This window comes from Rhodococcus sp. MS16, from assembly GCF_013277795.1.
In the GTDB taxonomy this organism is placed as follows: Bacteria; Actinomycetota; Actinomycetes; order Mycobacteriales; family Mycobacteriaceae; genus Rhodococcus_F; species Rhodococcus_F globerula.
Window position 1 is genome coordinate 640308 of sequence record NZ_VBTM01000004.1, and the last position, 57671, is coordinate 697978.

The following is a 57671-nucleotide window of genomic DNA, read 5'->3' on the forward strand; positions in this document are numbered from 1 at the left end:
GACCTCGCTGCCGCAGGCGGACTCGGACTGATCACCCCCAACCTCATTCCCGACGAGGCCGCCGACTGGATGGAAGCGTCCGAGAAGCACCACCTCGATCGGATCTTCCTCGTGGCACCCTCGTCCACCGAAGAGCGACTGGCTATGACACTCGAAGCAAGTAGCGGGTTCGTATACGCGGCCTCCACGATGGGTGTCACCGGAGCGCGCGACGCAGTGTCGTCGATGGCACCTGAACTCACCGCACGGATCCGCGCGCATTCCGATATCCCGGTCGGTGTCGGGCTTGGCGTTCGCTCTGGCGCCCAGGCCGCAGAAATTGCCGGCTACGCCGACGCAGTGATCGTCGGGTCTGCGCTGGTCTCGGCTGTGGAAAACGGACTCGGAGCTGTCCGTGCCCTCACCGAAGAACTCGCTGAAGGTGTCCGCTCGGCTAACGTGGCGTCGTGATGTCAACTGTTGAACTACTGGCCTACATTCCCAGTCCTCCACAAGGTGTCTGGTACATCGGGCCCGTGGCACTGCGCGCCTACGCGCTCTGCATCATCGCCGGAATCATCGTCGCCATCGTCTGGGGCGACCGGCGGTGGGTCGCGCGAGGCGGCGAGAAGGGCACCGTTCTCGATATCGCAGTCTGGGCCGTGCCGTTCGGATTGATCGGTGGCCGGCTGTACCACGTGCTCACCGACTGGCCGCAGTATTTCGGTGAAGGCGGAACACCGATCGATGCACTCAAAGTGTGGAACGGTGGCCTCGGAATCTGGGGCGCAGTCTTCCTCGGCGGTGTCGGCGCATGGATCGGGTGCCGCAGGCGCGGGATCCCGGTTGCGGCGCTGGGCGACGCCATCGCGCCTGGTGTGCTGCTTGCGCAGGCGATAGGCCGGTTCGGCAACTACTTCAACCAGGAGTTGTACGGGCGCGAAACGACAGTGCCATGGGGATTGGAAATCTTCCAGCGTGTGAACTCGTCAGGCCAGACCGATGCGTTGTCCGGTGTATCGACCGGCGTCGTAGAGAAGGTCGTGCACCCCACCTTCCTGTACGAGGCCGTGTGGAACGTCCTCATCGTCGTCCTGCTTGTCGTGGTCGATCGCCGATTCAAGATCGGCCATGGACGGCTGTTCGCCCTCTACGTGGCGGGTTACTGCGCCGGTCGGTTCTTCGTCGAACTCATGCGCGACGATCCGGCATACGAACTTGCAGGCATTCGCGTCAACTCCTTCACCTCGGTGATCGTGTTCGTGGCGGCAGTTGCGTACTTCCTGCTGGCCAAGAAGGGTCGCGAAGATCCTTCCGAACTGAAGTCGAAGGACTACGTCGAGAACACGCCTGTCGAGAACACGCCTGTCGAGAACACAGCTTCGGAGGCCACCGACAGTGATACCGACTCGGATGACGGTATCGCGACGGCAAAGGTTGCCGATTCAACCAGCGTGGACGCAAAGCAGGATGTTGATCTGAAGAAGCCGGACAAGCCATGACTGGTCCGCATCGCACCCAGTTCGAGGTATAAAGATCACTTGCCTCAACGATTTGCCGGACCGTCGTCGACCCGAAGGAATACACGTTGCCTGACTTGAACAAGTATCCGGATCCCGCAGAGTCCGGGGACGCTTCGAGCTCTCAATCCGCGGTTCCCCCGCAGTTCGGTTCGCCCTTCGATTACGAGGCGACCGCTGATGCTTCCTTGAGCGAAACCTCGGCGCCCACGGAGAAGACTCCGTCAACCGAAACGACGGGCACCGGCCCCGGCTGGGACACATATGCGGGAATGGGCAACGGCCCAGGGTGGGGGAGCCATCCGATTTACCCGCCGCCGGCGGGGTCGGAGCCCACTACAGCTTTCTCTGCTGCTTCGGATCCCACGGCTGCGTATCCGATTTCGGAGCCCGCGCCGCCGAACTACACGCCGCCGAGCTACGAGCAGCAGCCTTATCAGCAACAGAGCTATCCGCCTCCGGCGGACGGTCCGGTGTACGGCGTCCCAGCCGACCAGAGCGCAAATCCGTATGCAGCGCCACCGGTTCAGGGTTACACCGCTCCGCCGCAGAACCCCGGTTACGGGCAGCAGCAGCCTTATGCGCAGCCCTATGGTTTTGTCGATCCGTCGGCGCCGTTCGGTCGTGATCCGATCACCGGGCAGCCGTTCTCCGACAAGTCGAAGGTGACCGCCGGCCTGCTCGGCATTCTGCTCGGCGGATTCGGCGCAGGCCGGTTCTATCTCAATCAGCCCGGTACTGCGATCGCACAGATTGCGGTGACTTGGTTGACGTGTGGAATCGGTGGTATCTGGCCGTTGATCGACGGCATCATGATGCTGACCGGCAGTGTGAAGGACAAGTACGGGCGACCACTCCGCAGTTGATCCCCTCGCTCGTTTCACCGTGGCACCTCGATACAGGGGTGCCACGGTTTTTTCTATCGCAACCTGCACATACCGGTTGTAAACTGACCCTTGCCGGTTGCGGGTTCGTGTGGCGGCCCCGCATGGTGGAGGGCACGCATGCTGTTTTCTCAGATGCCTGGTCCACAGGGGCTGTACAACCCCGATCAGGAAGCAGATTCGTGTGGTGTCGCCGTTGTCGCTGACGTCTACGGCAGACGCTCTCATTCGATCGTGCAAGACGGCTTGTCCGCACTGCGCAAGCTGTCCCATCGCGGTGCCATCGGAGCTGATTCCACCACCGGTGACGGAGCGGGAATTCTCCTTCAGCTACCCGTCGAACTTCTGAGGGCTGTCACCGACTTCGTGTTACCGGATGTAAACGAGCGTGGTGAGAGTAGGTTTGCGGCCGGTATCTGCTTCCTTCCCCGGGCCGCCCGGCCCCGGCGACGTGCGTTCGTGCGCATCGAGCGGTGCGCGCGTTCAGTGGGATTGTCGGTACTCGGCTGGCGAGATGTTCCCGTCGATTCGGCAGTCCTGGGTATATCGGCAACGGAATGTGCGCCGTTCATCAGTCAGTGCTTTGTCGCGGACACACGTGGGGGCTCGGCCGGTATCGCTTTGGACCGCCGTGTCCTCGAGCTGCGTAAGCAGGCCGAACGGATCACCCCACATGTTGTGGACGAGGGTTCCGGCGTCTACTTTCCATCGTTGTCCGCGCGAACGATGGTGTACAAGGCGATGGTGACGCCGTGTCAGTTGCCGCTGTTCTACCCGGACCTGCAGGACGAGCGGATGCGTAGCGCACTGGCCGTCGTGCACAGCAGGTTCTCGACCAACACCTTTCCGTCGTGGACGTTGGCGCAACCGTTCAGATTTGTTGCACACAATGGCGAGTTCAATACCATTGTCGGAAACAGAAATTGGATGCGCGCGCGCGAGCCGCAGCTTCGGAGCGAGCTCTTCGGCGGCAATCTCGACGGGCTGATGCCGATCTGCACGTCCGGGGTGTCGGATTCTGCGTCGTTCGACGAGGTGCTCGAGCTGTTGTCCCTCGGCGGGCGCAGTGTGCCCCACGTTGTGGCGATGATGATTCCCGCTGCCTGGGAACAGGATTCGGCCATGTCGGCCGAGCTACGTGCGTTCTATCAATTTCATGCGTGCCTGATGGAGGCATGGGACGGACCTGCCTCGGTTACGTTCAGTGACGGAACCGTGGTGGGAGCCGTCCTCGACCGCAACGGGCTTCGGCCCGGGCGCTGGTGGCGCACCCGGGCGGGTCGAGTCGTATTGTCCAGCGAGAGTGGTGTGTTCGATGTGCCGTCGGCCGACGTGATAGCAAAGGGTCGACTCGAACCCGGTCGAATGTTCCTGTTGGACACGTCGCAACAGCGTATTGTTCCGGACGACGAGGTCAAGGCCGAGTTGGCAGGTGCTGCGCCCTATCGGCGTTGGCTCGACGCGAACCTCACTCGGGTTGGCAACACACCTGATCCGCCCAAAGCACGTGGGGACCCATCGGTGCTGATGCAGCATCAGCAGGTCTTCGGGTACACCGAGGAAGAGTTGAGTGTAGTTCTGACGCCGATGGCCGCCACCGGTCACGAGCCGGTGGGATCGATGGGAACCGATACGCCGCTGGCAGTGCTCTCCGCGCGTCCCAGGCTGCTGTACGACTACTTCGTTCAACTGTTCGCACAGGTCACCAATCCACCGTCGGATGCGATTCGAGAGGAAGTTGTCACCACGTTGTCGGTGGTTCTGGGCTCTGAACAGAATCTCCTCGACCCGAACGAATCATCGTGTAGGCGAACCCTGGTGCACAGGCCCGTGGTGTCCGGAGCGGAACTGGCGGAGATCGTCCGCATATCCGGCGCTGGTGTGACGACACTGCACGGTGTGTTCGACATTGCCGCCGGCACAGAAGGTCTGGAAGCGGCGCTCGGCGAGCTACGTGACGAAGCCAGTGCGGCAGTAGACGCCGGGCGCCACATCCTGGTCATCTCCGATCGAACGTGGGACCGTGACCACGCGCCGATTCCGTCGTTGCTCGCAGTTGGCGCGGTCCATCACCATCTCGTTCGGAAGCGTCGGCGCAGTAAGGTCTCGTTGATCGTCGAGACCGGCGACGCTCGGGAGATTCACCATTGCGCATTGCTGCTCGGATACGGCGCTGCTGCTGTCCAACCGTATCTGGCCCTCGAGTCGGTTGCGGAATGTGGCCTGGACGGGGTGGATTCAGGTACTGCGGCGACGCGCTATCTGGATGCGGCCAATCAGGGTGTGCTCAAGGTGATGTCGAAGATGGGAATCTCGACTGTCCAATCCTATACCGGTGCACAGGTATTCGAGGCCTTCGGCCTGAGTGCGCGGCTTGTCGACGAGTACTTCTGCGGCACCACGAGCAAGCTCGGCGGCATAGGTATCGCGGAGCTTGCCGAGGATGTGGTGGTGCGCCACGCGGCCGCGCATGCACATCGACGTCAGCTCGACTTCGGCGGCGAATACCATTATCGCCGAGACGGTGAAATACACGTGTTCACACCGGAATCGGTGTTCTTCCTCCAGCACGCCACACGGTCGGGCCGCGCCGACGTGTTCCGCCGGTACAGCGACGAGGTCGATCGCAACGGCGCGCAGGGCGGAACATTGCGAGGGCTTCTTGGCTTCAGAACCGGAGATCGGCCTGCACTCAGCATCGACGACGTGGAACCTGCCGAGGCGATTCTGCGCCGATTCAACACCGGCGCCATGAGTTACGGCTCGTTGTCCGCGGAAGCCCACGAGACGATGGCGATAGCGATGAATTCGATGGGTGGACGATCCAATTCGGGGGAGGGCGGTGAGGATCCGGATCGCCTGTACGACTGTGCGCGTCGTAGCGCCGTGAAACAAGTTGCCAGCGGTAGGTTCGGCGTGACCAGCGATTATCTGGTCAGTGCAAGCGATATTCAGATCAAGATGGCGCAAGGAGCCAAGCCGGGCGAAGGTGGACAACTACCTGGCAGCAAGGTGTATCCGTGGATCGCCCGGACGCGGTATTCGACGCCGGGTGTCGGTCTCATCTCGCCGCCGCAGCATCACGACATCTACTCGATCGAGGATCTCGCACAACTGATCTACGATCTGCGCCAAGCCAACGACAAGGCCCGAATTCACGTCAAACTTGTCAGCGCTGTCGGCGTCGGAACCGTTGCAGCAGGCGTGGTCAAAGCGCATGCCGACGTGGTGCTGATCTCCGGCCACGACGGTGGTACCGGTGCGGCCGCGTTGACCTCGATCGAGCACGCCGGGACGCCGTGGGAGCTCGGGCTCGCGGAAACTCAGCAGACGTTGGTGCTCAATGGGTTACGGGAGAGAGTTGTCCTGCAATGCGACGGTGGTATGCGCACGGCCCGTGATGTTGTCGTGGCTGCGTTACTCGGCGCGCAGGAATACGGATTCTCGACAGCGCCGTTGATCGCCGCCGGTTGCGTCATGATGCGAGTGTGCCATCTCGACACCTGCCCGGTCGGGGTGGCGACGCAGAATCCGGAGCTACGGGCACGGTTCACCGGACGCCCCGAGTACGTCACAAGTTTCTTCCGGTTCATCGCCGACGGTGTGCGGGAGATTCTGGCCGACATCGGTTTTCACAGCCTCGACGAGGCAGTGGGGCGTGCTGACATGTTGGTTCCCTGCACCGAAAGTGGTAATCGGAAGAGTCGCCGCCTGGACTTGGCGCCGCTCCTGTCGGTTCCGGTCGTGACACGGCGCGGCGTGGCAGCTGTGACGCGGCCCGGCGCCGGTGATCTCAACAGGATGCTTGTCGAGCGCGCTGCCGACACACTCCACCATGCGACACTCGTTCGGATCGACTGCCACGTCCACACCGGGGACCGGGCAGTGGGTACAGCCCTCGGCGCCGAGGTGACCCGGAGATACGGGGCACCAGGGTTGCCGGACAACACCATTGTCGTGCGGCTGCACGGAACGGCCGGTCAGTCACTCGGTGCGTTCCTACCGAAGGGGATCACTCTCGACTTGACCGGCGACGCCAATGATTATGTGGGTAAGGGGCTTTCGGGAGGGCGGATAGCTCTCCGTCCCGACGCTGATGTCGGCTTTCGCCCCGAAGAGCAGGTGATCGCCGGCAACACGCTCCTGTACGGGGCCACTGCAGGGGAACTGTTTGCGCGCGGCCGAGTGGGGGAGCGCTGTGCTGTGCGCAATTCCGGCGCCGACGCAATTGTCGAAGGGGCCGGTGATCACGCGTGTGAGTACATGACCGGCGGACGGGTAGTGATCCTCGGTGCAACCGGTCGAAATCTCGCAGCGGGGATGTCCGGCGGTATCGCATTTGTTCTCGACGTGGATCCGAACAACGTGAACCTGACATCGGTGACGTTGCAGGAACCGACGCCCGATGATCTCCAGTGGTTGAAGATGATGATTGCCGCCCATGTCGAATGGACGCGGTCCTGCGTCGGGGCTCGTCTGCTTGCGCACTGGTCGTGCGAGTCGGGGCGATTCACCAAGGTGATGCCGGTGGATTACGAGCGAGTAATCGAGGAACAAAAACTGGCAGGTGCAGCGGAGGCCGGCGACATTCTGACGGAGACGGCCAGTGCCTGATCCGCGAGGTTTTCTCGGCATCACGCGCGCTTCGACGCCGATGCGCCCGGTGCCGGAGCGAACAGCTGACTGGAGTGAGGTCTATGCCGAGCTTCCCACCGATCAGCGCAAGCACGAGGTGTCCGAGCAAGCATCGCGCTGCATGGATTGCGGAATCCCGTACTGCCATTCGGGTCTGTCGGGGTGCCCACTGGGGAATCTGATCCCGGACTGGAACGACCTCGTGCGGCGCGACGACTGGTCCCTTGCTGCGGACCGATTGCACGAGACCAACAACTTTCCGGAGTTCACCGGACGGCTGTGTCCTGCGCCGTGTGAAACTGCCTGCGTACTTGCTCTTTCCAGTCACTTGACCAGTGGAAGCGTGGCAATCAAACGCATCGAAGCGGCGATTGCCGACACCGCGTGGGAAGAGGGTTTGGTGCACCCGCAGATCCCGTCCGTACGTTCCGATGCGCGGGTGGCGATCGTCGGATCAGGGCCAGCGGGTCTCGCTGCAGCGCAACAACTGACGCGTGTGGGTCACCGAGTCACGGTGTTCGAGCGGCATGACCGCGTCGGCGGGCTGCTGCGTTACGGCATCCCTGATTTCAAGATCTCGAAGCATCACATCGACCGCAGGCTTGAACAGATGCGCGCCGAGGGGACCGAGTTCGTGACGGATTGTGATGTGGGGACCGACCTCGCGGCGGGCGAGCTCCTCTCCAACTACGACGCCGTTGTTCTGGCAATCGGGGCCGGGAGAGCGCGCGACGTCGACGTTCCAGGTCGTGATCTGACAGGAATACATCCGGCAATGGAGTACCTCGTGCCGGCCAACCGTGAATGTGCTGGTGACGGGCCGAGCAGGATCAGTGCAGCGGGCAAGAATGTCGTCATCATCGGCGGCGGTGATACCGGTGCCGACTGCCTCGGAACCGTTCACCGTCAGGGAGCCGCGTCGATTGTCGAATTGGATTACCACGAGCAGCCCCCACTCGAACGCGACGACGGCGCAGACCCGTGGCCACTCTGGCCGTTGTTACTGCGGAGCGCTCCCGCTGACGCCGAGGGGGGAGTGCGTGAGTTCGAGGTAGCCGCTCAGGAATTCACCGGTGAAAGTCACGTCCGGGCAGTGCGCGTCGCGCCCGTTCGTGTGTCTCGGGACGAGAGTGGCCGACGGATTGCCGAACCGGTGGGGGCTGTATTCGACGTGCCGTGTGACCTTGTGTTCTTGGCCGTCGGGTTTGCAGGCGTCGAGCGCACCGGCTTGCTGTGCGGCTTCGGCCTCGAGCCGAATTCACGAGGGGTGATCGCCTGCGGGCGCGACTGGCAGACTTCGTGCCCCGGCGTCTTCGTGTGCGGTGACGCACACCGGGGTGCGTCGTTGGTGGTGTGGGCCATTGCTGAAGGACGCTCGGTTGCGCGGGCGGTCGATCGGTATCTGACTGGGGCATCGCAGCTTCCGGCTCCCGTACATCCCGGTGCGTTGCCACTCGTTATTAGGAATCGAAACTGAATCGAGTAAGAACAAAAGATGCACGTCGGACGCGCCGGATAGAAGTGCGCACTGCGAGCGACTAGGCTCGAGCCGTGAACCGACGGACAAAAATTGTATGCACCCTGGGACCGGCAACAGCTACCGGTGACCGAATCCGTGAGCTCGTGGAGAGCGGCATGGACGTGGCCCGGCTCAACTTCAGCCATGGCGACCACGCCGATCACGAAGAGAACTACATCCGCGTCCGCGCAGCGTCAGACGCGACAGGCAAGGCCGTCGGCGTCCTCGCCGACCTGCAAGGCCCAAAAATCCGGCTCGGTCGATTCAAGGACGAGCGGACCGTCTGGGAAAGCGGTGAAGAGGTTCGTATCACCGTCGACGACGTCGAGGGCACTCACGACCGCGTCGGAACCACGTACAAGGAACTCGCACGCGACGCCAAGCCGGGCGATCGCCTGCTCGTCGACGACGGCAAGGTCGGTCTTGTCGTCACGGCGGTCGAAGGGAACGACGTAGTCTGCACGGTCACCGAGGGTGGACCGGTCAGCAACAACAAGGGCCTTTCGCTTCCCGGTATGAATGTCTCCGTTCCGGCACTGTCGGGCAAAGATATTGCCGATCTGGAATTTGCCCTGAAGTTGGGTGTCGACTTCATCGCTCTGTCGTTCGTTCGTTCGCCTGCGGACGTCGAACTGGTTCACGCCATCATGGACCGAGTCGGTCGCCGCGTTCCCGTTATCGCGAAGCTCGAAAAGCCGGAAGCTATCGACAATCTCGAAGCCATCGTGTTGGCCTTCGACGCCGTCATGGTTGCCCGTGGCGACCTCGGCGTGGAGTTGCCTCTCGAGCAGGTTCCGCTCGTGCAGAAGCGTGCCATCCAGATCGCCCGCGAAAACGCCAAGCCCGTCATCGTGGCAACGCAGATGCTCGAGTCGATGATCGAGAACTCGCGCCCCACCCGCGCTGAGGCTTCCGACGTTGCCAACGCTGTCCTCGACGGCGCGGACGCGGTCATGCTTTCCGGCGAGACATCGGTTGGCAAGTACGTCATGGAAACCGTCCGCACGATGGCACGCATCGTCGAGGCAGTCGAAACCGAATCGACACGCGTTCCTCCGCTGACTCACGTGCCGCGCACCAAGCGAGGCGTGATCTCCTACGCTGCGCGCGATATCGGAGAGCGCCTCGACGCCAAGGCCCTGGTTGCCTTCACCCAGTCCGGCGACACCGTGCGTAGGTTGGCGCGTCTGCACACGCCGTTGCCGCTTCTGGCCTTCACCCCGTTGCCTGAGGTGCGGAGTCAGCTGTCACTCACCTGGGGAACCGAAACGTTCCTCGTCGACTCGGTGTCCACCACTGACGAAATGGTGCGTCAGGTGGACAGTGCACTGCTGTCGCTCGGGCGCTACGCGAAGGGCGATCTTGTTGTCATCGTCGCCGGTTCGCCTCCGGGAACCGTGGGCTCCACCAACCTGATTCACGTTCATCGCATCGGCGAAGAACTCCACTAGCGTGAGCGACGCGGACGCGTCGACAGACCTCGGCACACTTCTCGGTCTGCTCGATCTCGAAACCATCGGAGACGACGCGTTCCGCGGGCATCACCCGGCGCAGGTAAGTTCGCGGACGTTCGGCGGTCAATTGGTGTCTCAGGCGCTGATGGCCGCCGGCCGTACCGTCGACGGTGATCGACCGATCCACGCGATCAACGGCCACTTCATTCGCGGCGGAGATGTCAAGGCGCCCATCGAATATCGCGTCGAGCGGCATCGCGACGGGCGCGCGTTCGCAAACCGTCAGGTCACCGCGTATCAAGGCGACAACGAGCTGTTCGTGATGCTGGCAGCGTTCCAGGATTCCGGCACAGGGCTAGAGCATGCCGTCGAAATCCCGGACGTTCCGCTACCGGAGTCGTTGCCGCCCTTGGGTGATCGACTGTCCGGCTACGAGGCGACGCTTCCGCACTTTGTGGGCGCACTCAAACCGATCGACATGCGGTACGCCAACGATCCGGCGTGGATTTTGAAAGGCACGGGGGAGAAACTCACTCACAACCGCGTGTGGATGCGACCGGACGGCGCGCTGCCGGACGACTCACTGATCCACGCCGCCGTGTTGGCGTACTCGTCGGACACCACCGTGCTGGATTCCATCCTGACCACCCATGGATTGTCGTGGGGGCACGATCGGATTGTTGCGGCGACCGTGAATCATTCGATCTGGTTTCACCGGCCGTTCCGGTTCGACGACTGGGTTCTGTACGCGACGGAGTCACCGGTTGCCGCGGGTTCACGAGGATTGGCGACCGGGCGATACTTCTCGATCGAGGGCATGCTGATGGCAACGGTGGTGCAGGAAGGCGTCATCAGGCACTTCCCGCGTAAGGGGGAATAGGACCCAGCCCCCGGAAGGGGGAACAGTCAGGCTGATTTGCGGTACTGCGATGCGAGTTCGTCGGCGCGATCCCAGGGCGACCAGTCGACTTCACGGCCGTCGAGTTGTGCCGCAACCACTTCCAGGCCGGCATGCCAGCCCGCTGCATGCGCGTACGCGGAGTCCTCGTCCTCCATTGTGTGTGTGAGGGTCAACCAGCACCCTCCGGTGCCGTCGGGGTGCAATTCCCAGTGCAATGTGTCTGCGTCCCACAGGTACTCGAAGATGTGGTGCGGATGGACGCTGATGACAGTTCCGTGTGAGCTGTGATCAGCGGGCAAGCCGTATCGCTTGACCTGTTGCGGCGTCACTTTGAACAGTAGGTCTGCGCCGGGAGTCAGTGTGAAATCGACGTCGGCGGGAAACCACGTGTCGAGAAATTCGCGTTGAGTGATGACCTTCCATACTTTGTCCGGCGATTGTGGAACGGCGAGCCGGAAGTTCAGAGACACCCGACCGTCGTACGTCAGGTTGATTGTGCCGTTGTCCATCGGTGCCTCCAACGTTGGTGCCCGTGCGGTTGCCACTATCGTGCCATTTTTGAGGCGCGGACGGAATAACTGCAGGTCAGATCGTTGTAATGTGTTCATGTCGATGTTCACGTGGCGTGCGGTTCTTCTCGGTCGGTGAGGACGTCACAGGGGTAGAGGCAATTCTTTGGTTATCGTTCATTCTTTGTTTCCGGTGGTTCGTCATGCCTCCTGTACTGGTGATTCTCTGCTTAACCGTCCGGCATCAGCCGAAAGTACTAGGCATGGTGAACACTTGGTAATGTAATGGTAAGTTCGCGTCATGGTCGTAACGAAGGTGTCCCGGGCGGAGTGTGTGGACGACGCGGATCGCGCTGGTGTCGAAACTGTGCGCTTCTACGACAACCCCGAGGCGATTCGCGGGGACTGGGAGCGTTTGGCTGCCCGTGTCGGGACTCGAATGTCGTCGCGGTTCCTGTACGCAGTCGGCGCTCACGACACCGACGGCAAAGGCTCATTCCTCCTGGTCGCGGTGTACCGGGGAGCAGAGATGGTAGCGCTGGCACCCTTTGCGGTTCGTCGCATGCTCACTGTCGAGGTGGTTCGCCTTCTCGGGCATGGGCGCGGTGTGGTCGGCGAGATCCTTGCCGTAGACGCCGATGCCGCTCGGGTCCTCTGGCGAGCGGTCGCTGCCCGGGGACTGGTGCTGCACGCCGATCTTGTTGTCGGTTCGGACATTGCGGTCAGTGCACTGTTGGACGATCCGCGATGGAACTGTGCTGTGCGAGTACGGGATACCAATCTCTCTGTGGATTTGCCGGAAGGTACTGTCCCCGTGGATATTCGGAGCGCGCGTTCGTTGAAGCGGCTACGTTCCTATCGGGCGGCACTCACTCGATCCGGGTCTTCACTGGAATTCGAGCAGTTGACGACTCCGGCCGATGTGGACCGGCGATGGTCCGACATGTGCACGGTTGCTGCAATCGGAACGTCAGGGCGCGACCGCGTGAACTTCCTGGCACCCCCGAACGAGGCGTTTGTGTACCGATTCCTCCGGAGAGAAGCAGAACTCGGACGCCTCGTCATCGTCGGGTTGGTCATCGACGGGGTGTGGTGTGCCCACGATGTTTCCGTTCGGACCGGTAGTCGGCTCGAAGGATGGGTCACGCATTACCGACCTGAATGTGCCCGGATTCAACCCGGACATCAAATGATGGAATGGCTTGTCGCGCACAGCAACGAACTTGCCGTCGACGAACTCGACATGGGAATCGGTCCCACTGACCTGAAATTGGTGTGGGCGAACAACCGCACACCGGTCGTGACCATCACCGGTGTGCGGTCGGGCAGAATCGGTTCGCGGGCAATCGTTCGCGCAATCGAGACCTGGGAATCGGGATCGTGGGTCAGCCGCTCGAGAAATCTGCGGGACAAGGCTCGGTCTGCTTGGCGCCGCGTGCGCTAATCCGGACGCCGTCGGCGTTAGCCGTTCGATCAGGCAGGCGGTAACCACGTCCTCGTTGCCGTGACCAACGCGGAAACTCCGATGGTCAGTGTCGGTTCGATCACGGGCGCGTAGTGCGGAGAGTGGTTCGACGGCACGGTCCGGAGGGCAGGGTCGCTCATGTCGCCCGTCGTGAACAGCGACGGGTCGGTACCGCCGAGCAGCCAGTACGACAGTTGTGCGCCCGAACTTGTCGCGAGGATGCCGACATCCTCGCTGCCGGCCCCTGCTCCCGGGTCGAGAATGTTGTCCTCGCCCAACCATGCGGCAAACGCGTCGAGGGTTTTGCCCAGAGCAGCCGGATCATTCACGACGATGGGGAAGCGTTCGATCTCGGTGATAGTGGGTTCTTCCGGGGCGCCGGCCGTTGCGGCTTCGCCTCGGACGATGCGGTCAACGCTGCTCAGAATGCGCTCCCGGACGGCAGAGTCGTAGCTGCGGATGTTTAACTGCAGTTCGGCTTCGCCGGGTATGACATTGGCTGCGTCGCCGGCGTGGATCGACCCGACCGTGAGCACTGCGATCGCCGTGCTCGGTACCTCGCGGGAGACGATTGTCTGCAGGCGCAGAACGGTTTCCGCTGCCATCACCACGGGGTCGACGGAGTTCTCCGGCATGGATCCGTGAGCGCCTTTGCCGACGAGTCGCACGCGCAGCGAGTCGGAACCTGCATACGACGGGCCTGCGTGGCCGGCGATCTTTCCGGCAGGCAACGGAGCTACGTGTTGCCCGAGAACAACGTCGGGCTTGGGGACCTTGTCGAACAATCCGTCGTCGACCATGGCTTGGGAGCCGGCGCCGAGTTCTTCGGCGGGTTGGAAGACGAGTAGTAGGGTGCCAGACCAACTGGCCGTGTCCGTTGAGAGGATCTGGGCGGCCCCCAACAGGCATGTCGTGTGGAGGTCGTGGCCGCATGCATGAGCCACCGGAACGGTTTTCCCGTTCTGATCGGTCGCGGTGACGGTGCTGGCGTAATCCAGTCCGGTGTCTTCCTTGACCGGAAGTGCGTCCATGTCGGCACGCAGGAGTGCTGTTGGTCCTGGGCCGTTCTTCAGGACACCGACTACTCCTGTTTTTCCGATGCCCGTGGTGACGTCGAAACCGAGTGAGGTCAGGCGCGTGGCAACTATTTCGGCGGTGCGATGCTCTTGGAAGCCGAGTTCCGGGTGACTGTGGAGGTCCTTGTACAGGTCGGCCAGCGTCGGATCTACGGTGATGTTCTCGTGCGCAGCGTGTGGCATGAGAGTCCTCTCGATCGAGAAAAGCAGACTAATCGGACGATTTTCACGCTAACAGTGTTCAGGCACTCGGGCGCCGAACGTTACCCGAATGAGTTGATGGACTTCAGCACCGCAAAGTGGGGAGTGCCGGCTACTCAGGCCGGCGCGTAGAAGACATCGACAACAATTTGACCGGGCGATTCCATTCCGGTTGCCCGGAACTCGGGGCGCCCTGCGGCAGTGCCGACAAAAGACTGAACGATCTCACCGCTCACCAGTGCCGTCTCGACGCTCGAAATGGTGCCGCCAGACGTTTCAATCGGTGGAAATTGTTGTAGCGCAGTAGCTCCCATGATATCGATCTGAAGGATCGATGAACCGTTCACGTCGACCACGTGATTGTCGCCGCCGCGAATCGCTTCGCTGACATACTCGACTTTCCATGTCACAGTGCCGGTTCCACTGAGGTGATACGTCACCCGCGAACGGTCGTCAAGGTGCTCGATGGCAACGGCGGTGACCTCGGCGATGGGCAGCGGTGCGTTTGTTTCAGTTCCAGGAACGACGAGACTGGGTGGCGCCTTTGGTGGAGGGCTGCCGATCCTCATTGTTCCAGTCTGCGCAACTGAACCTTCGACGGTTGAATATGTCGGCCGCGAATGGGAGTCGGAACCTGGTTGCGGAGATTCGGATTGGCTTTGGCAACCAGTAAGTGTCGCGGCGGACAAGAGTGCTCCGCAGCACGCAACGAGATATCGGTGCCGCATGAGGGAAACTTATCGGCTCCGTGGATGACGCGTACGCGGATTGCGAATTTCGGTGGCGTTGGTGCCCGAGACGTTGGTGCCGGATGTTGGTAATGGATGTCCGTCAGGTGAGACCGACCCGGGGTACGAATCTGCCGACAGTGCGGCTGTAGGTGCGGTAGGTGTCGCCGTGGCGGTCGCGGAGGTAGGGCTCTTCGACGACACGCACTTGCAGTTCTATGGTGGCGAGCAGCAGCGCGAAGCCGATAAGCGCGAGTGGGTTCGGTGTGAGGAGCGTGATGCCGGCAGCGAAGACGAGCATGGCGGTGAAGATGGGATTGCGGACGAGGCCGAAGACCCCGGTGCGGACGAGATCGGTTGTCTCGGTGGGATCGACGCCGATGCGCCAGGATTCACCCATCTCGTTCTGTGCGTAGAGCGTGCCGACGATTCCGGCCAGCGCGAGCACGATCCCCATGGTCTGGACAGCGGGAGTGGTGAGTACGCCGATCGGGTGCAGCACTGCGGCTAGTTGCAGTGCGGGTGCAACGACGCCAAGGGCTATCGCGACGACGAATCCGGTGCCGGCGATCCATTCCAGCGAGCCGGGTCGTCCGTTGACGCCGCGGAATCCGGTGGAGCCGGTCCGTTGGTACTGCAGCGCGCTGCGCCAACCGAAACCGAGGACCCCGAACAGGGCGTAGAACACGAGCGCGGTCACAGCCATTGCAGACCTTTCCCCATTTGCGGTGTGTGGTCAGTCGCAGCAGTCGCAGTCGCGGCCTGCTGCTGCCTTCATGGTTGTTGTCGGCGTGGGGCAGCAGGTGTCGCCCTTCCAGGCGTTGAGGCCTTCTTTGACTGCGAGAACGGCGATCACGAGGGCGGCGACAGGGTCGGCCCACGACCAGCCGAACAGGCTGTTGAGAAGAAGCCCAGCAAGTAGGACCGCAGACAGGTAGGTGCAGAGCAGGGTCTGCTTGGAGTCGGCGACCGCCGAGAGTGACCCGAGCTCACGGCCGGCGCGGCGCTGCGCGTAGGACAGCACCGGCATGATCGCGAGACTGGCTGCCGCCAAACCGATCCCGATCGGGGAGTGCTGCGCTTCGCCGAATCCTGTCAGGGCCCGGACGGCGTCGGCGGTGACGTAGGTGGCGAGAGCGAAGAAGGAGAACGCGATGATCCGTAGCGCGACCCTCTCCCGCGCTTCGGGGTTGCGGCCGGCGAACTGCCAGGCAACCGCTGCGGCGGAGGACACCTCGATCACCGAGTCCAGTCCGAACCCGATGAGCGCGGTCGACGACACGCGCGTTCCCTCGGTGAGAGCTATTGCAGCCTCGATCACGTTGTAGGTGATCGTCGCCGCGACAAACCACCGAATCCGCCGCGACAGCAAAGCCTTTCGGTGGGGTGTCAGTAAGTCTGATGTCCGGGACGGCATGCCTGGCGGGGTCTCCATCAGCAGCAGTCTTCGGTCTCGGAGGCTGGACAACAGTCCGGGTCGACGGCGAGGACCAAGCCCACGAGATCGTCGAGCGCTCTGCCGATGCGTGGGTCGGCGAGCTCGTAGCGGCTGCGTCTGCCCTCCGGGATGGCGACGACCAGGCCGCATCCGCGCAAACAAGCCAAGTGGTTGGACAGAATCTGGCGTGACACCCCGATCTTTTCCGCCATCTCGGACGGGTAACCCGGAGTAGTGCGCAGGCTCAACAAGATCTGGGTGCGCGTCGAATCCGATAGGGCGTAACCGAACCTCGACAGGGCATCGGCGTGGATTGCGGTCTTCACCCTTCCAATAGTACAGATGTTTCTGTATTCAGAAAAGGCTGTATCTGTATGGTTTCAGTAATCGAGGGTAGAGGTGTGCTTGCGGATTTCGTCTTGCCATGGCGAGTGGGCGGCCGAGGTTGGCTGACACCTGGCGAGTTCCGTATGAGCTACGTCATAGCGCGGCAACGTTGGCGATCAAGTCAGGTGCGAAAGTCACAGTTATTCAAGGGATTGCTGGGCATAAGAGCGCAATGCTGAGATTTGACCGATGCGGACGACTGTTTCCCGATGAACTTGATGCATCGGCTACTCGACATGATGAAGATCGGATCAAGGCTTTAGCGGACTGAATCGAATTTCTCGATGTACTGCGAACTGAGGTCCTAGCCCGCTGGGAGATAAGACTGGGATAGAAGACTGAAATTCGCGCTAGCCCGCACCTTTCGGTGCCCTCGGTGAGACTCGAACTCACACTGGACGGGTTTTGAATCCGTTTCCTCTGCCAATTGGGATACGAGGGCTTGTTGCGATGACTACATTAGAAGATGCGATTCGAATGTCAAACACCGGTACCCTCTAAATGTTCGCGCCTCGTGTCGGGGCGGTTCGATCGAGGAGGGTGGTGGCCATGAATTCGCTAGAGCTGCAAGGCAATCAGAGCAAATCACGTCGAGTTGTTGTTGCCGAGGACGAAGCGTTGATCCGGATGGATCTGGTCGAGATGCTCCGCGAAGAGGGCTACGACGTTGTCGGCGAGGCCGGCGACGGTCAGGTTGCGGTCGAACTTGCGGAGGAACTCAAGCCCGATCTTGTGATCATGGACGTGAAAATGCCCAGGCGCGACGGTATTGATGCCGCTTCGGAGATTGCGGCGAAGCGAATTGCTCCTGTGGTCATTCTCACAGCATTCAGTCAGCGTGAATTGGTGGAGCGAGCGCGGGACGCGGGCGCCATGGCATATCTGGTCAAACCTTTCTCGATTTCCGATCTTGTGCCGGCCGTTGAATTGGCCGTCAGCAGGTTTCGTGAGGTTACTGCGCTGGAACGGGAAGTCGCGGATCTGTCCGACCGCTTGGAGGCGCGCAAGCTGATCGAGCGGGCGAAGAGTGTGTTGATGGTGCGCCAGGCACTCACCGAACCAGAGGCGTTCAAATGGATCCAGCGCGCTGCCATGGACCGCCGCTCCACGATGAAGGCCGTCGCCCTGGTCGTGATCGAGACCTTGGGCGGTGAACCTGACGCCTGAGCCCGGTGCGCTCGGTGGTGCCGATTAAACCGCGCATTCGGCACGGTTGTGTAAATTGTCGAGGCCATCAGGTAACAGTCAGGTCACAGGGCTTTCTTGTCGGATCGCGATACGGTTTCGAGGTCTAGCGTCTTTTCCCACAGCGAGCGTCGTTTCGGTTGACGCGAGCACCGGCTGATCTAAGGAGCGTGGGATGGCTAGACGAACACTTGTGCGCACTGCCGCAGTTCTCGGCGTTGCAGCATTGGCATTGGCAGGCTGTAGCTCGGACGACTCCGACAGTTCGTCATCGGGCACCACCACGTCCGGCTCAGCAGCGGCAACAACCGTCTCGACGGATTGCACGCCGCAACAGGCCACGGCAGGCACTACACCGTCCACCGACCCTCTGCGCATCGGAACCTTGTTGCCGGACACGGGAAGTCTGTCCTTCCTGGGCCCGCCGATGGTTGCCGGTACGCAACTCGGCGTCAACGACGTCAACGCAGCGGGAGGTGTACTCGGACAGCCAGTCCAGTTGATCCCCGGCGATTCCGGCGATACGACCACGGACACGGCCAACACCACGGTTGACCGCGAATTGGCGGCAGGCACCCAGGTGATTGTCGGTGCGGCGTCGTCGTCCGTGTCATTGAAGGTGATCGACAAGATCGCAAGTGCGGGCGTCGTCATGTTCTCCCCGGCCAATACCTCCGACCAGTTTGTCTGCTACCCCGACAAGGGGATGTACTTCCGCACCGCTCCCACGGACGTACTGCAGGCTCAAGCAGTCGCACAGCTCATTTCAGACGACGGTGGACAGCGCGTAGCCATCCTGGCTATGAACGACCCCTACGGCACGGGTCTCGCCGACAACATCCAGAAGAATCTGATCGACTCCGGCGTTCCGTCGGATCAGGTCGAGAAGATCATCTACGACCCCAACGCGCAGTCGTTCAACTCCGAGGTCGATCAGATCAAGAACTTCAATCCGGACGCAGTGGCGTTGGTGGGCTTCGAGGAATCAGCGAAGATCATCACCCGCATGCACGAGGTGGGCATCGGACCGTCCGACGGAATGGCGCTGTACGGCGTCGACGGCAACATGGGTAACGCACTCGGTGAAGCCGTTGCGACGCCGCTGCTCGACACCATGCAGGGCACTACGCCGCTGACGGATGTGGGAGCCGCGTTCCAGGATAGGCTGAAGGCTGTCAACAGCGCTTTGATCGACTTCAACTACGCGGGTGAGTCTTACGACGCCGTGGTGATCTCGGCCCTCGCGGCGGAGCAGGCAAAGTCGACGGCAGGCGTCGATATCGCCGCCAACATCAACAGCGTCACCGAGGGCGGCACCAAGTGCACGTCGTACGCGGAGTGCCTACCGCTCGTGAAGGCGGGAACCGACATCGACTACGACGGCATCACCGGTGAACTCGACTTCAACGACTCGGGCGAGCCGTCCATCGGTTCGTACGGCAAGTTGGTGTTCGGGCCTACGAACACACTGACCACCGAAGGGTTTGTGGTCGTCGGTAAATAGCAGATCAACACACGAGGGTGGGCCAGGGTCTCGAAGACTCCTGGCCCACCTTTTCTGTCGTGGTTACTTCTCTTTGCTGCCGGCCAGCGTTCCGAGGTACAACTCGATCACCTTGGGGTCGTTCATGAGGTTGGCTCCCGTATCGGTGTACGCGTTCTTGCCCTGATCCAGCACGTACCCCCGATCGCAGATCTGCAGGCACCGGCGCGCATTCTGCTCGACCATGATCACCGAAACACCGGCTGCATTGATCTTCTTGCAGCGGATGAACACTTCGTCCTGGAACATCGGTGACAAGCCGGCAGACGGTTCGTCGAGGAGCAACACCGACGGATCCATCATCAGGGCCCGGCCCATCGCGACCATCTGACGTTCTCCGCCGGAGAGCGCGCCTGCCTTGACCTTTCGGCGTTCGCTCAGAAGTGGGAACAGGTCACTGACAAAAGCGAACCGCTCCGCGAAGGACTTGGGACGCAGATAGATTCCCATTTCGAGGTTCTCTTCGATAGTCAAGGACTGGAAGACGTTCTGAGTCTGGGGAACGTATCCGACTCCCTTCTGGACGAGTACGTGTGCGGGAGCGGACGTGATGTTGTCCTCCCGGAGAGTTACCGAGCCTTCGCGGACGGGGATGAGCCCGAACAGCGATTTGAGCAGCGTCGACTTGCCGGCGCCGTTCGGCCCGATGATGCCGACGATTTCGCCTTCCTTCAGGAAGAAGTTGCATTCACGCAGGATGTTGACGCCGGGAATGTAACCGGCCACCACGCTGTCCGCGCGAAGCAGCGCACCCGCCGACAGGCGTGCGTGTTCCTCGGGAGTTGCGGCAAATTCAGCGGGGGTGAGTGACCGTGCTTCGTTCTCGCTCATGGCTTCTCGTGCCTTCCGCGCGATGCCTCCGGACTGGATTCGAGCACCTCGACAACCTCGACCGGTAGGTTCCCCAGATCCGGCTCCGACAGATCACCGCCGGCTTCGAGCGTCTCGACTTCGGCCTCGGCCAGAGCGGCCGCGAGAACGGCGGTGTCGCCCACAGGGTTGCCCTCGTCGTCGAATTCGAGGGCCTGATCGTGATGACTTCCCAGATAGGCGTCGACGACTGCTGTGTTGGACGACAATTCGTCCGGCGTCGACTCGGCGATGACGCTGCCCTGAGCCATGACGACCACCCAATCGCTGATGTCACGAATCACGTCCATGTCGTGTTCGACGAAGACGACCGTCATACCGTCGTCGCGTAGCGATTTGATGTGCCCGAGCAGGCTCTGTGTCAGTGCGGGATTGACGCCTGCCATGGGCTCGTCGAGCATCACGACGGATGGTTCCGTCATCAGTGCCCGTGCCATTTCGAGGAGTTTGCGTTGCCCGCCCGACAGTGAACCGGCAAGGTCGTCGGCTTTGGTGTCGAGCTTGAATCGTCCGAGAAGTTCGCGGGCGCGCTCGGTGATCTCGCGTTCCTGTGCCTTCCAGGTCCAGGGCAGCAGCGACGTGAAGATTCGTTCGCCGCGTTGCCCGGTGGCTCCGAGCCGAACATTGTCGAGCACCGTCAGTTTCGACAGCGCCTTGGTCAGCTGGAACGTGCGGACCACGCCTTTACGCGCCACCTGATGGGGATACATGCGTCCCAAGGACTGACCGTCCATCGACCATGTTCCGGTGTCCGGTCGATCGAAGCCGGTGAGAAGGTTGAACAGCGTGGTTTTCCCGGCGCCGTTAGGACCGATCAGCCCGGTGATACATCCGCGTTGGATTTCGAGATGGTCGACGTCGACGGCCTTGAGGCCACCGAACGTCCGCGACACCTTGTCGGCCACCAACACCGGGTCGGGTTTGGCCGATCCCGGAACGTGGGGGACGTCGGCAAAGATCTGTGCTCGTGTCTCGGCGTCAAGCATTGAGTTGCACCTCCCGCTTGTTACCCAGTATTCCCTGCGGCCGGAACACCATCAGGAGAGCGATCATCAAACCCAGTAGTACGTAGCGCGTCGCGCCGACCTGCTGTTCCGTCAAAGACAGGAGCGGGTTCTCGCCCGAGATCGCCTGACGGAGCAATGCGTCGGGGATTGCGAGGAGGAACCAGAACAGCATCGCTCCCACGACCGGGCCGAATACCGTTGCGGCACCGCCCAGAATCAACGCTCCGAACGCGAAGAAGGTCTGAGCCGTCGAGTAGAAATCGGGGTTGATGGATTTGGTCTGTAGAGCGTTGAAGACTCCGGCCATACCGCCGATCACGCCACCGATGACCAACGCCTGCATCTTGTACACGAAGACGTTCTTTCCCAGCGACCGTGCCGCGTCCTCGTCCTCGCGGACTGCTTTGAGGACACGACCCCATGGACTGTGGCTGAGCAGGTAGACGATCCCGCAGAGGATCAGCACGAGGGTCCATCCCACGACCATCGACCACAGGTCGTCGCCGTAGAACTTCACGCCGAGGAACGAGTACTGCTTTGCGGAATCGAACGGGCTCAGTGAGGTGAAGGGTTCGGCAAAGCTGAAGAGTCCGTTGGTTGATCCGGTGACGGAGTCCGATGCCGTTGACCGGAAGATCAGTCGCAGGATTTCCGCAGCGGCAATGGTGACGATGGCGAGATAGTCCGCGCGAAGGCGAAGAGTCGGTATGCCGAGGACCAACGCGAGAAGGCCGGCGGCGGTCAGTCCGACGATGATTCCCAGCCATAGCGGTTGGTCGTACGTCACCGTCATGATGCCGACGCCGTAACCGCCGAGCAGGGCAAAGCCGATCTGGCCGAAGTTCAGCAGTCCGGCATACCCGAAGTGCAGGTTGAGGCCGATGGCCAACAACGCGTAGAAGATCGCCGACGGCCCGATGAACTGGGCGAAGGAGACCTGGAGTGCTCCCATGATGTCCATATCCACTCACCCGATCCGTTGTCTGGATCCGAGGATGCCCTGGGGGCGAACCACGAGGATCACGATCAAGACGAGAAGCCCGCCGATGTATTTGAGGTCGGGGTTGATGATCAGCGTCGAAAGCTGAACCAGCAGACCGACTATGACGCACCCGAGAAGCGCGCCGTAGGCGGTGCCGAGTCCGCCGAGAGTGATACCGGCGAACATCAGGAGCAGGAGTTTGAAGCCCATTTCCCACTGGACACGGCCGCCGAGTTCGGAGATGCCGAACAAGACGCCGCCGAGGGCAGCCAATCCGCCGCCCAGTCCCCAGACGAACATGATCACGCGTTCGACGTTGATGCCGGACGACGCGGCGAGATCGCGGTTGTCGGAGACGGCGCGCATCGCCTTGCCGATGCGCGTCTTCTGCAGAAGTAGTGCCACGCCGACCAACACGATCAGGCTGACCACCATGACAGCGGCATTGGCGTCGGTCAGTGCGATCGGTCCCCAGTTCTTCTCGACCTGACCTTGGTAGTCGTCGAAGGGTTCGGCGCGATCGGAGAAGAAGATCAGAATCAGGTAGCGCAAGGCGATGGCAAGACCGATCGAGACCACCAACTGCGCGATCAATCCGGTCTTACGTTTGCGCAAGGGTTTCCAGACGATCCCGTTGGTGAGCAATCCGATGCCGATGCCGACGATGATCGCGAGCAGCGTCGCCGGTATCAGGGGGATGCCGACCGAGGTGTTGAATGCCCACGCCGCGACGGCGCCCAGCGTCACCATCTCACCGTGCGCGAAGTTGGTCAGCCCGGTGGTTCCGTAGATCAGGCTCAATCCGACACCGGCGATGGCAATCACGAGTCCGAAGCGGAGACCGTCGACGGTAGTTCTGATGAGTTTTTCGCCGAAGCTCACATTGGAGGCGGTGCGCACTTCGCCGAACGAGAAGATCACGGTGTTCGCGCGGCCGGCGACCACTTCGCGTTCGACGGTGGCCTGCACGCTCACCCCGTCCGGAAGGGTGTCGGCAACAATTTCGAATGTGTAGACACCCGGCGCGACCGCCAATTCCCAGCGGCCGTTCTGGGCGGATTCGCCGGCGGCGACTTCGGTGCCGGACGAGTCGAGGGCGCGAACGGTCACGCCTTCGAGTCGTGTTCCACCGTTGTTGAGATTGCCACTGACGGGAACGGCATTGGCCGGCACTGCCGGTGCGGTGGACACGGTCGGAGATTCGGGGGTATCGGTCGGTTCCTGCGCCGACGCGGTTGCGGCGAATGTGAGTACAGCAACTATCACGAGCAGGGCAAAGGCCAGGATTCGGCTCAATGTGGCGAGGGTATGCCGTTTCACTACGGGTGGGGCCACGTACGTCCTCCGAGCGGGTCGGGACAAGGTTGCCGCGCAGTCAGCGAGGTGTCAGCCCGTTGCTGCGATTTCCGGACTCTAACGGCTCTGTTCGCTTCAGACGGGGTTCTGCGATTTCCGGCATGTTTCGGTTCCGTATCGAAGCCGCGTGCAGGGGCGATTGACCTGATTTCGGGCTGGTTCCTGCGTAAAGGACCGTGGGCGGCATGTGTGTCGGTCCGAATCCCTAGACTGATGAACCGTGAGCCCCGCAACCACGACTCGGTCCAGCACGTCCACCGCCGCTACCGGTACATCCGGCAAGGCAGACGATCGTCCACTTTTGATGCTTCTCGACGGGCATTCTCTGGCATTTCGTGCCTTCTACGCGTTGCCCGCGGAAAACTTCAAGACACAGAGTGGTCAAACCACCAATGCGGTGTACGGCTTCACGTCGATGCTGATCAATCTGCTCCGTGACGAACAGCCCACCCACTTGGCAGCTGCCTTCGACGTCTCCCGTCAGACGTTCCGCGCCGAGTTGTTTCCGGAATACAAGGCGCAACGAGCCAAGGCTCCGGACGAGTTCAAGGGGCAAATCGACATCACCAAGGACGTCCTCGGCGCCATGGGGATTCCGGTCATGGCCGAGGACGGCTTCGAAGCCGACGACGTCATCGCCACGTTGACGACGCAAGCCGAAGCGCTCGGGTACCGCGTACTCGTTGTCACGGGCGACCGCGATTCGCTTCAATTGGTCACGGAGAACGTGACGGTGCTGTATCCGAAGAAGGGCGTGTCGGAGCTCACCAGGTTCACGCCGGACGCGGTCGAGGAGAAGTACAACCTGTCACCGGCTCAGTACCCCGATTTCGCGGCGCTGCGCGGCGACCCGAGTGACAATCTTCCCGGCATTCCTGGAGTAGGGGAGAAGACCGCTACCAAGTGGATTCGCGAATACGGAGACCTTCAGGGTTTGGTCGACAACGTCGACAAGGTCCGGGGCAAGGTGGGCGATTCGTTGCGGGAGAACCTCGCCAACGTGTTGCTGAACCGTCAGCTCACCGAGATGATCCGCGACGTGCCGCTGCCGTACACACCGGAGCAGTTGGTTCTGGCTCCGTGGGATCGCGAGAAGATCCATGCGTTGTTCGACGACCTCGAGTTCAAGGTTCTCCGAGATCGCCTGTTTGCGACCCTGTCATCTTCCGAGCCCGAAGCAGAAGAGGGTTTCGAGGTCAGCGGCGACGCACTTGCGCCGGGTGCGGTGGCGGAGTGGCTGGACGCACACGCGCGTACCGGATCCCGCCACGGAGTCGCCGTCCTCGGAACGCGCAGCACGTTCGCTGGAGACGTCACAGCGCTTGCCATCGCTGCATCTGACGGCGAGTGTGCCTACATCTCCACCACCTCGGCTACTGCGGAAGACGAAGCAGCGCTGGGTGATTGGCTCGCCGATGTGTCTGCGCCCAAGGCTGTGCACGAGGCCAAGTGGGCAATTCACGCCTTGCGTGGACGCGGGTGGACCTTGGGTGGATTGACCAGCGACACCGCGCTCGCGGCCTATTTGGTGCGTCCGGGTCAGCGTTCCTTCAATCTCGACGACCTCTCGCTCCGTTACCTCAAGCGTGAACTGCGTGCCGAATCGTCGGGGCAGGAACAGCTTTCGCTGCTCGATGACACTGATCAGCTCGACGCCGAAGCGGCGGAAACGGCGATGCTCAGCGCCCAGGCCGTGCTCGACCTTGCACAGGCGCTCGACAATGAACTCGAGTCGATCGAGTCGACGTCACTGCTCTCGGACATGGAGTTGCCGTTGACAATCGAACTCGCTCAGATCGAGGCAACCGGTATCGCGGTCGACACCGCGCATCTGCACGATCTCCAGAGCCGGTTCGCCTCCGAAGTCTCCGACGCCGCCAACTCGGCGTATGCAGTGATCGACAAGCAGATCAATCTCGGCTCCCCGAAGCAGCTGCAAGTTGTGCTGTTCGAGGATCTCGACATGCCCAAGACCAAGAAGACCAAGACCGGGTACACCACAGACGCCGAGGCGTTGCAGGGCCTGTTCGACAAGACGGGGCACCCGTTCCTCGAGCACCTTCTCGCGCACCGCGACGCAACACGCATGAAGGTCACCGTGGACGGGCTGCTCAAGTCGGTCGCCGAGGACGGGCGGATCCACACCACGTTCAACCAGACCGTCGCCGCAACCGGACGCCTTTCTTCCACCGATCCCAACCTGCAGAACATTCCCGTGCGCAACCAAGCGGGACGCGAGATCCGCGACGGTTTTGTGGTCGGCAACGGCTTCGACGTTCTGCTGACCGCCGACTACAGCCAGATCGAAATGCGGATCATGGCCCACGTGTCGGGCGACGAAGGACTCATCGAGGCATTCAACACCGGTGAGGACCTGCACAGCTTTGTCGGTTCGCGCGCATTCGGTGTGCCGATCGAGGAGGTCACCCCGGAATTGCGTCGTCGGGTCAAGGCGATGTCGTACGGACTTGCCTACGGACTCAGTGCATACGGTTTGGCGTCACAACTCAAGATTTCGACCGAAGAGGCAAAGCAGCAGATGGATGCCTACTTCGCGCGATTCGGCGGAGTACGTGACTACCTCCACGCAGTGGTCGAGCAGGCTCGAAAGGACGGCTACACCTCGACGCTCTACGGCCGTCGTCGCTACCTGCCCGATCTCAACAGCGACAACCGTCAGCGTCGCGAGGTCGCCGAGCGCGCCGCGCTCAATGCGCCCATTCAGGGCACGGCAGCCGACATCATCAAGGTCGCGATGATCAACGTCCAGAAGGCACTTGCCGATGCGGGACTCGAGTCGCGGATGCTGTTGCAGGTTCACGACGAGTTGGTACTCGAGGTCGTGGCTTCCGAGCTCGAGCAGGTCACAGCATTGGTCAAGGACAAGATGTCCACCGCTATCGAGCTGTCCGTTCCGCTTGATGTGTCGGTCGGCACCGGCCGCAGTTGGGACAGTGCCGCTCACTGAGGTCTGCAATGAAAAGTGGCGCAGGGCAATCGAATTCGATTTCCCTGCGCCACTTTTTGTTGTGCGAGTTACTCGGCGGAAGCCGACTGCTCTGCGATCTGCTTGCGAACCTCGTCCATGTCGAGCGCCTTGACCTGAGTGATCAGATCCTCGAGCGCGGGGGCGGGCAGAGCGCCGGCCTGGTTGAACACGAGGACACCTTCACGGAAAGCCATGATCGTCGGGATGGAGCGGATGTTCGCCGCTGCGGCGATACCCTGCTCGGCCTCGGTGTCGACCTTCGCATGGACAACGTCGGAGTGCTTGTCCGCGGAAGCCTCGAAAGTGGGAGCGAACTGGCGGCACGGGCCGCACCACGAAGCCCAGAAGTCCACGAGCACGACATCGCTGCCGTTGATGGTTTCGTCGAAGTTTGCCTGGGTGAGGGTCTGGGTGGCCACGAGGGTCCTTTCCATAGTTCGGTGCGCTGTGAAGCAGCAGCTGTTGGTGTGTGCAACGCCGAGGAATCGCCAATTCTTCCCTGCAGCGCCGACCGGATTGCGTACGAGGCCGCGTGGACGGGGCCGAAGTACCCGGTCAGGTACCTACGTGCGCCTATCTGAAGAGCCTTGTTAGTGCATCTACCAGCATAAATGCATATTTTCCTGGGGTTGAACGAACTCGTAGGTCTGAAGATCTGCGCCAAATTTGTGGCACCGGGTGACGCGCGGCACATAAATTACGTGGTTCCGGGCGGAAAACCGAAACAGGTATGCCATGGGCAGTTCAGCGGAAGGCAGGAGCGCGAACCGCCGACAGAGTTGTGGGCATCGCCGCAACCCGATCGGGCTGCGGGACATCCTGAAGGGAAATCCACAAGCTCATGGCTGTACGCACAACCTCTCGAACCAACGCCGCTCTGACCCGCATTCTTCGAAGCGCCATCATTATCGGTGCACTCACCGCAGGAGCCTTTGCCTCGACTACCGCCGGTGCGAGTGCTCAACCGCTGGCGGCTCCGTCTCAGTCGACGCACGTTCAGCAGGTTGCGTTCTACTCGTCAGCCGGATCGCAGGCGGTGAGCGCGGCGGAGTCGAAGGTCGGGGCACCGTACGTGTGGGGCGCGACCGGACCTAGCTCGTTCGACTGCTCCGGATTGGTTCAGTGGGCATACGCGCAGGCCGGAGTGTCCATTCCCCGGACGACCTACGCACAGGAAGCCGGTGGTGTCCCCGTATCTCGAGGAGACCTGCAGCCGGGTGACCTGGTGCTCTACTACGGCGGCGACCACGTTGGCATCTACGCCGGCAACGGCACGGTAGTGCACGCGCCGACGTCCGGACAGTCGGTCACGTACGCGCCGGTCGACTCGATGCCTTTCCACGCCGCACGCCGGTACTGATCTAACGCCCCACAACGTCGCGAGGTGCAGAGAGTGATGGACAGTCGAACTACAGATATTCGATGCCTGACAATTCTGCACTGCGATGGGTGCGGAAGGTTGTCCGCACCACTGACGCAGTCCTGCCCTGAATGTGGCTGTCGGTTTCTCCACTCGGTTCCGTGCTGCGGCACAGGCACCATCGTCTCCTGGCGATATGTGCAAGGAGAGAATTGCGGGTCAGCATCTGCGCGGATTCCGATCATCGCGATTGTCGAGTTGGATGAAGGTCCGTGGTTGTACACGCTGATCGATTCTGTCCGGCACGCGATGCCTGACAAGCAGTCGCGAGTCGCGTTTCGGTGCAAGGAGCCGGGCGATCGGTTTCCCCACTTCAGCCTCACGTGACGTTTCGTGCCTGTTCGACAACCCATCCGGCGATCTGAGCACGCGAGCTGAACCCGAGCTTGGTCAGAATATGTTCGACGTGTCCCTGAGCAGTGCGAATCGAAATCACCAGTTTCGCGGCGATCGCTTTGTTCGTCAGCCCTTGGGCAACGAGGTCGGCGACTTCCGACTCGCGTTTGGTCAGGCTCGGTCCGATTTGGTTCGACGGAACAGTGACCGGTGGATTCTCGTCGAGCGCCAACGCCGTGGCCTCCGAGATCTTCAGCTTCGCGCCCTTCTTGAACTCGGTGTCGAATTTTCGAGCACCGAGCTGGAGTTTTGACACTCGTGCGCACTCCTCGTGATTGGCAGTCATGCCGAGAACACGGATCGCCGGAGTATCGATCTCGTCCAATAACGTCTGCACTGCGCCCATCAGCGCAGCGGCATGTCCGTAGCGCTTCGCGTCTGCCGCGATCCATGCCAGCACTTCCATGCACCATGCCGAACCGAACGGATCGTCCACGAGCCGAGCCAGCGTCAGCCCCTTCTTCAGCTGCGATTTCGCTCGCGCTTGGTTACCGTCGGACCACAATGCGAGCCCGAGATTCCAGCACGAACGTCCCCGGTACACGATCTCGCCCAGCGGTTCGGTGATCGAGAGCGACTCCTCGTAGCACGCGATGGCCCGGCTGGTGTCGCCAATTTGGTGGTAGGCCAGGCCGAGATGGTTCAGTGCCCAGACATGTCTTAGCAGGTTGTCCTCGGGGCGGAACACTTCGAATGCATGTGAGATGTCCGTGACTGCCTGCTTCGGATTACCGCTGAAGAGGGCAAGAACACCGCAGGCGTACGACGCGAGCGCATCCGCGTCCGGACTTCCCAGTGACTCCGCGCTCGCGCGCGCTTCCTCGGCAAGAGCGGCGCCCGCCTCGGTGTCGCCTTGGATGGATGCAAGCCGACAGTCAGCGTAGAGCGCTTCCAATCGGGCGACCGTCGGTGTCTCGGAGTCGCACGCGAGGATTCGGTCGAACCAGTGTCGAGCTTCGCTGAACAGCCCTCGGGAGAACCAGAACGGAAAAATTGCCACGGCCATCCGAAGCCCAGCCTCCGTATGGTCTACGCCTGATTCCGAGATGCACAGCTCCATGGCCTCGTGCAGATTCGGCTGTTCCCGTCCCAACCGATCGATCCAGTCCAGTTGATTGGGTCCGATCCACTCGGCTGCTGCCCGTAATGCCAACTGCTCGAACCACTCTCGATGTCGACGATGTAATTGTCCGGCTTCGCCGGATTCTTTCAATTTCTCCGCGCCGTACTCTCGCAGGGTCTCGAGGAATCGATACCGAACCACGGACGTCGGCTCCTCTCGAATGAGGATCGACTTGTCGATCAGCGATACAAGCACGTCCAGCACATCGGCCGATGTCAACTCGTCAGCGCAGATTCCCTCCACAGCATCCAACTCGAAGCCGCCGGTGAACACGGACAGCCGGGCCCACAGCTTCTGTTCGAGCGGGGTGCATAGGTCGTAACTCCAGTCCATGCACAACTGAAGGGTTTGCTGGCGCGTCGGAGCCGTGCGGTTGCCTCCGGTCAGAAGCCGGTACCTGTCAGTGAGATGCTCGAGAATCTGAGTGGTGGACATCGAACGCAATCGGGCCGCCGCCAACTCGATGGGAAGTGGAAGCCCGTCGAGTTGATGGCAGATCTGCGTCACCGAGGCCCTGTTGTCCTCGGTGATCGCGAAGGTCGGAAGCACAGCGCATGCACGTTCGATGAACAACGTCACCGCGTCGTATCCCGACAAACCCTGCAGGGAGGGTGTTTGATCGTGATCCGGGACGGTCAGTGGTGACAGTCGGAGCACGCTCTCCCCGCCGATGCCGAGTGGTTCGCGGCTCGTGGCCAGGATTCGCAGCTCCGGGCAGGTCTGCAATAACGCTTGTGCCAGACCAGCAATGGCATCGAGCATCTGCTCACAATTGTCGAGCACCAACAACGTTCGATGTGGACGCAGGTGCTCGACCAACGTCTGCTGTACCGGTCGGGCGGAGAGGTTCCGTAGCCCGAGGGAGGCGGTCACTGTTTCGGCCACCAGGGGCTCGTCTCGGATCTCGCCCAGCTCGACCAACCAGACTCCGTCGGGAAATGCTTGCCGGCAACTTCTCGCAACTTGCAGCGCAAGTCTGGTTTTACCGACACCGCCGACCCCGGCCAGTGTCACCAGCCTGTTGGCGGCCAGCGCCTTCTTCGTTTCGGTCAACTCGCGGCGACGCCCGACGAAACTGGTCAGATCGAGCGGTAGGTTCCCCATGTCGTCTCGGCCACGCGTCGAGGCGTTTCCGGACACGGGGCCGGTTCCACGTGGTGGCGAAAAGGTGGTGCGAGGCTTCGAGCTGTTCGAATTCGGGTCACCGAGTTCGGGATTCAATGCCATCTCGTCCAATGACCATCCGCGACGGCGTTGAGTCTGCCTGAGTTCCTCGCCGAATTCTGCGGCAGATGTGGGTCTGTCACCGGGATACACGGCCATCGCGTTTTCGAGGACTACACGTAAGTCGTGGGGGAGGTCGGGTTCGGTGGCGACGCCCGGAACCTGTCTGCCGGAAATGGCTGCGAGCAAGGTCGCGCCGAGGCTGTAAATGTCAGCAGCGGCATCCGACTGATCTCCGCGCAGGATCTCCGGAGCCGTGAACGCCGGCGAACCGGTGACGATGCCCTTGGCGGTTTCGAAGGCGTCGACCACGTGTACCCGCGGCCGGTCGTTGCGATAGCCGTTCACGTGAGCAATGCCGAAATCGGCAAGTTCAGGTTCGCCGTAGTCGCTCAGAAGCACGTTGGCCGGCTTCACGTCCCGATGGAGGATCCCCGCGCGGTGCGCAGTTTCCAACGCGCCCGCGACCTTGATTCCCAGGCGACATGCCGCCTCGCATTCGAACCGGCCATGGGCGTGGATCCACGCTGCCATCGAACCTTGAAGGTGGTACGGCATCACAATGTACGGCCGACCGCTGCTGGTCGCGCCCACCGACAGGACATTGAGAATATTCGGGTGCCCGGTCAATCGGCCCATCGCACGCTGTTCACGAAGGAATCGGGCGAGATTCTCGCTGTCGAATTCGCCGGTCAACACCTTGACGGCCACGACGCGGTCCAGAGCGGGCTGGGAACAACGGAATACCACACCGAATCCGCCGCGGCCGATCTCGCGGGCATCCGCGAATCCGGCCACCGTCAGTTCCGCGGTGACCAGGTCAGCCCGTGTCGGTCCGTCGTGCTGTGTTACTTCGCCGAGCTGCGTCGGCGGTGGATGATTCTCGATCATCAGTTACTTCGATCCGGTGCACTTGCTTTCGGTGTGTAAACGTCACCGAGAAAGCCTCGAGCGGACCGCAGCGCGGTCGCTCGAACATGCACACGTCACTTCTCGGCGAGTATCTACAGGGTAACTCTGCTCGCGGATCGTGGGGAAAATCACGCCTACGGGGATTCGGGCTGTGTGACAGCCCGGAATGTTCGCCGGTAAGCCTGTGGTGTCGTGCACCGCAGCCGGAGAAAGTGCTGGCGAAGGACCGCGCCACCGCCGAAACCCACCCGCTCGGCTATGACGTCGACAGGTAGATCACTGTTTTCGAGTAATTGCTGCGCCGCGAGGACGCGTTGATCGCTGAGCCAGCGAGCCGGGGTTGCACCTGTTTCAGATTGGAAACGGCGGGCGAAGGTTCGAGGCGACATGTTGGCGCGCGCAGCCACCCGCGTCACCGTGAGGTTCTCGGAAAGGTGTGCCGTCATCCAGTCGAGTAACGGACTCAGCGTTGTATCGGGAACTGTGGCAAGGGGACTGGCGACGTACTGAGCTTGTCCGCCATCGCGGTGTGGCGGAACAACCATGCGTCTGGCGATCCCGTTCGCGACGCGACTGCCCTGTTCTTTCCGGACAATATGCAGACACAGGTCGATGCCCGCAGCTGTTCCGGCACTCGTGAAAACACGATCCTCGTCGACGTACAACACGTCTGGATCGACCTTGGCGTCCGGATAGGCGTCGGCCAATCGCTTGGCGTGGCGCCAATGGGTGGTGCACCGCTTTCCGTCGAGTAAGCCTGCCGCTCCCAATATGAAGGCGCCGGTACACAGACTTGCCACCTTCGCGCCGCGGCTCACCGCGTCCTGGAGTTTGAGAAGGAGCGGATCGGCGCTCGAATCGGGGCGCGGGGCGCACATGTAGTCGTCGTCTGCGGCGTAGGTCCCGCCGGCCGACACGATGATCAGATCCGCGTCGTCGAGAGCGTCCAGGTTGTACGGAACGTCGATGCCGTATCCGAACCGGGTTCGGATCGGTCCTGGAACTGCCGCGACCAACGAGAAATCGTACGTCGGCAAGTTTTCGTCCGAGCGATCGAATCCGAACACCTCGCAGGCCACCCCGAGTTCGAAAGCCTCCGTCATCGGCATCAGTGGGACCACCACTTTTTCGAACATGTGTCGAGTCTGACAGAAAAATGACGTCGTGGCAGAAAATCGTTCAAGTATGGCATTTCTGCCACTATTGCTGCATGTACTACTGCGTCAAGCTTTGTACATGGCAATCATCATCGTCAGTCTGATCGTCCTCGTCACCCTCAACGTCCTGGCTCTGACCGGGCGCACTCCCGACACTCGCCGCGACGTGAGCCCCCACGGCGAATTCACCTTGTGAGGGCGAGCCTGCTCTTCCAGTACGTCGCCGCGTCGATGGTGTGGGGCGCAAGCTTCCTCTTCGTGAAGATCGGCCTCGAAGGATTGTCCTTCACTCAAGTTGTCCTGTGGCGCTTGGTTTTCGGTGCACTGGCGTTGGTGATCGTTTCGGCGATCAATCGGATCGGATTGCCGCAGGATCGTCGAATCTGGAAGCACATGTCCTTTCTGGCGGCGATGCAATGTGTAGCTCCGTGGCTGTTGTTCAGTTGGGCCGAGCAGAGCATGTCGTCGGGGCTCGCCAGCATCTACAACGCCACGACACCGCTCATGACGATGGCGGCGTCCCTCGCATTCCTGCCCGGGGAGAGCTTGACCAGATTCAAAGCCACAGGCCTCATGCTCGGGTTCTTCGGTGTTCTGATTGTGCTGTCCCCGTGGAACATCGGAGTTGGTGGAAGCGTCAGCGCGCAGATCGCCTGTCTTGGAGCTACCGCGTCGTATGGCGTCTCGTTTGTCTACCTCCGTCGCTTCGTCCTTCCGCTCGGTGTTGATACCCGCACCATCGCGTTGCTGCAGATCAGCATCGGGGCATTGTTCATGGTGCTCGCGTCGCCGGTCATCGCGAACACACCGATGCACCTGACACCGGCAATCATCGGGTCGATGATCGCTCTCGGCGCATTCGGAACAGGATTGGCATTTATCTGGAACACCAACGTCGTGCAGGGGTGGGGTCCGACAGCTGCCTCGACGGTCACCTATCTCAGCCCAGTCGTCGGCGTTGCGCTCGGCGCGATCGTGCTCGGCGAGAGCATCGGCTGGAATCAACCACTCGGAGCGTTGATCGTGATCGCCGGAATCCTGGTTACCAGGCGGGCAACTCGATCGCTCACGCCGGCGGAGTCAGTGACCACTCCAATTTCTGTTCGCCGTCCCACCGTCTGATCGGACCGCAATCGTCGGCGATCACGTCCTTGCTCAGTAGGGAGATCGCACCGCCCAGTTGATCCGGCTCGATCCGCCGAGCCAACGTCACATGTGGCGTCCACGTACCCGGTTCGATGTGCCCGGGAATGCCACTGGACCCGGCTGCGGCGTCGAAGACATCACGGTGAAGTCGCAGGAGCGCTCTCGACGGGATGACAGAACGTGCCAATACGAACTGCCTGCCGCCGAACACGATGTAACCACCCAATCTGATTTCGAAGGGTGGTAGCGAGAACCGTCTGGTCAGGACCTCGTCGACCTCAGGCGGAATCGCGCGCGCGACAAACAACGTGATGTGCGGTCGATTGCTCTCGCGCACCATTTTTCCCTGACTCGGTAGACCTGCGTCAGCGAGCGCAGACCACTGACCGCGTATCGCCGACTCACTCGACTCGCCGAGTAACAACTCCACCGACTGGACCATGATGGGTAATGATTGCCCGATGACAGGTACGAGTGCAATCGGATCATCGGGCCTGCGGCTGGGACTCATGCGCGGCGACGGAATCGGTCAGGATATCGTCCCGGCCACTCGGGAGATCGTGGACGGCGCAATGTCCTCGGTTCACGCCCAACCAGTGGAGTGGGTGGAACTGCCGCTCGGCGTCGAAGCCATCGACAGTCACGGGACACCGATTCCCGACGAAACACTCACCGCACTCGAGCAGCTACCCGGATGGATCCTCGGACCACATGACAGCGCGTCGTACCCGAGCGAGTTTCGTGGACAGCTGACGCCCGGCGGTGTGATCCGAAAGAAGTTCGAACTCTTTGCGAACATCCGTCCGGCCGCTGTTCTGAGCGGAGTGAAGGCGACTGTTCCGGACATGGACTTGGTGATCGTCCGCGAGAACACCGAGGGGCTGTACGCAGACCGCAACATGGCTGTCGGTAGCGGTGAATTCATGCCGACGCCCGACCTCGCACTGGCGGTTGGCGTTTTCACCCGCGCAGCGTGCGAGCGAATAGCCCGAACGGCGTTCGCTCTGGCGACGCGTCGACGCAATCACGTCACCATCGTCCACAAAGCGAATGTCCTCACCCTCACTACCGGGCTTTTCCGCGATGCCTGCCGCACTGTGGCCGCGGATTTCCCTCATGTCGTTGTCGACGATGAACATGTCGATGCCATGGCCGCACTTCTGGTTCGGCGAGGTGGAGAATTTGATGTCGTAGTCACCGAGAACATGTTCGGCGACATCCTGTCAGACCTGGCAGGAGAGTTGGCCGGCTCGCTCGGGACAGCGCCGTCGATCAATGTCTCGGACACTCGAGTCATGGCGCAGGCTGCGCACGGAGCGGCGCCGGACATAGCGGGCAAGAACCGAGCCAACCCCACAGCCATGTTTCTCTCGAGTGCGATGATGCTGGACTGGCTGGCAGATGTCCGTCGCGAACCTGTGTTGTCGGCTGCGGCGCGTCGAATCAGAAATGCGGTGAACGCCACTATTTCCTCGGGAATCGCGACCGCTGACCTTGGCGGCCTTGCGTCCACCAGCGAATTCGCCGAAGTGGTGTACGCGCATACACTTCGTCGCTGATTCTTGTATCGCACGGGTGGGGAAGGAGTTCGGAATCGTTAGTCGAGGAAGTCCTGCCGTACCCTACCGTTCTACTGAATTTCGAATGAGCGTTGCTCGATGCGGCGATCGACGAGTGGAGAGCAGAGTCGTGGTCGGTGAAAACGCGCGAGCAAGAGTGTTTCGTCGCGGGGGAGTACGCATACATCTCGTTCGGCTCCTGTTGGTCGGCGTGATTGTCGCGCTCTGCGGGGGATGTGTGGTCAACGACGAGGGTCTTGTGCCGGAAGGTCCTCCACTCACGGTGCAGAAGGTGCCTGAGATTGCGGCGCTGTTGCCACCGAAGGTCGCTGAAACCGGCAAGCTCCAGATCGGGGTGAACATTCCCTACGCGCCCAACGAATTCAAGGACGCGGACGGCAACATCGTCGGATTCGACGTCGACTTGATGAAAGCTGTTGCGGCAGTGCTCGGAGTCGAGGCGGTCTTCAACCAAGCGGACTTCGACAAGATCATTCCCGCAATCCAATCGGGGAGCTATGACATGGGAATGTCGTCGTTCACCGATTCCAAGGAGCGCGAGAAGACGGTCGACTTCGTGACCTACTACAGCGCAGGCATTCAATGGGCGCAGCGCCCGGACAATCCTGTCGATCCGAACAATGCGTGTGGGCTGCGGGTCGCGGTCCAAACCACGACGACCGAGGACATCGACGAAGTGCCTGCGAAGAGCGAGGCATGTGTTGCCGCAGGCAAGCCGCCGATCGAGAAGGTCAAGTACGACAGCCAGGACGACGCGGCGAATGCGCTCATCCTCGGCCGAGTCGACGCACTGTCCGCGGACTCGCCGGTCACCGGCTACGCGATCAAGCGCAGCAAGGGCCGAATGGAAGCGGCGGGTGAGCCCTTCGATTCGGCACCGTACGGTTGGCCGATCGTCAAGGGCTCGGAGCTGGGTCCCGCACTTCAGCAGGCCATGCAGTATCTGATCGACAACGGCGTCTACCAACAGATCGCTCAGACGTGGAGCGTCGAGGCCGGCGTCATCGAAGTATCCAAGATCAACGGCGCGGAGAGCTGATGAACATGACAACAACCGAGAGTGGCGATCCGGCGCCGATCAAGGCGATCCCACTGCGCAGACCTGGTCGCTGGATAGCTGCGATCGTCGTAGTGGTGTTGTTCGGACTGTTCGTCTACGGGGCGGCGACCAACGACGCGTTCGGATGGGGAACCTACGGTCGGTATCTGTTCGACTCGCGAATCAGCGCGGCCGCGTGGAAGACCATCCAACTGACAGTGCTCTCGATGGTGATCGCGATAGTCCTGGGCGTGATTTTGGCTGTGATGAGGTTGTCACCCAACCCTGTCCTCAGGACAGCCGCTTGGGGGTATCTCTGGATTTTTCGTGGCACGCCCGTGTACGTCCAATTGGTGTTCTGGGGGCTGTTTCCGTCGATCTACAAGAGCCTCGATCTCGGTATCCCGTTTGTGCATCAGTTCGTGCACATCGATCTACAGGGAATCCAGGCGGCGTTCCTTTTTGCCGTCATCGGGTTGGCATTGAACGAGGCTGCCTACATGGCGGAAATCGTCCGAGCCGGAGTGAGTTCGGTCAACGAGGGACAGACCGAAGCATCCATCGCGTTGGGCATGACGTGGAGCCAGACCATGCGCCGAACGGTTCTCCCACAGGCAATGCGCGTGATTATCCCGCCGACGGGCAACGAGTTGATCAGCATGCTCAAGACGACGTCGCTGGTGTCCGCAGTTCCGTACAGCTTGGAGTTGTACGGTCGTGCCAGAGATATTTCGGGTGCAAACTTCGAGCCGATTCCACTGCTCATGGTTGCGGCAACCTGGTACCTCGCGATCACCAGCCTGCTGATGATCGGCCAGTTCTACGTCGAGCGGTACTACTCGAAGGGTGCCACGCGAGCACTGACCACACGCCAGCTTCAGGCGCTTGCCGATGCACAAGGCAACGCGACGGTAGTGGAGACACTCCCGGACACTCCCGGAGGAGAACGCAAATGACACCGATGGTCAAGGCAGATCGAGTGTGCAAGAACTTCGGCGCACTCCAGGTTCTCAAAGGCGTGTCACTCGAAATCGATCGTGGGCAGGTGCTCTGCCTGGTCGGTCCGTCCGGGTCGGGCAAGTCGACTTTCTTGCGCTGCATCAACCACCTCGAACAGGTCAATGCCGGACGCTTGTATGTCGACGGCGACCTTGTCGGTTACTCGGAGAAGAACGGCAAGCTTTACGAGCTGCACCCACGGGCGGCGGCGAAGCAACGACAGGACATCGGCATGGTGTTCCAGCACTTCAACTTGTTCCCGCACCGAACTGCGTTGGAAAACATCATCGAAGCGCCCACCCAGGTGAAGCGCGTCAGCAAGAAGAAGGCGATCGAGCGGGCAAAGGATCTGCTCGATCAGGTTGGTTTGAGCGCCAAGGCAAACGCATACCCCGCCCAGTTGTCCGGTGGACAGCAACAGCGCGTTGCCATCGCGCGGGCACTCGCGATGGACCCGAAACTGATGCTCTTCGACGAGCCGACGTCGGCTCTCGATCCGGAACTCGTCGGTGAAGTTCTGACAGTCATGAAACAACTCGCCAAAGACGGTATGACGATGGTCGTCGTCACTCACGAGATGGGCTTCGCCCGTGAGGTTGCCGATCAGCTGGTGTTCATGGACGGCGGAGTTGTCGTCGAATCCGGTGAGCCGCGACAACTTCTGGCCAACCCGCAGCAGGATCGCACCAAGGCATTCCTGTCGAATCTGCTGTAGCTCTCAGGGTTTGACGGCACTGAATATCGCGGTGCCCGGAAAGAGCTGGCCGCGTAGGGGACTCCACTGTCCCCACTCGCGGTCTAGCCACTCCGGCCACTCCGGTTCGATGATGTCGTGAACCTGCAGGCCGGCCGCCACCAGTTCGCGGACGCGGTCGCCGATCGTGCGGTGGTGCTCGACGTAGGTGGGCACGCCGTTGTCGTCGACCTCGACGTAGGGCGTTCGGTCGAAGTAAGGGAGTGTCGCGGTCAGTCCCTTGGGTCCAGGGTCGTCGGGGAAGATCCAGCGAATCGGATGGTTGACCGCAAACACCCACTTGCCGCCCGGCCGTAGAACTCGCGCTACTTCGTTCATCACTTGCTGCGAATCGGCCACGAACGGAACGGCTCCGAAAGCGGAGCAGACGATGTCGAAGCTCGCGTCGGCAAACGGCAGCAATTCGGCGCTCGCCTGGATCAGCGGTACGCGTGGTCCGCCGGCAGTCATAGCGTCGACTCCGCGCGAGAGCATGCCCATCGAAATATCGAGTCCGACGGCCCGGGCGCCGTGACCGGCCAGCCACCGGGCGCAGGGTGCGGAGCCGCACCCTACTTCGAGGATGTCCTTGTCGACGATGTCGCCGAGCAGGTGGTGATCGCCTTCGTGTAGACCCTCGGGGCACCAGACGAATTCACCGTCTGCGCTGTTCACGCCCAGAAACTCGCCATGAGTACGGTGGTAGTCCTCGGCGTCTGCGTCCCACCACGCGCGGCTGGCGCGGTCGCTCGCATCGGAGTCGACCCGGGCCCTGCCGACTCCGCTGGTCCCGAGAATGGAATTGGCGGCAGCGTGGCGATCGTCAGACATGTCGAACAGACTAGAGCGCTACCAGCGGCGACAGGGTACCCGGGTTTGCCCGCTCGCACCGCCGACGCGTAGTCTTACCCACGCGAGTGTCTGTCATTCAGTCGAATATCTGTACTAGGCCTTTACCGAGGCCTTGGATCGGCGTGAACGAGAGATCTTGTGGTGCACCGTTCGGGTGCGGAATGTGTTTCGGTTTCCGGTTGTTAGTTTCTGTGCAACTGGGTACTGCATTCCGGTACCTACAATGTTGCATCTCGTCCGACAAAATCCATCAACCGACCACAACTCGTCCGGAGCAATTCAACATATGCCCTCCACAACCGTCACCTCGCCGCAGGTTGCCATTAACGACATTGGCTCTGCCGAGGACTTCCTCGCCGCCATCGACGCAACGATCAAGTACTTCAACGATGGCGACATCGTCGAAGGCACCATCGTCAAGGTCGACCGCGACGAGGTTCTGCTCGACATCGGTTACAAGACCGAAGGTGTCATCCCTTCTCGTGAGCTCTCCATCAAGCACGACGTCGACCCCAACGAGGTCGTCTCCGTGGGAGATGCGGTCGAGGCTCTCGTCCTCACCAAGGAGGACAAAGAAGGTCGACTGATCCTGTCGAAGAAGCGTGCTCAGTACGAGCGTGCCTGGGGCACCATCGAGGAGCTCAAGGAGAAGGACGAGGCCGTCAAGGGCACCGTCATCGAGGTCGTCAAGGGCGGCCTCATCCTTGACATCGGCCTTCGTGGCTTCCTCCCCGCCTCGCTCGTCGAAATGCGTCGCGTCCGCGACCTCCAGCCGTACGTCGGCAAGGAGATCGAGGCCAAGATCATCGAGCTCGACAAGAACCGCAACAACGTGGTCCTGTCGCGCCGTGCATGGCTCGAGCAGACTCAGTCCGAGGTTCGCAGCGAATTCCTGCACCAGCTCCAGAAGGGCCAGGTCCGCAAGGGCGTCGTGTCCTCCATCGTCAACTTCGGTGCATTCGTGGACCTGGGCGGCGTAGACGGTCTGGTTCACGTTTCCGAGCTGTCTTGGAAGCACATCGATCACCCGTCCGAGGTTGTCGAGGTCGGCACCGAGGTCACCGTCGAGGTTCTCGACGTCGACCTGGACCGCGAGCGCGTCTCCCTGTCGCTCAAGGCAACGCAGGAAGATCCGTGGCGTCAGTTCGCCCGCACGCACGCCATCGGCCAGATCGTGCCCGGCAAGGTCACGAAGCTGGTTCCGTTCGGTGCATTCGTGCGCGTCGAAGAGGGAATCGAAGGCCTCGTTCACATCTCGGAGCTGGCTGAGCGCCACGTCGAGGTTCCGGACCAGGTTGTCGGCGTCGGCGACGATGCACTCGTCAAGGTCATCGACATCGACCTCGAGCGTCGTCGTATCTCGCTGTCGCTGAAGCAGGCCAACGAGGATTACAACGCCGAGTTCGATCCGTCCAAGTACGGCATGGCCGACTCGTACGACGAGCAGGGCAACTACATCTTCCCCGAGGGCTTCGATCCCGAGACCAACGAATGGCTCGAGGGCTTCGACAAGCAGCGCGAAGAGTGGGAGAACCGCTACGCCGAGGCTGAGCGTCGTCACAAGATGCACACCGTTCAGATGGAGAAGACCGCTGCAGACGAGGCCGCTGAAGCTGCCACCGCTGCTGCCGGCTACTCCTCGGAGACGGCTTCTGCAGACGACGAAGAGGCTCCGGCCTCTGCAGGCTCCGCTCCGGCAGAGTCCGCTGGTGGATCGCTTGCAAGCGATGCACAGCTCGCCGCACTTCGCGAGAAGCTGTCGGGCAACGCATAAGGATTACTGCTTGATCTGATCAAGCGAGATCTGTGAAAGAACCCCGCGCCTGCGCAAGCAGGAGCGGGGTTCTTTTGTTGTGTGGCACAAGTATTCGCCTCACACCGGTTGTCGCCTGGGAGGAAATGCGACAGCCACCAGTCTGGCGACTGGTGGCTGTCGGGTGAAAGCTGCGGTGCTGCTAGGTCAAGCGGTGGTGGCCGGAGCCGGGACCCAATACGTCGCGGTGGCTTCGGCTGTGCGCTTGCGCATCGACGCGAAGCTGTGACGGCCCTGGCTCACGAGGACGGTGAACCACGTTCGCCGATGTTCGGCCAATGCAAAGGCAACCTCGGGAAATTCGATACAGTGCACGCCGTTCGGCATTCCGAGGCGATGCTGACCAAGATGGTCACGATCTGCTCGCATGGCGTCCACTTTCTCGAGAAGGTGCAGGGCGTTCGCTAGAACTTAACCACACGGATTGCCTTTATTGTGGTATTTGCGTCTGGAGTTGTGTGGCGTGTTCAATTTCAGGACTCGAATCTCGTGCGGTCAGCATAGGTGAGAGACTGTCCGTTGTGTTGAGAGTTGGCCTCACTGGAGGCATCGGAGCCGGCAAGTCGACTGTGTCGAAAATCCTCACCGAACTGGGAGCAGTGATCGTTGATGCCGATCTGATCGCCCGAGAGGTCGTAGAACCCGGTACTCCGGGGTTGGCTGCGTTGGCGCAGGCGTTCGGTGACGGCATCATCGCGCCGGACGGCACCCTCGATCGACCCGCGCTTGCGGCGTTGGCGTTTGCCGACGACGCTTCCCGCGGCACTCTCAATTCGATCCTGCATCCGTTGATCGGCCATCGTACGGCCGAAGCCATTGACGCTGCGCCAGCGAATTCTGTTCTGGTGCAGGACATTCCACTGCTTGTCGAAGCTGGAATGGCTCCGGCGTTCAATATGGTTGTCATCGTGTACGTCGACGCCGAAGAACGTGTCCGGCGGTTGGTCGAGTCACGTGGGATGCCCGAGAGCGATGCCAGGGCGCGAATCGCGGCGCAGGCGACCGACGATCAGCGCCGCGCCGTTGCGGACGTCTGGCTCGACAACAGCGGTGATCCAGGCGCCCTGGACGCTGTCGTCCGTGAACTGTGGGCCAATCGAATCGCACCGTTCGAGGAGAATCTGCGCACCGGAACAGCGGTTCGTGTACTTCCTGAGCTGAGCCCCGCGGATCCGCAGTGGCCGGTGCAAGCAACTCGCCTGATCAACCGGTTGGCGCTGCTGTGTGGTGATCGAGCCACGCGTATCGATCACATCGGTTCCACTGCCGTACCGGGACTCGACGCGAAGGACGTGATCGATCTTCAGATCACCGTCGAACACATCGGGATTGCGGACGACTTGGCCGCTGACCTTGCAACTGGTGGTTTTCCGCGTCTCGAGAACATCGTCGCGGACGATCCGAAACCTGCCTATGTCGGGGGTGAAACCGATCCGAGCGTGTGGGCGAAGCGGATTCATGCCAGCGCAGATCCGGGTCGGCCGGTGAACATCCATATTCGTGTCGACGGTTGGCCGGGCCAGCAATTTGCCGTGTTGTTCCGTGACTGGCTGCGGGCGGATGACGACGCCCGTGCGGAGTATGCCGCGTTGAAGGTCCGGGCCGCGGAGCACGCGTCCGGAATAGATGATTACGACAAGGCGATGGATGCGTACCTCGCGGTCAAGACACCCTGGTTCGACGCGGCGTTCCACCGTGCGTGGGAATGGGCAGACAAGTCGGGTTGGACGGCCTGACGCCTACCGCCAGGTGATCGGCATGCCCAACGACGACAGCCACGCGCCGAGATCGTGACCGTGGGCGGCAATGCCGTCGATGGTGCGGGCAGCGATCAGCATGGCCTGTTCGGACGTCTGGGCGTCGAGTATTCCGGATGCGTGCGCTTCCAGGAGTTCGTCGACGTCGAGTAGTTCGGTGCTGCGGCCGGTCTGCACAATCAGATCGAGATAGTGGTCTTCGGATCTCCATGCGTGCTCACCGCGCGTGAATGTGCCGATGTCGATGTAGTGATCCTGGTCCCGTTCGTGCCCCGGCGTGAAGTGGAAGATCGACGCTCGGATTCCGAGGTCGGGAAGTATCCACGACTCCAGGTAGTGGAATTGTGGATGGTCTGCGTGTCGGCCCATGTACAGGCCCCATGGCTCTTCGCGGTAGGTTTCGACCTGGCGAACGAAGCCCTTGGGGTCGATGTTGGTTCGGGCCTCGAGGTCGAAAGTTTCGACTTTGGGCGGGTGAATGTGAATACGTGCTTCGCTCATGTTGCATGAACCTACCGCTGCGACGAGCTTGTGCCCACGCATGATGTCGGTGGGTGCGCATACCCTGGTTTCATGGCGTTTGCTTCCGAACATCCAGTCGTCGCACATTCCGAGTTTCGTCCGGTCAGCGACATCGAGCGCTCTGACGGCCGCTTCGAGGTCGTCAGTGAATACGAGCCTGCCGGCGATCAGCCCGCTGCCATTGCCGAGCTCGAGAAACGGCTCAACGAGGGCGAGAAGGACATAGTCCTACTTGGTGCCACCGGCACCGGCAAATCTGCGACGACCGCCTGGCTGATCGAGCGCGTGCAGCGGCCGACGCTGGTGATGGCACCGAACAAGACCTTGGCTGCTCAGTTGGCCAACGAGCTTCGCGAGATGTTGCCGAACAACTCGGTTGAATACTTCGTCTCGTATTACGACTACTACCAGCCTGAGGCATATATCGCTCAGACGGACACGTATATCGAGAAAGACTCGTCGGTCAACGACGACGTCGAACGCCTGCGTCACTCCGCGACGTCGAGCCTGCTCTCGCGACGGGACGTTGTTGTGGTCGCGTCCGTGTCGTGCATCTACGGTCTCGGTACACCGCAGTCTTACCTCGATCGCTCCATCTCGCTCGAAGTGGGCGTCGAGGTTCCGCGTGATGCGTTTCTGCGCCTCCTGGTCGACGTGCAGTACAACCGCAACGATGTTGCGTTCACCCGTGGTTCGTTCCGCGTCCGGGGTGACACGGTTGAAATCATCCCGTCGTACGAGGAGTTGGCGGTTCGGATCGAGTTCTTCGGCGACGAGATCGAGGCGCTGTACTACCTTCATCCGCTCACCGGCGACATCGTCCGGAAAGTGGATACGGTTCGGATATTCCCCGCGACCCACTATGTTGCCGGGCCCGAGCGTCTCGAGCGTGCGGTCAAGGACATCGAGGCAGAACTCGAACAACGACTCGAAGAGTTGGAGGGCAAGGGCAAACTGCTCGAGGCGCAGCGGCTACGGATGCGAACGCAGTACGACTTGGAGATGATCAAACAGGTCGGATTCTGCTCCGGAATCGAGAACTATTCACGGCACATCGACGGCCGTGGACCTGGCACCGCGCCGGCTACGCTAATCGACTACTTCCCCGAGGATTTCCTCCTGGTCATCGACGAGTCGCATGTGACCGTTCCACAGATCGGCGCCATGTACGAGGGTGACATGTCGCGTAAGCGCAACCTGGTGGAGTTCGGTTTCCGCCTGCCGTCGGCGACGGATAACCGGCCGCTGACGTGGGAAGAATTCAGTCAGCGCATCGGTCAGACCGTCTACCTGTCGGCAACGCCAGGCAAGTACGAGTTGGGGCAAGCCGGCGGTGAGTTCGTCGAGCAGGTGATTCGTCCGACAGGTCTCGTCGATCCCGAGGTGATCGTCAAGCCGACCAAGGGGCAGATCGACGACCTGGTTCACGAGATCCGGGAACGCGCGGCAAAGGACGAGCGAGTCCTTGTCACGACATTGACCAAGAAGATGTCGGAAGATCTCACCGATTATCTGCTCGAACTCGGAATTCGGGTTCGCTATCTGCACTCCGACATCGACACGTTACGTCGCGTCGAACTGCTGCGGCAGTTGCGACTGGGGGAGTACGACGTCCTGGTCGGTATCAACCTTCTGCGTGAGGGCCTCGACCTTCCCGAGGTGTCGCTGGTTGCGATTCTCGATGCCGACAAGGAGGGCTTCCTGCGGAGTTCCACCAGCCTTATCCAGACCATCGGCCGCGCTGCTCGTAACGTGTCCGGCCAGGTTCACATGTACGCGGACAAGATCACTGCGTCCATGGCCCAGGCAATCGAAGAGACCGAGCGTCGCCGTGAGAAGCAGGTCGAATACAACAAGAAGATGGGGGTTGATCCCCAGCCTCTCCGCAAGAAGATCGCCGACATCCTCGATCAGGTCTACGAGGAGGCCGAGGACACTGCTGCGTCCGTCGACATCGGTGGTTCCGGACGTAACGCGACGCGTGGCCGTCGAGCGCAGGGCGAAGCAGGCCGCGCGGTCAGTGCAGGGGTGTACGAAGGCCGCGACACCAAATCGATGCCCCGGGCCGAATTGGCAGACCTGGTCAAGGAACTCACAGATCAGATGATGAATGCCGCCCGGGACTTGCAGTTCGAGTTGGCCGGTCGTTTGCGTGACGAAATCTCGGATCTCAAGAAGGAGCTTCGAGGCATGGACGCGGCCGGTTTGAAGTAGTTCGGTGGGATGTGTGTGAATCGGGAACGCCCGCTACGGTTCACATATGGATGCACAGACTGCCGGCAAGACCGGCCGTACTCTCGAACTTCTCCATTCGTTGGCTTACTTCGTTCCGGAGACGGAAAAGGAATTGGTTGCGCTTGGGCTCGAGCCGGGCCGGATGGTGTACTTCGCGGGTCGCGCTGCGCCCTTGGGTACTGCACCCGCCACCGTCGTGACGTCGGCGTTCTACAACTTCAATCCGGAGTTGGTCGCCAGCGTGATTCCGCGCGCGTGGGACCTCGCGAAACCGTCGGAGATTGTTGCTGCGCGCTACCGCGCCATCGACGCCGCGTACGTTCGTCTCCTCGGCGAAGAGGTGACGTCGTCACAGGACATGGCTGAAGCTGCCGAGTTGATTTCCATTGCAGCGCGGAACATCCCCGGCGTCGAGGGGCGTCCGCTGTACGCCGGTTGGGCTTCCGTCGAGTGGCCGACCGTGCCGCACCTCGCGTTCTGGCACGCACTGACTTTGCTGCGGGAGTACCGCGGTGACGGACACATCGCCGCACTGCAGACTGCCGGACTGAACGGGTTGGAAGCCTTGATCACCCACACCGCCACGGGTATCGGATTCCAGCAGAAGTTTGCTCAGAGTCGTCGCGGGTGGTCTGCCGAGCAGTGGGCGCAAGGTGTCCAGGATCTTCAGGATCGAGAGTTGCTCGATCGTAAGTCGGGAGCACTGACCGAGGACGGGCAGGAACTGCGCGACGTCGTGGAGGACTTGACGGACGATCTGGCTTTGGCGCCGTGGGACGCCTTGGGCGAATCCGGAGCAGACAGGCTTCTCGAACTGGCAGCGCCGTGGCGTGCTGCACTGACTGAACAGGACGTGTTTCCCGCAGCGCTTTTCGGTCCGCGATTCGGAAACCTGCGCTGATCCGGAATTCAGTGTAATTTTTTTGATGTGACTGCAGATCACATTCACTGCGGTCTTGTGGCGTGTATGGCAATTGGCACTATCGCTGCGCTCTGCCCGCTAATGTCAGCAGCGCTGACTTTCCCGTAACCGCTGACTATCTCGTAACCATGGAGGATGAATGAGTGCCTACCGGACCGTTGTCGTAGGAACCGATGGCTCCGAGTCGTCACTGAAAGCAGTCGACCGGGCCGCAAGCATTGCAGCCGATGCCAGTGCGCAATTGATTATCGCGTGCGCGTACTACCCGGCAGACCCCAAGGACGTCAGCGCTGCGGCAGATGTACTCGGCGACGAGGCATACCAGGTCACAGGTTCGACACCTACCTACGAAATCCTCCGAACGGCTCGGGAGCGCGCACATGCTGCCGGCGCGGAGAAGGTCGTGGAACGGGCAATCGTCGGAGCGCCCGTCGAGTCGTTGCTCGCCTTGCTCGACGAGGTCGAGGGTGATCTGTTGGTCATCGGTAACCGTGGACTCAACACACTGACCGGGCGTCTACTCGGATCGGTACCGTCGGATGCTGCACGAAAGGCAACATCCGACGTCCTGATCGTTCATACCGTTCGCTGAAAGTTCTCAGCAGTACTCGGTCTCGGCCGCGTCGACGATCACGGTTCCCAATCGATAGGGATCGGCACTGATCGGCGATGCGGCCGAACTGTTTTCGGTGCTCTCCACGTCTTGGAGTTGGCCTGGTCGGCTGGTGGCGCCGTTGTGCGTCACGCTGCGCAAATTCTCGATGATCATCGTTCGATCCGTGCCCACCGCCAACTGGCGGCAGATTCCGTCCCCGAGTGCTTGCAGGGTGTCGTCGGTAAGCGGTGTGGTGACGCCGTCTGCCGTGATCGCGTCCCGGAACCGTTCGAGTGCCTGAAGCTCGGGTGAGTCGGCCGTGGCAGTGGCAGGTGCGGCGCCGTCGGCGGTATCCGACGGCGAAGACTCGGCCTGAGCGCATCCGATCAGCGTCCCGGCGCACAGGCCGATCAGCGCAGCTCCGACGACCTGTGGGCGGCGACGGAGTAGCCACTGCGGCATGCGTGCGGCGATCGGAGCGGTCACGAGAAGATTTCCTTCAGTAGAAGTGGCACGAGAGAACCTACTCGGTCGCATCACATCACGGGTGTGAATGCAGCTTCGGCGATGTTGTCGAGCACAGCCGGAAGCGATTCGACGTGAATGATGCCGAGCCGCTGTGTTGCTCGGGTCAGTGCGACGTACAGGTCATTCATGCCACGCGGCGATTCCTCGAGGATATCCGAGGGTTCGACGATGAAAACGGTGTCGAATTCCAGGCCCTTGACGTCCTTGACGGAGAGCACGCTGACAGAGTCGCCGGCGAGGCCGGACAGGTTCTTCACCGTCTCGTGCCCGGCGATCACCGCAGTCAAGCCTGCGTGAGACTCGTGCTCGATGCAGCGACGCACCGTTTCCTGGAGATTCTCCGCTGTGGTTTTCAGTGACCACGGTGCAAAACCGCTATCTCTGACCGACCGGGGTACTGCTTGCGTGGGATCGATTTCCTCGAGCACCCGGTGTGCCACATCCATGATTTCCGACGGGGTTCGGTAGTTCACGGTCAGCTGCGTGAGCTTCCACCGCTTTGCGACGTATGGTTCGAGGATTGTCTGCCATGACGACGTGCCGGCGGGATCACCCGTCTGCGCAGTGTCGCCCACCAACGTCATCCAGCGATTCGGTATGCGGCGCATCAACATTCGCCACGCCATGGCCGACAACTCCTGAGCCTCGTCGACGATTACGTGACCGTACGTCCAGGTTCGATCACCCGCGGCGCGCTCGGCAGTGGTCTGATGCTGGCCCAAATCGTGACGCTGCGCGAGTTGACTGGCGTCGATCAGGTCGTAGGCCATCAGGATTTCGGGGTCCATCTCGTCTTCGAGATCCTGTGGCGCCGACCCTGTCAGAATATCGAGAGCGCCCTGTGCGTCGGCAATCTGAGCGCGCCATTGTCGTTGTGCCCGTTCGCGTTCAGCGGCGTCGTCAACGCCGAGAATTTCGGCCAGCTCGTCGAGTAGCGGCGCGTCCGCGGCACTGAATCCGGGGCCGACGCTCTGCAACAATTCCGAGCGCTGGTTGTCGTCGAATTGTGGAGCGGCTTTTTCCAGTCGTCTCGGTGACGTCCAGAGTTCGGCGAGAATCTGTTGCGGCGACAACTCGGGCCATAGTGAGCCGATTGCGGACATGATGTCGGCGTCTTCGCGCATTTCGTCACGGATGTCGGCGATGTCGTCTCGACTCAGGAGCGAACCGCCGTCCACCAGATTTCCGCCGATGATCTCGGCCATCTGTAGAGCCAGCGCTTCGATGACCGCTGATACGAAGATCGGCCTGGCCAAGTTGTGCGGCCGGCGGGACGAGCGGGCACGGCCACGGGCCTTGGTGACTGTCTTTCGATCCAGCTTCAGGTCGTAGGTGTCGAATCGGAGAACAATCGGCGATGACGGTACTTCCTGGCGATCACGGACAGCGTTCTTGAGTACTTCGAGGATGTCGAGTGAACCCTTGATCTCACCGGCCGCAAGCGAATCGATTCGTGTTGCGCGCACTCCGGGATACAGGTCGCCGATGGTGGAGAGTAGAACGCCGGTTTCACCAAGTGACGGGAGCACCTGACTGATGTAGTCGAGGAACGTTGCGTTAGGGCCGATGATGAGTACTCCGGCCTTCGCCAATTGCTGGCGATAGGTGTAGAGCAGGAACGCCGCACGGTGGAGCGCCACAGCGGTTTTGCCGGTACCGGGGCCACCCTGAACCACGAGCACACTCTTGTGTTCGGATCGGATGATCGAATCCTGCTCGGTCTGGATGGTTTCGACGATGTCGTTCATCTGGCCCGTGCGGGCGGCGTTCAATGCGTCGAGTAGCGCGCTCTCGCCGGCTACGCCACCGGCTTCGGTGACAACGCCGGCAGCGCGAGCTGCGTCGAGGTCGAGGTATTCGTCGTTGATTCCGGTGACCGCGCGGCTACGGCTACGGATGTGGCGTCGACGCTTCACGCCCTCAGGCGCCGCTGGTGTCGCGAGGTAGAACGGGCGGGCCATCGGGGCGCGCCAGTCGAGGAGGAGCGTCTCGTAGTCGTTCTCGGTGTCGAGAATTCCCAGGCGGCCGACGTAGCGATGTTCGTCGTCGAAATCGATTCTGCCGAAGCACAGTCCATTTTCGGCTGCGTCGTACTTGGCTAGATCCTCGGTGTACATCGCGTTGAACGATTCGCGTTCACTGCGTGCCTGCGGGGTTCCACCGCTTTCCAGCAAGACGGTGCTCAGGCGCGATTTGGCATGCTTCCGGAGCTCGTCGAGACGGGAATACAGCATCGTCACGTACTGCTGCTCGAGCTGTTGCTCGGTGTGTGACGGGTCCGCGTCGGGCAAGGGTTCTCCTAGGCTTGGTGAAAGAAGTTCGAGCACCGCAAAAGTGCCAAGACAGTCTAGTTCGCTTAGGTGAATGGGGTGTATCCAACGAGGTCAGGCCACCCGAGGGTGGCCTGACCGGACGTGTGATTGTGTCAGTGCGTCAATTCGTCGCGCTTCTCGCGGGCCTTCGCCAGGGCGATTTCGGCGCGTTTGCGAGCTCGCTTGCCGAGGACCTCGGACTGCTCGGATGCAGTCTCCGCCCATTCGTTGCTTTTTTCGAGCGCAAGTTCTGCAAACTCGGCGCTGCGCTTGCCGGCTAACTCCGCCAGTTCGGACCCACGCTCGCGGGCCGTTTCTGCCAGTTCCGCCCCGCGCTTCTGGGCAACCTCGAGAATCTCGGGGCCTCGTTCCTTTGCGATCTCGAGCAATTCGGCACCGTGAACCTTCGCAGCTTCGGCTAGCTCGGTCCCACGCTCCGAAGCAACGGCGAGGGCGTGCTCGAGGCGTTCCCCGGTGTGCTCGTCGTGGTTCGCGGCTGCCAAGGGCAGCGTCGCCGCGATCGAGGCCTGCGCCTTCCTGGCGGCGCGGCGACCGCGCCAGCTGAGTGACGGTTTGCCCTCGGTGTCGACGGCGGCGATCATCAGGCCGCCGAGCAGACTGACGTTCTTGATGAAGTTGGTGCGTTGCATCGCACGAAGCGTGGGGTCCGACTCGTTCCAGAAATCATGGCCTGCAATTGTGGTGGGGATCAGGCTTCCCGCCAGTGCCAACGACGCGATGCGTGGAGCCTTTCCGGTTGCCAGCAATGCTCCACCACCGATCTGGATTACTGCGTTGAGCTTGATCAAAGTCTCTGGGTCTGCGGGCATTTTTTGTGTCACCGCGCCGGGGAGTGTTTCCACTGATTTGTCGATCAGCGGAGTTGCTTTTGCCGCGCGTTGCGCAGGATTGCGGAGCGCATCGATCCCCCCGGCAATGAAAATGGTGGAAAGTAGTGGACGAGCAATTCGACGTACCAGCATGTTCCAAGCCTCCCGATGTAGGTCCTTTCCACACTAGCGATCAGAACGAAACCTGGGACAGGTTACGTTTTGCCGGCCGCTGTGGGAAGACTGCAAAAACCGCGTCCATCAGCGAAGAATTAACCGAAACTCGGCTGCGACACACCTTGGGACGACGGCGTGGGAGGTTTGACGATGGATCGCAACGTCGACGTAGTGGTGGTCGGTGGTGGCCCAGCAGGTATGACCGTGGCTGGTGATCTTGCGCGGCTGGGGCGCTCGGTGGCTGTAGTGGAGAAGTGGCCGACGATCAACCCGTCCAGCCGGGCGTTTGCAACGATGGCGCGAACACTGGAGTTGCTCGACGCGCGTGGACTCGCCGACCAGCTACTTGCGACCAGCACGACCACCCCGGGGATCAACCTTTTCAAGGGTGCAAAGCTGGACCTCACCCACCTGAGATCTCGCTACCGGTTCGCCATGATTACCCCGCAGACCAACGTCGACCAAGCCCTCGAACTCTATGCCAAGGACCAGGGAGCAGACATTCACCGTGGTATCGCGCTTGTCGATCTCGTTCAGGACGACGCCGGAGTCACCCTCACTGCTCGTGCCAAAGACGATGACAACCCTTCGTCCACGATGACGTGGCGCGCCGAATACGTCGTTGGGGCGGACGGCGCCCACAGTACGGTTCGCGGTCTGGTCGGGATGGATTTCCCCGGGAAATCCGTGCTGTCGTCAGTGGTGTTGGCTGACGTGAAACTGACCGCCGGACCGCACGACGGTGGCCTCACGCTGGGGGACACTCCACGTGAGTTCGGATTCCTCGCGCCCTACGGGAAGGAGGAGAGCGACGGTGCGTGGTATCGCTCGATGACCTGGGATCGACAGCGTCAGGTTCCCGATAGCGATCCGGTGGGCGAGGCCGAGATCGTGGGTGCGCTGAACCGGGCCATGGGACGCGATGTGGGCGTCGTCGACGTTGGCTGGCATTCGCGTTTCCATTGCGACGAGCGTCAGGTTCGCGACTATCGCAGCGGCAGGGTGTTTCTGGTGGGCGACGCAGCGCACGTGCACTCGCCGATGGGCGCACAAGGAATGAACACCGGAATTCAAGATGGTGTGAACCTGGCCTGGAAACTCGGCGCTGTATTGGCGGGTGCCGACGATTCGATCCTGGATACCTATCACCGCGAGCGGCACCCGATCGGGAAGCAAGTGGTTCGGCGGTCGGGGCTGATGATGCGCGCCGTCACCTTGCATCCGCGCCCAGTCAGGTTCATGCGCGATCGCCTTGCTGCGCATATTCTGTCGATCCCGAAGGTGCGTGACCTCGTCGCCGGCAGTTTTGCAGGCACTGAGCTACGTTATCCCCCGCCGGACGGACAGAGTGATCTGGTCGGGACTCGTGCGACGGAAGTGCCGCTACACGAAGGGCGACTCACGGAACTGCAGCGCCTGCCGGGTTTTGCTCTCATCCGTGAGCGCGCGAACACCTCGACGATGCAGAAACCGGGACCAGATCTACTCGTCGAAGCGCAACGCATGGACGACGGACCGGCGCTACTGGTCCGGCCCGACGGTTACGTAGCGTGGGCAGGGAGTTCTACTTCTCGAGAGGGAGAAGAGGGTTGGCCGGCAGCGCTGTCGCGGTGGACCGTAGCGCGATAGTTATCGCCGCGATCCCCAGCGATGGGGGTCGCTCTCCAACGAGGCTCTGTCCCAGCGCCCCGAATCGGCGGCAGCAGCGTAGGTGGTCTGTAGAAACGCAAGCAGTGTCGCGTCCGGGTCGGTGGCCGTCCGGACTGCTTCGTACGGCAGAAGAAACTGACCGAAATCGTTGCTGTAGAACGCTGCCGACGGTTCGACGCGATAACCCTCGAACGCAGCAGGTGCGGGGTACGAGTACGAGTAGAACGCGCCTTCCTCGCCGCCGCCGGGCCAGAAGCCGCAGCTGCTCAATTCGTGAGAGTAACCTTCCACCATCACCCAGTCGCCACAGTTGGGGGCTCCCCCTGGATGTGGTGGCGCAGTGCGTCCGGAGAATCGTGTACAGGCGAGGTCCATTGCGCCCCAGAAGAAATGGACCGGAGATACCTTTCCGATGAATCCCGCACGGAACGACGCGATGACGCGGTCGGCCTGAACGAGTTGGCGCCAGAACAAGTGGACGGCTTCGGCGTCGTAGGAGCAGTGGACGTGATCGTCGGCAAACGGAAGCGCCGGCTCGACTTCATTCGGTGTTGGCTGAATTTCCACTGAAATGCCCAGGGCGCGTAGTGCTTCCATCGTGCGTGCATAGAACGTCGATACCGATTGAGGTTCGAGTGGAATCTCGTGTGACGCCCCGGAGCTATCGCGGATGCGTAGCTGGTGTTCGCAGAAATCGAACTCGATATCGAAAATGCGGTCGCCGTAGGGGATGGACGATGTGGTCAACCCTCGCGGAGTGACATAGAGCGTGACCTGCCACCAGTGGTTGACCAGTGGTGAACATGCGAGTCGGATCTTTCCCACGATCTGCACCCACATGTGCAGGGTGTCGCGCGTGTCGGTCCAGTCGTTCACACGCAGTGCTGGCCAATCCGCCGGCGTGTTGGATGTTGTCATTTGACGTCCTCCGCACTCGATCGGTAATCGGGCCTACTTCGGAGTCTGGCACGGGTGGGTTCGACATGCACGCAACCGATGACGTGACATAGCTCCGCTGAAATCTATTGGTACGTACCTATAGCTGACGAATGTGGATCGCAAATTTGGCTTTGAGCTGCATATTTCAATTCAGACCGAAAATTCTTTGGTACGCACCTTGACTTGTGAACTGGCTCACGCTTATATCTAAACCTGAACTTAGATTTATATCTGACGCGAAATGACTGCGTCCTGGCTGCCGGCTCGGATTGTCGGTGTGCCACAACCGCTTGCCCTGTTTCATCCCGTCCACCAACTGTCCTGGAGAACGAATGAAGAACAAGCTCAAGGTCCTCGGTCCGACGCTAGTGATCGCACTTGCCATCGCCGGCTGCTCCTCGAAGGCGACCGACAATGCCGACTCGGGAGAATCGGGCGGCGTGAAGGCAGGCGTCGGCGTGACGTCCGATGCCATCACCCTCGGTGCGCTGGTCCCTCTCAGTGGACCGATCGGCGGTCTTGGCCAGGACGGGGTTGCAGGCATCCAACTGTGGTTCGACAAGGTCAATGCCGGCGGTGGAGTCTGCGATCGTGAATTGCGGATCGAATCGCGTGACAACAAGTACAACTCGCAGGAGACGATGACGCAGTACACGTCGCTGCGGACGGATATCGCGGGAATTGTCAATCTGTCGCCGGGAACTGACGCGGTGACGCTCGGGCCCAAGCTCGCTCAGGACGGACTCGCCGTATTGGCAGGTTCGTACGATCCGGTGCTCCTGACCGTGCCGCAGGCCTTCATGCCGGGGGCGCCGTACGACGTCGAAGCTGTCAACGGTGTTGCCTACCTCGTGGAGAAAGGGATCCTCAAGGAGGGCGACACGATCGGTGTCATCGCGTATCCCAACGGCATCGGTGTAGCGGTGACAAACGGGGTGGCCGGTGCAGCGCAACAGTTCGGTCTGAAGGTGGAGAACACAAAGATCGACAGCACGGCTACCGACGCGACCGCGCAGGTCAACACTTTGCGCCAGGCGGGTGCCAAGGCGATAGTCATGGGCACCGCGAGCGCACAAACCGTTTCGGCTGCTGCTGTCGCGAAGGCCGGCGGATACGACGTCGTGATTCAAGCCACCAACTTGCTGTCAAGTGGCGACCTGGCGGGGCCGGCCCGTGATGCGCTTGTCGATCACGTTGTCCTGACCTCGAACAGTGCACCGTTCAGTTCTGATGCGGCGCCGGTCCAGGAACTTCTCGCCGCCTGGGAGGCCAAGTACGGCGACCGCGCGGCAACCGCACCTGCTGCCGCCGGGTATCTGATGGCGCAACTGCTCGAAAAGGGCCTGAACCAGGCGTGTGAGGACAAGGATCTGACTCCGCAGGGCATCACCACAGCCATGAGCAAAGTGGGAGTAATCGACACCGACGGTCTCGCTGTCGACCTCGATTTCTCCAACCCAGGAACGGCGCCGTCGCTGGAGTCGTTCATTCTCGTGCCGGATCCGAATGCCAAGGGTGGAACCGTGATTGCGCAGACTCCCACCGCCAGCGCCGCTGCAGTGAAGTACGCCGCCGACAAGAGCTACACCAAGTGAGTGTAGGACGAGGAGGGCCACGATGATCGAAGTCGATTCCCTTGCAGTGAGTTACGGTTCTGCGAAGGTATTCCACGACGTGAACCTGCGCGTCGACGAGGGACAGATCGTTGCGCTGATCGGGAATAACGGTGCGGGTAAAACGACACTCCTGCGGGCACTCTCGGGAATTCTCGGTGCCCAAGGCGGACAGGTGGTCGCCGGGACGGTGCGCGGCGAGGGTCTGGACCTCGATCGGAGCAATGCAGACAAGATCGTTCGACACGGCATCGTTCAGGTGCCTGAAGGGCGTCGAATCTTCGCGCAGCTGACGGTCCAGGAGAACCTCATGGCCGGCGCGTTGTCGGTGCGTTCGCGGTCCCGCGTGGCGGCCAGCCTGCGCCGGGTCCGCGAACTGTTTCCGATCCTCGTAGAGAGGGCCGGCCAAACCGCCGGCCTGCTGTCCGGTGGAGAGCAGCAGATGCTCGCAATCGGACGGGCGCTGATGAGTGAGCCGAAGGTATTACTGATGGATGAGCCGTCGTTGGGTCTGGCTCCTCTCGTCGCTCGGCAGATCATGGACACGATTACACAGGTGAATGCGGACGGGACGAGTGTCCTACTGGTTGAACAGAATACGAGGCTTGCACTCTCCGTCGCGCACCATGCGTACGTCCTCAACGGCGGTACCATGGCCGCGCAGGGGCCGGCCGCAGACCTGATCGATTCCGACATGCTCCTCGAGCTCACACTGGGTAAGACCACCGCCCACGGTTCCGCCGTGCTGACCAAGGCAGGGGGCCGGGGTGATGAGTGAAGTAGACGGAAACCTTCTCACGGCCGAGGGACTCACGGTTCGGTTCGGCGGCGTTCTTGCACTCGATGATGTCTCGTTTGCCATCCGGCGGGGCACGATTCATTCGTTGATCGGGCCGAACGGGGCCGGGAAATCGACGTGTTTCAACGCACTCACTGCGCTGTATCCCCTGGCGTCGGGCATGGTTCGTTTCGGTGACGTGCGGCTAGATACAGTGCCACAGCACCAGATCATCACCCACGGAATTGCCCGTACGTTCCAGAATCTGGTGCTCCCGCCGCATCTGACAGTGGCGGACACACTTCGTGTCGGTCGCCACCACCGCACGCGCACTGGGATGTTCGCCGCTGCGCTTGCTCTCCCGTCAGCGCGTCGTGAGAGGACTGAGGACGACGAAGTCGTTCGCACGATGGCGGAGGCGCTGGGAATCGAGAAGTACCTCGACCAGTCCGTGGGTCCGTTGCCTTACGGCATCCGAAAGAAGGTGGAGATCGCCCGCGCTTTGTGTGCGCAGCCGTCGCTGCTGTTACTCGACGAGCCTGTTGCCGGAATGAACGATGCCGAATCGTGGGCCCTGGGTGAGCAGATACTGGAATGCCGCGATCGCTTCGATCTGACCGTGCTTCTCGTCGAGCACGACATGGACTTGGTTCTCGGTCTCTCCGACCACATCACCGTATTGCAGTCCGGCAGGGTAATTGCCGACGCCGCACCTGAAGTGGTGCAACGAGATCCCGCTGTCATCGCCGCATACCTCGGTAGTGAGGCGCCGTTCGAAGTCGAGAGGACTTCTCGTGGATAGTTTCTTGAATGCCTTGGCCGGTGGGGTCTCACTCGGCGCGCTGTATGCCGTGATGGCCCTAGGATTCGTGGTCATCTACCGAGCCACCGGGATCCTCAATTTCGCCCACGGCGGGTTCCTGCTCTCCGGCGTTTTCGTGGCGGCACTCGTCAGCGAATCGCATGGATATCTGGTCGGTGTCCTAGCCGGGTTGGCGGTGGGAGCGCTGGTCGCGATCGTCACCGACGTCGTTTTCATTCGTCAATCACGAACACAGGACCACGTAACTCTGACGATTCTTACTCTCGGCGTGAATTTGCTGATCGTCACCGAAGTCAGCCGTCGTCTCGGAGCGGAAACGTGGCCACTGAATGATCCGGTCGGGGATCGCATCGTCGAGTTCGGGATGATTACGATGCCTGCGTCCCGGCTCATTGCGCTCGGCGTTGCGGTAGCTGCGATCGCGGTGTTTCTGCTCTTGTTCCGCTTTACCAACTGGGGGCTGGCAATGCGGGTGAGCAACCAGGATGCGGAGGTTGCCAAGTTGATGGGCGTGCGTTTGTCGCGTGTCTCGTGGACGAGCTGGGCGATTGGTGGTGCACTGGCCGTTCTCGCAGGGTTGTTCCTTGCGTCCTTCCCGGCTGCAGGTGTTGCACCGTCCTTGGCGGACACAGCATTTCGCGCTTTCCCGGCTGCCGTTATCGGCGGTCTGGGATCGGTCACCGGCGCGCTGGTCGGCGGATTGATGCTCGGCCTGACGGAGGCGTTTGCGGCAACCTACGAGAGTTCTTTGGGCGGGTGGGCGCACAACCTTTCGGGTATCAGCGCCTGGATTCTTCTGCTGGTCGTCCTGCTGGTGCGTTCCGAGGGGCTGTTCAGCACAAAGCAGGTGGCCCGTGTCTAGAGGACGTTTCCTCGTGGTGGGTCTTGTGGTCGCACTGGTCATCGCGCCGTACTTCGTCGGCGAGTTCTGGTTGCAACTAGGCGGTTTGGCGATGGCGGCAGCGATC

At 61.4% G+C, this 57671-nt stretch carries 49 protein-coding genes and 1 tRNA gene (2 of these 50 cut by a window edge); 28 read left to right on the forward strand and 22 right to left on the reverse strand.

Features of this window, described 5'->3' with window-relative positions; genetic code table 11:
* The 7 genes from trpA to FEZ60_RS12465 form a co-directional block, all read left to right on the forward strand.
* Positions 1–450 carry the 3' portion of a tryptophan synthase subunit alpha gene (gene trpA, locus FEZ60_RS12435; protein ID WP_095886425.1) on the forward strand. Its footprint begins 354 nt before the window's first position, so 450 of the gene's 804 nt are visible here — the last part of the coding sequence; its start codon lies off the left edge, out of view; its stop codon occupies positions 448–450.
* Positions 447–1481, forward strand: coding sequence for a prolipoprotein diacylglyceryl transferase (gene lgt, locus FEZ60_RS12440; RefSeq protein ID WP_172936177.1), 1035 nt, complete (start codon positions 447–449; stop codon positions 1479–1481). Before trpA ends, lgt begins: the two co-directional genes overlap by 4 nt.
* Positions 1482–1576: 95 nt before the next feature.
* Positions 1577–2365 carry a TM2 domain-containing protein gene (locus FEZ60_RS12445; RefSeq protein ID WP_033230852.1) on the forward strand — a complete coding sequence of 263 codons (789 nt, stop codon included), beginning with the start codon at positions 1577–1579 and terminating at the stop codon, positions 2363–2365.
* Between the two features lie 138 nt (positions 2366–2503).
* On the forward strand, positions 2504–6997 hold the full coding sequence (gene gltB / locus FEZ60_RS12450; protein ID WP_172936178.1) for a glutamate synthase large subunit: 4494 nt from the start codon (positions 2504–2506) through the stop codon (positions 6995–6997).
* On the forward strand, positions 6990–8495 hold the full coding sequence (locus tag FEZ60_RS12455) for a glutamate synthase small subunit (RefSeq protein WP_172936179.1): 1506 nt from the start codon (positions 6990–6992) through the stop codon (positions 8493–8495). The genes gltB and FEZ60_RS12455 overlap by 8 nt, the downstream gene beginning before the upstream one ends.
* Before the next feature lie 74 nt (positions 8496–8569).
* Complete coding sequence (gene pyk / locus FEZ60_RS12460; protein ID WP_033230849.1) at positions 8570–9988, forward strand: pyruvate kinase; 1419 nt, start codon at positions 8570–8572, stop codon at positions 9986–9988.
* Position 9989: 1 nt separating this feature from the next.
* On the forward strand, positions 9990–10871 hold the full coding sequence (locus tag FEZ60_RS12465; RefSeq protein WP_116101367.1) for an acyl-CoA thioesterase II: 882 nt from the start codon (positions 9990–9992) through the stop codon (positions 10869–10871).
* 26 nt (positions 10872–10897) lie between these two features.
* On the opposite strand, the gene FEZ60_RS12470 is transcribed toward FEZ60_RS12465, so the two are convergent.
* The gene (locus tag FEZ60_RS12470; protein ID WP_033231403.1) at positions 10898–11401 is read right to left on the reverse strand and encodes an SRPBCC domain-containing protein; all 504 of its coding nucleotides are present in this window, start codon (positions 11399–11401) and stop codon (positions 10898–10900) included.
* A gap of 301 nt (positions 11402–11702) precedes the next feature.
* Between FEZ60_RS12470 and FEZ60_RS12475 the strand changes: the two genes are divergently transcribed.
* Entirely contained in the window at positions 11703–12845 is a 1143-nt protein-coding gene (locus FEZ60_RS12475; protein WP_172936180.1) for a GNAT family N-acetyltransferase, read from the forward strand.
* A gap of 29 nt (positions 12846–12874) precedes the next feature.
* Here FEZ60_RS12475 and FEZ60_RS12480 read toward each other — a convergent pair whose 3' ends face one another.
* The 6 genes from FEZ60_RS12480 to FEZ60_RS12505 all read right to left on the reverse strand — a co-directional run bounded on the left by FEZ60_RS12480 (position 12875) and on the right by FEZ60_RS12505 (position 17138).
* A complete protein-coding gene (locus tag FEZ60_RS12480; protein ID WP_116101364.1) occupies positions 12875–14125 on the reverse strand; it encodes an amidohydrolase in 1251 nt (416 codons plus the stop codon).
* Positions 14126–14259: 134 nt separating this feature from the next.
* A complete protein-coding gene (locus FEZ60_RS12485) occupies positions 14260–14712 on the reverse strand; it encodes a hypothetical protein (RefSeq protein WP_116101362.1) in 453 nt (150 codons plus the stop codon).
* Between the two features lie 262 nt (positions 14713–14974).
* On the reverse strand, positions 14975–15577 hold the full coding sequence (locus FEZ60_RS12490) for an isoprenylcysteine carboxylmethyltransferase family protein (protein WP_172936181.1): 603 nt from the start codon (positions 15575–15577) through the stop codon (positions 14975–14977).
* Positions 15578–15607: 30 nt separating this feature from the next.
* Positions 15608–16306, reverse strand: coding sequence for a cation transporter (locus FEZ60_RS12495; protein ID WP_172936182.1), 699 nt, complete (start codon positions 16304–16306; stop codon positions 15608–15610).
* A complete protein-coding gene (locus FEZ60_RS12500) occupies positions 16306–16635 on the reverse strand; it encodes a metalloregulator ArsR/SmtB family transcription factor (protein ID WP_045070053.1) in 330 nt (109 codons plus the stop codon). Before FEZ60_RS12500 ends, FEZ60_RS12495 begins: the two co-directional genes overlap by 1 nt.
* Before the next feature lie 429 nt (positions 16636–17064).
* Positions 17065–17138, reverse strand: a tRNA-Leu gene (locus FEZ60_RS12505).
* Positions 17139–17245: 107 nt separating this feature from the next.
* On the opposite strand from FEZ60_RS12505, the gene FEZ60_RS12510 reads away from it, so the two are divergent.
* The gene (locus tag FEZ60_RS12510) at positions 17246–17863 is read left to right on the forward strand and encodes a response regulator (protein WP_033230841.1); all 618 of its coding nucleotides are present in this window, start codon (positions 17246–17248) and stop codon (positions 17861–17863) included.
* A 193-nt stretch (positions 17864–18056) separates the two neighbouring features.
* Positions 18057–19385, forward strand: coding sequence for an ABC transporter substrate-binding protein (locus FEZ60_RS12515; RefSeq protein WP_033230840.1), 1329 nt, complete (start codon positions 18057–18059; stop codon positions 19383–19385).
* A gap of 63 nt (positions 19386–19448) precedes the next feature.
* Here the strand turns inward: FEZ60_RS12515 and FEZ60_RS12520 are convergent, their stop codons facing one another.
* From FEZ60_RS12520 to FEZ60_RS12535, 4 genes are read right to left on the reverse strand one after another with little or no spacing between them, the layout of a single operon-like run.
* Positions 19449–20255: an ABC transporter ATP-binding protein gene (locus FEZ60_RS12520; RefSeq protein ID WP_033230839.1), complete on the reverse strand. Its 807-nt coding sequence runs from the start codon at positions 20253–20255 to the stop codon at positions 19449–19451.
* Entirely contained in the window at positions 20252–21280 is a 1029-nt protein-coding gene (locus FEZ60_RS12525) for an ABC transporter ATP-binding protein (RefSeq protein ID WP_116101359.1), read from the reverse strand. Before FEZ60_RS12525 ends, FEZ60_RS12520 begins: the two co-directional genes overlap by 4 nt.
* Entirely contained in the window at positions 21273–22262 is a 990-nt protein-coding gene (locus FEZ60_RS12530) for a branched-chain amino acid ABC transporter permease (RefSeq protein ID WP_033230837.1), read from the reverse strand. Before FEZ60_RS12530 ends, FEZ60_RS12525 begins: the two co-directional genes overlap by 8 nt.
* Before the next feature lie 6 nt (positions 22263–22268).
* Positions 22269–23603, reverse strand: a complete 1335-nt coding sequence (locus FEZ60_RS12535; RefSeq protein ID WP_045070050.1) for a branched-chain amino acid ABC transporter permease — start codon at positions 23601–23603, stop codon at positions 22269–22271.
* Between the two features lie 256 nt (positions 23604–23859).
* On the opposite strand from FEZ60_RS12535, the gene polA reads away from it, so the two are divergent.
* Positions 23860–26607 carry a DNA polymerase I gene (polA, locus tag FEZ60_RS12540; RefSeq protein ID WP_116101358.1) on the forward strand — a complete coding sequence of 916 codons (2748 nt, stop codon included), beginning with the start codon at positions 23860–23862 and terminating at the stop codon, positions 26605–26607.
* A gap of 68 nt (positions 26608–26675) precedes the next feature.
* Here the strand turns inward: polA and trxA are convergent, their stop codons facing one another.
* On the reverse strand, positions 26676–27047 hold the full coding sequence (gene trxA / locus FEZ60_RS12545; RefSeq protein WP_033230835.1) for a thioredoxin: 372 nt from the start codon (positions 27045–27047) through the stop codon (positions 26676–26678).
* Positions 27048–27469: 422 nt separating this feature from the next.
* On the opposite strand from trxA, the gene FEZ60_RS12550 reads away from it, so the two are divergent.
* Positions 27470–27988 (forward strand): C40 family peptidase, encoded by a 519-nt coding sequence (locus tag FEZ60_RS12550; RefSeq protein ID WP_051730183.1) that lies wholly within the window; start codon positions 27470–27472, stop codon positions 27986–27988.
* A gap of 379 nt (positions 27989–28367) precedes the next feature.
* On the opposite strand, the gene FEZ60_RS12555 is transcribed toward FEZ60_RS12550, so the two are convergent.
* Positions 28368–31682 carry a protein kinase gene (locus FEZ60_RS12555; RefSeq protein ID WP_172936183.1) on the reverse strand — a complete coding sequence of 1105 codons (3315 nt, stop codon included), beginning with the start codon at positions 31680–31682 and terminating at the stop codon, positions 28368–28370.
* Positions 31683–31837: 155 nt separating this feature from the next.
* Positions 31838–32839 (reverse strand): helix-turn-helix domain-containing protein, encoded by a 1002-nt coding sequence (locus FEZ60_RS12560; RefSeq protein ID WP_172936184.1) that lies wholly within the window; start codon positions 32837–32839, stop codon positions 31838–31840.
* 213 nt (positions 32840–33052) lie between these two features.
* On the opposite strand from FEZ60_RS12560, the gene FEZ60_RS12565 reads away from it, so the two are divergent.
* Positions 33053–33982 (forward strand): DMT family transporter, encoded by a 930-nt coding sequence (locus FEZ60_RS12565; protein WP_116101353.1) that lies wholly within the window; start codon positions 33053–33055, stop codon positions 33980–33982.
* Here FEZ60_RS12565 and FEZ60_RS12570 read toward each other — a convergent pair.
* Entirely contained in the window at positions 33927–34448 is a 522-nt protein-coding gene (locus tag FEZ60_RS12570) for a 2'-5' RNA ligase family protein (protein ID WP_116101352.1), read from the reverse strand. The two genes, FEZ60_RS12565 and FEZ60_RS12570, sit on opposite strands and share 56 nt — an antisense overlap.
* Before the next feature lie 19 nt (positions 34449–34467).
* On the opposite strand from FEZ60_RS12570, the gene FEZ60_RS12575 reads away from it, so the two are divergent.
* The 4 genes from FEZ60_RS12575 to FEZ60_RS12590 all read left to right on the forward strand — a co-directional run bounded on the left by FEZ60_RS12575 (position 34468) and on the right by FEZ60_RS12590 (position 38339).
* A complete protein-coding gene (locus FEZ60_RS12575) occupies positions 34468–35565 on the forward strand; it encodes an isocitrate/isopropylmalate family dehydrogenase (protein WP_116101938.1) in 1098 nt (365 codons plus the stop codon).
* A 115-nt stretch (positions 35566–35680) separates the two neighbouring features.
* Positions 35681–36625, forward strand: a complete 945-nt coding sequence (locus tag FEZ60_RS12580) for an ABC transporter substrate-binding protein (protein WP_233363928.1) — start codon at positions 35681–35683, stop codon at positions 36623–36625.
* Positions 36625–37581 (forward strand): amino acid ABC transporter permease, encoded by a 957-nt coding sequence (locus FEZ60_RS12585; protein WP_084702999.1) that lies wholly within the window; start codon positions 36625–36627, stop codon positions 37579–37581. The genes FEZ60_RS12580 and FEZ60_RS12585 overlap by 1 nt, the downstream gene beginning before the upstream one ends.
* Positions 37578–38339, forward strand: a complete 762-nt coding sequence (locus FEZ60_RS12590) for an amino acid ABC transporter ATP-binding protein (RefSeq protein ID WP_033230826.1) — start codon at positions 37578–37580, stop codon at positions 38337–38339. Before FEZ60_RS12585 ends, FEZ60_RS12590 begins: the two co-directional genes overlap by 4 nt.
* Positions 38340–38342: 3 nt before the next feature.
* On the opposite strand, the gene FEZ60_RS12595 is transcribed toward FEZ60_RS12590, so the two are convergent.
* On the reverse strand, positions 38343–39188 hold the full coding sequence (locus FEZ60_RS12595; protein WP_033230825.1) for a class I SAM-dependent methyltransferase: 846 nt from the start codon (positions 39186–39188) through the stop codon (positions 38343–38345).
* 307 nt (positions 39189–39495) lie between these two features.
* On the opposite strand from FEZ60_RS12595, the gene rpsA reads away from it, so the two are divergent.
* Positions 39496–40983 carry a 30S ribosomal protein S1 gene (rpsA, locus tag FEZ60_RS12600; RefSeq protein ID WP_033230824.1) on the forward strand — a complete coding sequence of 496 codons (1488 nt, stop codon included), beginning with the start codon at positions 39496–39498 and terminating at the stop codon, positions 40981–40983.
* A 186-nt stretch (positions 40984–41169) separates the two neighbouring features.
* Here the strand turns inward: rpsA and FEZ60_RS12605 are convergent, their stop codons facing one another.
* Entirely contained in the window at positions 41170–41391 is a 222-nt protein-coding gene (locus FEZ60_RS12605) for a hypothetical protein (RefSeq protein WP_033230823.1), read from the reverse strand.
* Positions 41392–41543: 152 nt separating this feature from the next.
* On the opposite strand from FEZ60_RS12605, the gene coaE reads away from it, so the two are divergent.
* Entirely contained in the window at positions 41544–42758 is a 1215-nt protein-coding gene (gene coaE, locus FEZ60_RS12610) for a dephospho-CoA kinase (RefSeq protein ID WP_172936185.1), read from the forward strand.
* A gap of 3 nt (positions 42759–42761) precedes the next feature.
* On the opposite strand, the gene FEZ60_RS12615 is transcribed toward coaE, so the two are convergent.
* Positions 42762–43280, reverse strand: a complete 519-nt coding sequence (locus FEZ60_RS12615) for a DUF402 domain-containing protein (RefSeq protein WP_033231399.1) — start codon at positions 43278–43280, stop codon at positions 42762–42764.
* A 72-nt stretch (positions 43281–43352) separates the two neighbouring features.
* On the opposite strand from FEZ60_RS12615, the gene uvrB reads away from it, so the two are divergent.
* The 3 genes from uvrB (at position 43353) to FEZ60_RS12630 (ending at position 47050) form a co-directional block, all read left to right on the forward strand.
* Complete coding sequence (uvrB, locus tag FEZ60_RS12620) at positions 43353–45515, forward strand: excinuclease ABC subunit UvrB (RefSeq protein ID WP_033230821.1); 2163 nt, start codon at positions 43353–43355, stop codon at positions 45513–45515.
* A 46-nt stretch (positions 45516–45561) separates the two neighbouring features.
* Positions 45562–46437 carry a hypothetical protein gene (locus FEZ60_RS12625; protein ID WP_172936186.1) on the forward strand — a complete coding sequence of 292 codons (876 nt, stop codon included), beginning with the start codon at positions 45562–45564 and terminating at the stop codon, positions 46435–46437.
* A 160-nt stretch (positions 46438–46597) separates the two neighbouring features.
* Positions 46598–47050: a universal stress protein gene (locus FEZ60_RS12630; protein ID WP_033230819.1), complete on the forward strand. Its 453-nt coding sequence runs from the start codon at positions 46598–46600 to the stop codon at positions 47048–47050.
* A gap of 6 nt (positions 47051–47056) precedes the next feature.
* On the opposite strand, the gene FEZ60_RS12635 is transcribed toward FEZ60_RS12630, so the two are convergent.
* The 3 genes from FEZ60_RS12635 to FEZ60_RS12645 form a co-directional block, all read right to left on the reverse strand.
* Positions 47057–47539 (reverse strand): hypothetical protein, encoded by a 483-nt coding sequence (locus FEZ60_RS12635; RefSeq protein WP_051730181.1) that lies wholly within the window; start codon positions 47537–47539, stop codon positions 47057–47059.
* 50 nt (positions 47540–47589) lie between these two features.
* Complete coding sequence (locus FEZ60_RS12640; RefSeq protein WP_141484370.1) at positions 47590–49872, reverse strand: 3'-5' exonuclease; 2283 nt, start codon at positions 49870–49872, stop codon at positions 47590–47592.
* Positions 49873–50006: 134 nt separating this feature from the next.
* Complete coding sequence (locus tag FEZ60_RS12645) at positions 50007–50876, reverse strand: DoxX family protein (protein WP_172936187.1); 870 nt, start codon at positions 50874–50876, stop codon at positions 50007–50009.
* A 174-nt stretch (positions 50877–51050) separates the two neighbouring features.
* Between FEZ60_RS12645 and FEZ60_RS12650 the strand changes: the two genes are divergently transcribed.
* The gene (locus tag FEZ60_RS12650; protein WP_172936188.1) at positions 51051–52529 is read left to right on the forward strand and encodes an FAD-dependent monooxygenase; all 1479 of its coding nucleotides are present in this window, start codon (positions 51051–51053) and stop codon (positions 52527–52529) included.
* Here FEZ60_RS12650 and FEZ60_RS12655 read toward each other — a convergent pair whose 3' ends face one another.
* The gene (locus FEZ60_RS12655) at positions 52530–53468 is read right to left on the reverse strand and encodes a DUF5996 family protein (protein ID WP_033230815.1); all 939 of its coding nucleotides are present in this window, start codon (positions 53466–53468) and stop codon (positions 52530–52532) included.
* Positions 53469–53821: 353 nt separating this feature from the next.
* Between FEZ60_RS12655 and FEZ60_RS12660 the strand changes: the two genes are divergently transcribed.
* The 5 genes in view from FEZ60_RS12660 to FEZ60_RS12680 are tightly spaced (at most 22 nt apart) and all read left to right on the forward strand, a layout consistent with a single transcriptional unit that may run on beyond the window.
* The gene (locus FEZ60_RS12660) at positions 53822–55084 is read left to right on the forward strand and encodes an ABC transporter substrate-binding protein (protein WP_033230814.1); all 1263 of its coding nucleotides are present in this window, start codon (positions 53822–53824) and stop codon (positions 55082–55084) included.
* A 22-nt stretch (positions 55085–55106) separates the two neighbouring features.
* Positions 55107–55880, forward strand: a complete 774-nt coding sequence (locus tag FEZ60_RS12665) for an ABC transporter ATP-binding protein (RefSeq protein ID WP_033230813.1) — start codon at positions 55107–55109, stop codon at positions 55878–55880.
* On the forward strand, positions 55873–56682 hold the full coding sequence (locus tag FEZ60_RS12670) for an ABC transporter ATP-binding protein (RefSeq protein ID WP_033230812.1): 810 nt from the start codon (positions 55873–55875) through the stop codon (positions 56680–56682). The genes FEZ60_RS12665 and FEZ60_RS12670 overlap by 8 nt, the downstream gene beginning before the upstream one ends.
* Positions 56675–57565, forward strand: a complete 891-nt coding sequence (locus tag FEZ60_RS12675; protein WP_033230811.1) for a branched-chain amino acid ABC transporter permease — start codon at positions 56675–56677, stop codon at positions 57563–57565. The genes FEZ60_RS12670 and FEZ60_RS12675 overlap by 8 nt, the downstream gene beginning before the upstream one ends.
* Positions 57558–57671, forward strand: the start of a protein-coding gene (locus FEZ60_RS12680; RefSeq protein ID WP_033230810.1) for a branched-chain amino acid ABC transporter permease. It continues 1017 nt past the right edge of the window; only the first 114 of its 1131 coding nucleotides appear in the window; it begins with the start codon at positions 57558–57560; its stop codon lies beyond the right edge, outside the window. Before FEZ60_RS12675 ends, FEZ60_RS12680 begins: the two co-directional genes overlap by 8 nt.

Coding starts and splice junctions, on each gene's coding strand:
- gltB (WP_172936178.1), top strand. CDS start 2,504: ATGCTGTTTTCTCAGATGCCTGGTCCACAGGGGCTGTACAACCCCGAT.
- FEZ60_RS12470 (WP_033231403.1), bottom strand. CDS start 11,401: ATGGACAACGGCACAATCAACCTGACGTACGACGGTCGGGTGTCTCTG.
- FEZ60_RS12475 (WP_172936180.1), top strand. CDS start 11,703: ATGGTCGTAACGAAGGTGTCCCGGGCGGAGTGTGTGGACGACGCGGAT.
- FEZ60_RS12480 (WP_116101364.1), bottom strand. CDS start 14,125: ATGCCACACGCTGCGCACGAGAACATCACCGTAGATCCGACGCTGGCC.
- FEZ60_RS12485 (WP_116101362.1), bottom strand. CDS start 14,712: ATGAGGATCGGCAGCCCTCCACCAAAGGCGCCACCCAGTCTCGTCGTT.
- FEZ60_RS12490 (WP_172936181.1), bottom strand. CDS start 15,577: ATGGCTGTGACCGCGCTCGTGTTCTACGCCCTGTTCGGGGTCCTCGGT.
- FEZ60_RS12495 (WP_172936182.1), bottom strand. CDS start 16,306: ATGGAGACCCCGCCAGGCATGCCGTCCCGGACATCAGACTTACTGACA.
- FEZ60_RS12510 (WP_033230841.1), top strand. CDS start 17,246: ATGAATTCGCTAGAGCTGCAAGGCAATCAGAGCAAATCACGTCGAGTT.
- FEZ60_RS12515 (WP_033230840.1), top strand. CDS start 18,057: ATGGCTAGACGAACACTTGTGCGCACTGCCGCAGTTCTCGGCGTTGCA.
- FEZ60_RS12520 (WP_033230839.1), bottom strand. CDS start 20,255: ATGAGCGAGAACGAAGCACGGTCACTCACCCCCGCTGAATTTGCCGCA.
- FEZ60_RS12525 (WP_116101359.1), bottom strand. CDS start 21,280: ATGCTTGACGCCGAGACACGAGCACAGATCTTTGCCGACGTCCCCCAC.
- FEZ60_RS12530 (WP_033230837.1), bottom strand. CDS start 22,262: ATGGACATCATGGGAGCACTCCAGGTCTCCTTCGCCCAGTTCATCGGG.
- FEZ60_RS12550 (WP_051730183.1), top strand. CDS start 27,470: ATGGCTGTACGCACAACCTCTCGAACCAACGCCGCTCTGACCCGCATT.
- FEZ60_RS12555 (WP_172936183.1), bottom strand. CDS start 31,682: ATGATCGAGAATCATCCACCGCCGACGCAGCTCGGCGAAGTAACACAG.
- FEZ60_RS12560 (WP_172936184.1), bottom strand. CDS start 32,839: ATGTTCGAAAAAGTGGTGGTCCCACTGATGCCGATGACGGAGGCTTTC.
- FEZ60_RS12570 (WP_116101352.1), bottom strand. CDS start 34,448: ATGGTCCAGTCGGTGGAGTTGTTACTCGGCGAGTCGAGTGAGTCGGCG.
- FEZ60_RS12575 (WP_116101938.1), top strand. CDS start 34,468: ATGACAGGTACGAGTGCAATCGGATCATCGGGCCTGCGGCTGGGACTC.
- FEZ60_RS12585 (WP_084702999.1), top strand. CDS start 36,625: ATGAACATGACAACAACCGAGAGTGGCGATCCGGCGCCGATCAAGGCG.
- FEZ60_RS12590 (WP_033230826.1), top strand. CDS start 37,578: ATGACACCGATGGTCAAGGCAGATCGAGTGTGCAAGAACTTCGGCGCA.
- FEZ60_RS12595 (WP_033230825.1), bottom strand. CDS start 39,188: ATGTCTGACGATCGCCACGCTGCCGCCAATTCCATTCTCGGGACCAGC.
- rpsA (WP_033230824.1), top strand. CDS start 39,496: ATGCCCTCCACAACCGTCACCTCGCCGCAGGTTGCCATTAACGACATT.
- FEZ60_RS12605 (WP_033230823.1), bottom strand. CDS start 41,391: ATGCGAGCAGATCGTGACCATCTTGGTCAGCATCGCCTCGGAATGCCG.
- FEZ60_RS12615 (WP_033231399.1), bottom strand. CDS start 43,280: ATGAGCGAAGCACGTATTCACATTCACCCGCCCAAAGTCGAAACTTTC.
- uvrB (WP_033230821.1), top strand. CDS start 43,353: ATGGCGTTTGCTTCCGAACATCCAGTCGTCGCACATTCCGAGTTTCGT.
- FEZ60_RS12625 (WP_172936186.1), top strand. CDS start 45,562: ATGGATGCACAGACTGCCGGCAAGACCGGCCGTACTCTCGAACTTCTC.
- FEZ60_RS12630 (WP_033230819.1), top strand. CDS start 46,598: ATGAGTGCCTACCGGACCGTTGTCGTAGGAACCGATGGCTCCGAGTCG.
- FEZ60_RS12645 (WP_172936187.1), bottom strand. CDS start 50,876: ATGCTGGTACGTCGAATTGCTCGTCCACTACTTTCCACCATTTTCATT.
- FEZ60_RS12650 (WP_172936188.1), top strand. CDS start 51,051: ATGGATCGCAACGTCGACGTAGTGGTGGTCGGTGGTGGCCCAGCAGGT.
- FEZ60_RS12655 (WP_033230815.1), bottom strand. CDS start 53,468: ATGACAACATCCAACACGCCGGCGGATTGGCCAGCACTGCGTGTGAAC.
- FEZ60_RS12660 (WP_033230814.1), top strand. CDS start 53,822: ATGAAGAACAAGCTCAAGGTCCTCGGTCCGACGCTAGTGATCGCACTT.
- FEZ60_RS12665 (WP_033230813.1), top strand. CDS start 55,107: ATGATCGAAGTCGATTCCCTTGCAGTGAGTTACGGTTCTGCGAAGGTA.
- FEZ60_RS12670 (WP_033230812.1), top strand. CDS start 55,873: ATGAGTGAAGTAGACGGAAACCTTCTCACGGCCGAGGGACTCACGGTT.